Annotated in this window: 57 protein-coding genes (1 of these 57 running past the window's edge); 11 read left to right on the plus strand and 46 right to left on the minus strand. The window is 32.6% G+C overall.

The window, feature by feature from the left end; all coding sequences use genetic code 11:
- Positions 1–429: 429 nt before the first annotated feature.
- The 3 genes from STERM_RS10985 to STERM_RS10995 form a co-directional block, all read right to left on the minus strand.
- The gene (locus STERM_RS10985) at positions 430–819 is read right to left on the minus strand and encodes a hypothetical protein (protein ID WP_012861682.1); all 390 of its coding nucleotides are present in this window, start codon (positions 817–819) and stop codon (positions 430–432) included.
- 22 nt (positions 820–841) lie between these two features.
- Positions 842–1216 carry a PH domain-containing protein gene (locus STERM_RS10990; RefSeq protein ID WP_012861683.1) on the minus strand — a complete coding sequence of 125 codons (375 nt, stop codon included), beginning with the start codon at positions 1214–1216 and terminating at the stop codon, positions 842–844.
- Positions 1217–1297: 81 nt separating this feature from the next.
- Entirely contained in the window at positions 1298–1675 is a 378-nt protein-coding gene (locus STERM_RS10995; RefSeq protein WP_012861684.1) for a DM13 domain-containing protein, read from the minus strand.
- Between the two features lie 291 nt (positions 1676–1966).
- On the opposite strand from STERM_RS10995, the gene STERM_RS22190 reads away from it, so the two are divergent.
- On the plus strand, positions 1967–2140 hold the full coding sequence (locus tag STERM_RS22190; protein WP_012861685.1) for a membrane lipoprotein lipid attachment site-containing protein: 174 nt from the start codon (positions 1967–1969) through the stop codon (positions 2138–2140).
- A gap of 146 nt (positions 2141–2286) precedes the next feature.
- Here the strand turns inward: STERM_RS22190 and STERM_RS11000 are convergent, their stop codons facing one another.
- The 3 genes from STERM_RS11000 to STERM_RS11010 all read right to left on the minus strand — a co-directional run bounded on the left by STERM_RS11000 (position 2287) and on the right by STERM_RS11010 (position 4957).
- On the minus strand, positions 2287–3477 hold the full coding sequence (locus tag STERM_RS11000; RefSeq protein WP_012861686.1) for a pyridoxal phosphate-dependent aminotransferase: 1191 nt from the start codon (positions 3475–3477) through the stop codon (positions 2287–2289).
- 90 nt (positions 3478–3567) lie between these two features.
- Positions 3568–4413, minus strand: coding sequence for an N-acetylmuramoyl-L-alanine amidase (locus tag STERM_RS11005; RefSeq protein ID WP_012861687.1), 846 nt, complete (start codon positions 4411–4413; stop codon positions 3568–3570).
- Positions 4376–4957: a hypothetical protein gene (locus STERM_RS11010; protein WP_012861688.1), complete on the minus strand. Its 582-nt coding sequence runs from the start codon at positions 4955–4957 to the stop codon at positions 4376–4378. The genes STERM_RS11005 and STERM_RS11010 overlap by 38 nt, the downstream gene beginning before the upstream one ends.
- Positions 4958–5221: 264 nt before the next feature.
- Between STERM_RS11010 and STERM_RS22195 the strand changes: the two genes are divergently transcribed.
- Together STERM_RS22195 and STERM_RS11015 are read left to right on the plus strand one after the other, a co-directional pair.
- Positions 5222–5368 carry a hypothetical protein gene (locus STERM_RS22195; RefSeq protein ID WP_012861689.1) on the plus strand — a complete coding sequence of 49 codons (147 nt, stop codon included), beginning with the start codon at positions 5222–5224 and terminating at the stop codon, positions 5366–5368.
- Between the two features lie 17 nt (positions 5369–5385).
- Positions 5386–5847: a pyridoxamine 5'-phosphate oxidase family protein gene (locus STERM_RS11015; protein WP_012861690.1), complete on the plus strand. Its 462-nt coding sequence runs from the start codon at positions 5386–5388 to the stop codon at positions 5845–5847.
- A 63-nt stretch (positions 5848–5910) separates the two neighbouring features.
- Here STERM_RS11015 and STERM_RS11020 read toward each other — a convergent pair whose 3' ends face one another.
- The 4 genes from STERM_RS11020 to STERM_RS11035 form a co-directional block, all read right to left on the minus strand.
- Positions 5911–7836, minus strand: a complete 1926-nt coding sequence (locus STERM_RS11020) for a tetratricopeptide repeat protein (protein ID WP_012861691.1) — start codon at positions 7834–7836, stop codon at positions 5911–5913.
- Positions 7837–7858: 22 nt separating this feature from the next.
- Positions 7859–8176: a nucleotide pyrophosphohydrolase gene (locus STERM_RS11025; protein ID WP_012861692.1), complete on the minus strand. Its 318-nt coding sequence runs from the start codon at positions 8174–8176 to the stop codon at positions 7859–7861.
- A 17-nt stretch (positions 8177–8193) separates the two neighbouring features.
- Entirely contained in the window at positions 8194–9036 is an 843-nt protein-coding gene (locus STERM_RS11030) for a hypothetical protein (RefSeq protein WP_012861693.1), read from the minus strand.
- Positions 9037–9118: 82 nt separating this feature from the next.
- Positions 9119–10204, minus strand: a complete 1086-nt coding sequence (locus STERM_RS11035) for a toxin-antitoxin system YwqK family antitoxin (RefSeq protein WP_012861694.1) — start codon at positions 10202–10204, stop codon at positions 9119–9121.
- Between the two features lie 166 nt (positions 10205–10370).
- Here STERM_RS11035 and STERM_RS11040 point away from each other — a divergent pair, with 166 nt between their 5' ends.
- Entirely contained in the window at positions 10371–11273 is a 903-nt protein-coding gene (locus STERM_RS11040; protein ID WP_012861695.1) for a toxin-antitoxin system YwqK family antitoxin, read from the plus strand.
- Between the two features lie 108 nt (positions 11274–11381).
- Here the strand turns inward: STERM_RS11040 and STERM_RS11045 are convergent, their stop codons facing one another.
- The 9 genes from STERM_RS11045 to STERM_RS11085 form a co-directional block, all read right to left on the minus strand.
- Positions 11382–11759 (minus strand): hypothetical protein, encoded by a 378-nt coding sequence (locus STERM_RS11045; RefSeq protein ID WP_012861696.1) that lies wholly within the window; start codon positions 11757–11759, stop codon positions 11382–11384.
- A 163-nt stretch (positions 11760–11922) separates the two neighbouring features.
- Positions 11923–12795 carry a hypothetical protein gene (locus STERM_RS11050; RefSeq protein WP_012861697.1) on the minus strand — a complete coding sequence of 291 codons (873 nt, stop codon included), beginning with the start codon at positions 12793–12795 and terminating at the stop codon, positions 11923–11925.
- On the minus strand, positions 12792–13556 hold the full coding sequence (locus STERM_RS11055; protein WP_012861698.1) for a tRNA threonylcarbamoyladenosine dehydratase: 765 nt from the start codon (positions 13554–13556) through the stop codon (positions 12792–12794). The genes STERM_RS11050 and STERM_RS11055 overlap by 4 nt, the downstream gene beginning before the upstream one ends.
- Positions 13557–13718: 162 nt before the next feature.
- The gene (locus STERM_RS11060) at positions 13719–14453 is read right to left on the minus strand and encodes a murein L,D-transpeptidase catalytic domain family protein (RefSeq protein WP_012861699.1); all 735 of its coding nucleotides are present in this window, start codon (positions 14451–14453) and stop codon (positions 13719–13721) included.
- A gap of 151 nt (positions 14454–14604) precedes the next feature.
- Positions 14605–15537, minus strand: a complete 933-nt coding sequence (locus STERM_RS11065) for a magnesium transporter CorA family protein (RefSeq protein WP_012861700.1) — start codon at positions 15535–15537, stop codon at positions 14605–14607.
- Positions 15538–15567: 30 nt separating this feature from the next.
- Positions 15568–16179, minus strand: coding sequence for a histidine phosphatase family protein (locus tag STERM_RS11070; RefSeq protein ID WP_012861701.1), 612 nt, complete (start codon positions 16177–16179; stop codon positions 15568–15570).
- Between the two features lie 30 nt (positions 16180–16209).
- Complete coding sequence (locus STERM_RS11075) at positions 16210–17079, minus strand: DUF4846 domain-containing protein (RefSeq protein ID WP_012861702.1); 870 nt, start codon at positions 17077–17079, stop codon at positions 16210–16212.
- Positions 17080–17151: 72 nt separating this feature from the next.
- Positions 17152–17868 (minus strand): SIMPL domain-containing protein, encoded by a 717-nt coding sequence (locus tag STERM_RS11080; protein ID WP_012861703.1) that lies wholly within the window; start codon positions 17866–17868, stop codon positions 17152–17154.
- 144 nt (positions 17869–18012) lie between these two features.
- The gene (locus tag STERM_RS11085) at positions 18013–18333 is read right to left on the minus strand and encodes a hypothetical protein (protein ID WP_012861704.1); all 321 of its coding nucleotides are present in this window, start codon (positions 18331–18333) and stop codon (positions 18013–18015) included.
- A gap of 165 nt (positions 18334–18498) precedes the next feature.
- Between STERM_RS11085 and STERM_RS11090 the strand changes: the two genes are divergently transcribed.
- Positions 18499–18681 carry a hypothetical protein gene (locus STERM_RS11090; protein WP_012861705.1) on the plus strand — a complete coding sequence of 61 codons (183 nt, stop codon included), beginning with the start codon at positions 18499–18501 and terminating at the stop codon, positions 18679–18681.
- A gap of 370 nt (positions 18682–19051) precedes the next feature.
- Here the strand turns inward: STERM_RS11090 and rlmD are convergent, their stop codons facing one another.
- Together rlmD and msrA are read right to left on the minus strand one after the other, a co-directional pair.
- Positions 19052–20422, minus strand: coding sequence for a 23S rRNA (uracil(1939)-C(5))-methyltransferase RlmD (gene rlmD / locus STERM_RS11095; RefSeq protein WP_012861706.1), 1371 nt, complete (start codon positions 20420–20422; stop codon positions 19052–19054).
- A gap of 14 nt (positions 20423–20436) precedes the next feature.
- Positions 20437–20970, minus strand: coding sequence for a peptide-methionine (S)-S-oxide reductase MsrA (gene msrA, locus STERM_RS11100; protein WP_012861707.1), 534 nt, complete (start codon positions 20968–20970; stop codon positions 20437–20439).
- Between the two features lie 117 nt (positions 20971–21087).
- Between msrA and STERM_RS11105 the strand changes: the two genes are divergently transcribed.
- Complete coding sequence (locus tag STERM_RS11105; protein ID WP_012861708.1) at positions 21088–21480, plus strand: secondary thiamine-phosphate synthase enzyme YjbQ; 393 nt, start codon at positions 21088–21090, stop codon at positions 21478–21480.
- A gap of 77 nt (positions 21481–21557) precedes the next feature.
- On the opposite strand, the gene STERM_RS11110 is transcribed toward STERM_RS11105, so the two are convergent.
- The 7 genes from STERM_RS11110 to STERM_RS11140 all read right to left on the minus strand — a co-directional run bounded on the left by STERM_RS11110 (position 21558) and on the right by STERM_RS11140 (position 29724).
- Entirely contained in the window at positions 21558–22337 is a 780-nt protein-coding gene (locus tag STERM_RS11110; RefSeq protein ID WP_012861709.1) for a Cof-type HAD-IIB family hydrolase, read from the minus strand.
- A gap of 71 nt (positions 22338–22408) precedes the next feature.
- On the minus strand, positions 22409–23704 hold the full coding sequence (locus STERM_RS11115) for a purine/pyrimidine permease (protein WP_012861710.1): 1296 nt from the start codon (positions 23702–23704) through the stop codon (positions 22409–22411).
- A 340-nt stretch (positions 23705–24044) separates the two neighbouring features.
- Entirely contained in the window at positions 24045–26987 is a 2943-nt protein-coding gene (locus tag STERM_RS11120) for a M16 family metallopeptidase (protein WP_012861711.1), read from the minus strand.
- 167 nt (positions 26988–27154) lie between these two features.
- A complete protein-coding gene (gene rbr / locus STERM_RS11125; RefSeq protein ID WP_012861712.1) occupies positions 27155–27745 on the minus strand; it encodes a rubrerythrin in 591 nt (196 codons plus the stop codon).
- Between the two features lie 214 nt (positions 27746–27959).
- Positions 27960–28148 (minus strand): hypothetical protein, encoded by a 189-nt coding sequence (locus STERM_RS11130; protein ID WP_012861713.1) that lies wholly within the window; start codon positions 28146–28148, stop codon positions 27960–27962.
- A gap of 245 nt (positions 28149–28393) precedes the next feature.
- Positions 28394–29056, minus strand: coding sequence for an HAD family hydrolase (locus tag STERM_RS11135; protein ID WP_012861714.1), 663 nt, complete (start codon positions 29054–29056; stop codon positions 28394–28396).
- Positions 29057–29064: 8 nt separating this feature from the next.
- Positions 29065–29724: an HAD family hydrolase gene (locus STERM_RS11140; protein ID WP_012861715.1), complete on the minus strand. Its 660-nt coding sequence runs from the start codon at positions 29722–29724 to the stop codon at positions 29065–29067.
- A gap of 175 nt (positions 29725–29899) precedes the next feature.
- Between STERM_RS11140 and thrC the strand changes: the two genes are divergently transcribed.
- The 3 genes from thrC to STERM_RS11155 all read left to right on the plus strand — a co-directional run bounded on the left by thrC (position 29900) and on the right by STERM_RS11155 (position 34713).
- Positions 29900–31393, plus strand: a complete 1494-nt coding sequence (gene thrC / locus STERM_RS11145) for a threonine synthase (protein ID WP_012861716.1) — start codon at positions 29900–29902, stop codon at positions 31391–31393.
- Between the two features lie 432 nt (positions 31394–31825).
- Entirely contained in the window at positions 31826–33211 is a 1386-nt protein-coding gene (gene argH, locus STERM_RS11150) for an argininosuccinate lyase (RefSeq protein ID WP_012861717.1), read from the plus strand.
- A gap of 302 nt (positions 33212–33513) precedes the next feature.
- A complete protein-coding gene (locus tag STERM_RS11155) occupies positions 33514–34713 on the plus strand; it encodes an argininosuccinate synthase (protein ID WP_012861718.1) in 1200 nt (399 codons plus the stop codon).
- A 55-nt stretch (positions 34714–34768) separates the two neighbouring features.
- Here STERM_RS11155 and STERM_RS11160 read toward each other — a convergent pair whose 3' ends face one another.
- The 11 genes from STERM_RS11160 to STERM_RS11210 all read right to left on the minus strand — a co-directional run bounded on the left by STERM_RS11160 (position 34769) and on the right by STERM_RS11210 (position 43564).
- Complete coding sequence (locus STERM_RS11160; protein ID WP_012861719.1) at positions 34769–35281, minus strand: hypothetical protein; 513 nt, start codon at positions 35279–35281, stop codon at positions 34769–34771.
- 25 nt (positions 35282–35306) lie between these two features.
- Positions 35307–36398, minus strand: coding sequence for a tetratricopeptide repeat protein (locus STERM_RS11165; RefSeq protein WP_012861720.1), 1092 nt, complete (start codon positions 36396–36398; stop codon positions 35307–35309).
- 32 nt (positions 36399–36430) lie between these two features.
- Positions 36431–37852, minus strand: a complete 1422-nt coding sequence (locus STERM_RS11170; protein ID WP_012861721.1) for a phospholipase D family protein — start codon at positions 37850–37852, stop codon at positions 36431–36433.
- 222 nt (positions 37853–38074) lie between these two features.
- Positions 38075–38833, minus strand: a complete 759-nt coding sequence (locus STERM_RS11175; RefSeq protein WP_012861722.1) for an endonuclease/exonuclease/phosphatase family protein — start codon at positions 38831–38833, stop codon at positions 38075–38077.
- A 24-nt stretch (positions 38834–38857) separates the two neighbouring features.
- Entirely contained in the window at positions 38858–39433 is a 576-nt protein-coding gene (gene efp, locus STERM_RS11180) for an elongation factor P (protein WP_012861723.1), read from the minus strand.
- A 481-nt stretch (positions 39434–39914) separates the two neighbouring features.
- Positions 39915–40289, minus strand: a complete 375-nt coding sequence (locus STERM_RS11185) for a hypothetical protein (protein ID WP_012861724.1) — start codon at positions 40287–40289, stop codon at positions 39915–39917.
- A gap of 15 nt (positions 40290–40304) precedes the next feature.
- Complete coding sequence (locus STERM_RS11190) at positions 40305–40823, minus strand: hypothetical protein (protein ID WP_147289483.1); 519 nt, start codon at positions 40821–40823, stop codon at positions 40305–40307.
- Positions 40824–40838: 15 nt separating this feature from the next.
- On the minus strand, positions 40839–41123 hold the full coding sequence (locus tag STERM_RS11195; protein ID WP_012861726.1) for a DUF1294 domain-containing protein: 285 nt from the start codon (positions 41121–41123) through the stop codon (positions 40839–40841).
- 78 nt (positions 41124–41201) lie between these two features.
- Entirely contained in the window at positions 41202–41849 is a 648-nt protein-coding gene (locus STERM_RS11200; RefSeq protein ID WP_012861727.1) for an ATP-binding cassette domain-containing protein, read from the minus strand.
- Complete coding sequence (locus STERM_RS11205; protein ID WP_012861728.1) at positions 41842–42591, minus strand: ABC transporter permease; 750 nt, start codon at positions 42589–42591, stop codon at positions 41842–41844. Before STERM_RS11205 ends, STERM_RS11200 begins: the two co-directional genes overlap by 8 nt.
- A complete protein-coding gene (locus STERM_RS11210) occupies positions 42581–43564 on the minus strand; it encodes an ABC transporter substrate-binding protein (protein WP_012861729.1) in 984 nt (327 codons plus the stop codon). Before STERM_RS11210 ends, STERM_RS11205 begins: the two co-directional genes overlap by 11 nt.
- 203 nt (positions 43565–43767) lie before the next feature.
- Here STERM_RS11210 and STERM_RS11215 point away from each other — a divergent pair, with 203 nt between their 5' ends.
- Positions 43768–45174: a phospholipase D family protein gene (locus STERM_RS11215; RefSeq protein WP_012861730.1), complete on the plus strand. Its 1407-nt coding sequence runs from the start codon at positions 43768–43770 to the stop codon at positions 45172–45174.
- A 64-nt stretch (positions 45175–45238) separates the two neighbouring features.
- Here STERM_RS11215 and STERM_RS11220 read toward each other — a convergent pair whose 3' ends face one another.
- The 4 genes from STERM_RS11220 to STERM_RS11235 all read right to left on the minus strand — a co-directional run bounded on the left by STERM_RS11220 (position 45239) and on the right by STERM_RS11235 (position 50995).
- Positions 45239–46447 carry an MFS transporter gene (locus STERM_RS11220; protein WP_012861731.1) on the minus strand — a complete coding sequence of 403 codons (1209 nt, stop codon included), beginning with the start codon at positions 46445–46447 and terminating at the stop codon, positions 45239–45241.
- 33 nt (positions 46448–46480) lie between these two features.
- Positions 46481–47233: a DUF429 domain-containing protein gene (locus STERM_RS11225; protein ID WP_012861732.1), complete on the minus strand. Its 753-nt coding sequence runs from the start codon at positions 47231–47233 to the stop codon at positions 46481–46483.
- A gap of 174 nt (positions 47234–47407) precedes the next feature.
- Positions 47408–48766: a hypothetical protein gene (locus STERM_RS11230; RefSeq protein ID WP_012861733.1), complete on the minus strand. Its 1359-nt coding sequence runs from the start codon at positions 48764–48766 to the stop codon at positions 47408–47410.
- A gap of 78 nt (positions 48767–48844) precedes the next feature.
- Entirely contained in the window at positions 48845–50995 is a 2151-nt protein-coding gene (locus tag STERM_RS11235; RefSeq protein ID WP_012861734.1) for a peptidase U32 family protein, read from the minus strand.
- A gap of 230 nt (positions 50996–51225) precedes the next feature.
- Between STERM_RS11235 and STERM_RS11240 the strand changes: the two genes are divergently transcribed.
- Complete coding sequence (locus tag STERM_RS11240; RefSeq protein ID WP_012861735.1) at positions 51226–51771, plus strand: YiiX/YebB-like N1pC/P60 family cysteine hydrolase; 546 nt, start codon at positions 51226–51228, stop codon at positions 51769–51771.
- Between the two features lie 114 nt (positions 51772–51885).
- On the opposite strand, the gene pdxK is transcribed toward STERM_RS11240, so the two are convergent.
- The 3 genes from pdxK to STERM_RS11255 all read right to left on the minus strand — a co-directional run.
- Complete coding sequence (pdxK, locus tag STERM_RS11245) at positions 51886–52695, minus strand: pyridoxine/pyridoxal/pyridoxamine kinase (RefSeq protein WP_012861736.1); 810 nt, start codon at positions 52693–52695, stop codon at positions 51886–51888.
- A gap of 102 nt (positions 52696–52797) precedes the next feature.
- Positions 52798–53274, minus strand: coding sequence for a hypothetical protein (locus STERM_RS11250; RefSeq protein ID WP_012861737.1), 477 nt, complete (start codon positions 53272–53274; stop codon positions 52798–52800).
- 212 nt (positions 53275–53486) lie between these two features.
- Positions 53487–57671, minus strand: partial view of an autotransporter domain-containing protein gene (locus STERM_RS11255; RefSeq protein ID WP_012861738.1) — the 3' portion only. The gene runs 2505 nt beyond the window's last position; 4185 of the gene's 6690 nt are visible here — the last part of the coding sequence; its start codon lies beyond the right edge, outside the window; its stop codon occupies positions 53487–53489.

A 57671-nucleotide genomic window follows, 5' to 3' on the forward strand; every position in this document is an offset into this window, starting at 1 on the left:
TTTCGAAGTCATTATTTCATTTAGTATTTTTTATACTAATTTTTTGAATAAAATATTGACTTTTTTCTGTCATGTGGTAAAATAATATTGCTATATACATAATCTATTGATATTTTATTATGTTGTGTAATGCAAATCTCTTTCATCTTTTCTTCGATTAGCAAAAATAATTGATTTATCCGCTCTGTTTCATATCTAAAGGTCATCTAAATACATTCCATTTTTTTAAATTTATTTTATTTTTATTGATTTTTTCATTACTGCACTATAAAATTTTATATAGTTTATGTTTTAGTGAAAATTTTGGAAATTACACTGAACACATTTTATATTCTCATTTGGCAGACGACCTTACCTCCCATTAGGGTCGTCTTTTTATTTTACAATCAAAAAAGATGGATTATATTCTCCATCTTTTTTTATGAAAATTTATTTTCTGTGATCAGAAGTTTCATTATATACATATGCTTTTTTTCTGTTAAATATCAGTAATATCAGTCCCAGTGCTGCAGGTATTGAAAATATTTGAAAAATCCCGGCACTTGGCTCCATATATATCATAGTTGTAATAAAAGAAAGCATTAATACAAAATACATTTCCACACTAAACTTTATCTTAAAAAATAAGAGTATTCCTGTAATCAGCATTACTGCTGAAAAAAACAAGCATATTTTAAAGATCAGTACGGAACCGGGATAAAAACTTCTGCCCGGAGTATCTCCATTTACCATTAAGCTTGATGAAATAACAGTGTAATTTACAGCTCCCAGAAAAATGGCATATGCTGAAATTAAGATTCCTATTACTCTTTTTAACATCTTTCCTCCTATCTATTAACCATTATAGAGAATTTCTCCCTATTATTCTTAATAACGGCTTTATATCCGTATTTTTAGCAAATTCCAGTTCATAAACACCGGAATCAAAAATCCATAATCTGACCTTACTTTCAAAATCAAATGTTCCGGCTGTTTCCACAGAAAACGAATTAATCCTAGAATAGCTTATAGATCTGTATTCCTGTGTCTTCCCAGTCATACCCAGGATTTCTACAAAAATTATTCTCTTTGTAGTCAAAATAATAATTTCTTTTGACGTCTGATAAGTTCGAAGAAGTTCCTCATCTTCTACCATCAGAAATTCTACTTTATCTTTAAAAAGCTCAGGATTGCTTTCCTTTAAACCTCTGATTCTTGCAACTATAGTTTCTTTCATGTTATTCTCCCCAAATTTTTTTTATAAAAAAACTATTTTAAATACACTATTTCATTTTTAAAACAGCCTATTAATAACTATTTATTCTGCTAAAGTGGCATCTCCAAAGCTTGATTTATATTTCTTAGTATAAACAGAAATTGTTGTATAGCCTTGATCTACTAATTTAGCAAGATTATTTACTTTTAATTTTAATTCTTCATTTACATAAGCTTTTTTCAGTTCTTTGGATATTACTTTCATATCTTTAAAATCTCCGCCTTTGCTCAGAACCACATAAACATCTTTCCCTTTTCCGTCATATGTAAAATTATTTATAATTATTTCTTTTTCATTTGTATCAGCTGTTATACTGCCATTTATCTGATGAATTTTAGGTACGAAATTTCCTGTTAAAGTTTCTGAAAAGCCTGTTACAGAAACAAATAAAATTCCCAGCAGCAATAAGATCTTTTTCATGTTCTATTCCTCCTCTTGTTTTACTTAATTATATTTCCGCTGTCTTTATTGAAGGTTTTTTTTATCTTTGTTTTATCTTATACAGGTATTTATTTGGTATTATTTATTTTAAGTTACATGCTGCTGATGCTGACTCTATCGTCTGCTGCTAACATGCCAGACGTAAAATAAGGAGCAAAGCCCAGATAAAAATAAACATATCAAAACAATAGAAACTTGTCACTTTACATTAATGATGATTTACGTTATAATAAATTAGACAAAATATAAATATTTGCGGGAGGAATAAATATGAAAAAGATAATCTTGATTACATCTTTATTAGCAGTTTTAGCATCTTGCAGTTCTGTTGCTACTGATAAGACTGACCAGGCTGACTATAACAGAGGATATAACAAAAACTGTAACTATCAATACGGAGAAGGTAATATTAATAATGCCAATTGCAGCGCTGATACATTCTAATATTCCGGTTTATTTATATCCGGAATTTTAAAGTAAGTGTGAGTGTTTTGACATTATTCCATAATTATTTCATATGTAAAACAAACAAAACACTAGTAGTTTAATTAATATAAAAAATAGAGTAGCTGAATAACAGCTACTTTATTTTATTTTTTATATACCTTCAATGCTTCTTTCAGTACTTTCATTCCATTTTCTATTTCTGTCAGATTATGTGTACAGAATGAAAATCTTCCTTCCCTGAGTCCTTTATTTGGTGTTGAATAAAATCCCGGTCCCGGAGCAAACATTAAAGTCTGGTTTTCATATCTAAATTCTGTGAGAAGCCATATTACAAAATCTTCTATATTATCCACAGGAAGCTCCGCAAATATGTAAAAAGCACTGTCAGGCTTATAACATGTCACTCCCTCTATTTCATTCAGGTGATTATATAAAAGATCCCTTCTTACTTTATATTCCAGTTTTACTTCACTTAGATATGTATCAATGGTATTAATCAAATTCGCACTTGCAAACTGTTCTATAGTAGAAACAGAAAGCCTTGCCTGACACAATTTCAGTGCCAGATTTATAAAATCTTTATTTTTGGATGCTATAACACCGATTCTTGCACCGCAGGCACTGTAATGCTTTGAAATACTGTCTATCAATATTACCCTGTCCTCTACGCCTTCCATATTTAGAAATGATTTATATTCTATATCATCATAAATAAACTGTCTGTAAACTTCGTCAGATATTATAAATAAATCATGCTTCTGCGCAATTTCCACTATCATTTCCATTTCCTTCAGGGTAAGTACTGTTCCTGTGGGGTTACTCGGGTTAGAAAACATTATTGCCTTTGTTCTGGGTGTTATGAGCTTTTCTATCTCTTCTTTTGCAGGAAGGTGATAGTTATTTTCCAGCTTAGTTTCTATAGGAACCAGCTTTGCATCTGCTGATCTCAGAAAACTCTCATAATTCGAATAATAAGGTTCCGGAACCAAAACTTCTTCCCCGGGATTACAAATACTGGCCAGCGTAAACATAAGCGCTTCACTTCCGCCGTGAGTAATAAGCATATCCTCAGGATCCAGATTTATCCCCATTTTATGATATGATTTTGAAAAAGTTTCCAATAATTCGTTTATTCCTCTGGAATTGGCATATTTTATTATTTTTTCTTTATAATTATGTAGTCCTTCGAAAAAGGAATCCGGAGTCTGGACATCCGGCTGTCCTATATGCAGTTGATATACCTTTACACCGCTTTTCATAGCTTCGTCTGCATAAGGAACCAGTTTTCTTATCGGAGAGTACTGCATACTTAATATTCTTTGCGAAAACTTCATTTTATCCTCCTAAACATTTAAATATTATATTACATTTTATCTCTTAAACAGAAAAATAGCAAGAAGTATTTCCTGCTATTGATAAAAATTTTACTTTTTGTATTTTTCATTAAGTGCTTTCAAAACAGCAAATGTCTCGGCATCCATAATTCCATCATATTTATTCTGTCTGAAATGAAACTGAAACGCTGTTATTACATTCTTTGTCTGTTCGTCATATACTTTGCTTACCGCTATCCCATATCCGAATTTTCTTAATTCTTTCTGGACTTCTTCAGGAGTTATCCTGTTATCAAAAGCATCTTTATATTTTTCTTTATCTGTTTCATCATACCACATTCCTATTCCATAATCTCTGTACAGCTCCTCCCAAGGAAAAAGCGGTCCCGGATCCTGCTTTCTCTGCGGTGCAATATCAGAATGCCCCAGTATATTCTGTGGTTCCACTTCATACCGTTTTATTAAATCCTGTACTAAAACAGCAGTTTTATGTATCTGCCATGAAGGATACCGGTAAAATTCCATTTTTCCGTCTTTCAGAATAAAACCTTTATTCACTATTTCTATTCCTATGGAATTGTCATTCAGATTAGTAAAATTTCCCCAGCTGCTGACTCCTGCATGCCATGCTCTTTTATTTTCATCCACAAGATAATATATGGGTTCATTCTCTCTGTCAGTAATCAGATAATGCGAGCTTACGTCTTTATTTGTAAGAAGATCTATTGATCTTTCCCTGTCGGAAACTGTATAATGAAGTATTATGAATCTTTGTCTGAAATTCTGACCTTTGGAATTATAAGTCAGCCCGTCTACACGTTCACTTCCTGATCTTGTATTTATTACCCTGCTGCCCTTTTCTGTTATAGATGTACATCCGGCCAGTATCAGAAAAATGTTAAATAGTAAGATTATTCTTTTCAGTATTATTCTCATTTTTCTCCTCCTTTTTTTCCGTTTTTTCTTCCTTTATTTTCCCTAAAAAGAAAAATATATAAAGAATATATACTGCCGCTGTAATAATTTTCAGATAAGGAGCAAACGAATTATCAAATTCTATAAAAACTAGAACTGCTACTATTATATTTAATATACCTGCTATTCTTAGCAGAAAGTTTTTAAAGTCTGATAAAAAAAAGAAAAAATATACACTTACAAATAAATATGCTAATCTGACTGCTCCTATAACAGTAGGGAAAATAATCCCTCCTGTAACCATGTCGTTATACTCAAGAAATACCTGTACATTCATTCTGTCCAGATCTACCAGAACTAAAAAAATTAAAAAAAGAAATATTACGAAATTTCTTTTTTTCAAATTCAGATATAAAAAAATCCAAAAAGCCAGATCTGATATAAGTATTCCCATGTTCAAAAAAATAAGTCTTTTTACTGTAAAATCATGTGTGTTAATCTTTAAATAAGCTAAATTCGCTATAATTAAAAATATTGCTATAAGAATTCCTGTTAGTTTTTTCATATCACACTCTCTTTTGTTTTTATTAATATTATAACTAAATGAAATGTAAAATGCAATTCTTAAGTTTTTTTACTGATAAATCAGAATTCTATACTTCGATAAAAAATGTAGAAAAACTATGAAAAATGAAAAATATTGTTTTAAATGCCGAAAATACGATATATATAACTTTTCAAATCTCTTGTATTCATGTCAGAGCAAAATCGAAATTATTCACATTTACTGATAAAATTAATACATAATAAAACCAGCGGAGGTAAAAATATGTTTATTGGAGAATTATTGAAACTGATACTTCAGGGTTCATTTCTTATTATATTAGCATGGATCGGACATGTATATTTCAGCGATGATGTAAAAAGCCGCAAGTATCCCAAAATAATAACTATATTATTGAATATATTAAAATAAATTTACAGGAGGAAAATATGATTATTGATTATCAGAAACTAGAACAGGAAACTGTGGAAATGCTGGAAAATAATAAAATCTGGGTTCTTTCCACTTCATTTATCGACAAAATAACTTCCAGAAGCATGAGTATTGTACATATGGGAATGGATATTTATTTCCAGACCAATAAAAAATATACAAAATACATACAAATGACTAAAAATCCTAATGTTACTCTTTGCACAGGCAATATTTCCATTGAGGGAACTGCACAGGAGATCGGCAGCTGGAAAGATGAAAAAAATAAAGACATAATGGAGTTATATAAATCTAAGCATCTGTCTTCATATAACAGATACGGTGACTTAGACGGCCAGGTTGTTTTCAAAATTACACCAAAAAAAGTTTCTTACTGGAAATATTCATCTGCTGATGGTGAACCATACAGGGAAATATTCTATGTTGACAGAAAAATGGCAGAAAGAATAGAATTTTAAATTTCTTTCATTATTTCCCTGTATATAAAAAGGAGTTGCTCTTATGGCAACTCCCGTTATAAATTAAAATGTTCCGGTATAATCAATAAAACTGTTTAACCAGTCTATATATTCCGCAGGCTCTTCTGTCAGTGCATCCATGATCTGTCTGTAGTTTTCATCATCTCTGTAAATATTTAATATTACAGGAAGTATTTTAAACGCTGCCGGATCAGAAAATACTTTTCTGTTAATCAGAAGGTACACCAGCTCCTCTACTTTTTTCAAAAGCTGAGGCTGGAATTTTGCAATGTTATATAATATCGATACTAAGTCAAATTTATAACTTATATTTGTCGGATTATTCATTATGAGATTAAACTGATTATAGAATAATCTTTCAAATGTCCATGGAATAAAATGATTTGTATCATTAAGATTTAGAGATATTCTAAATTTTTCTCCCTGAGACAGCAGATATTCCATGTCATCTTTTTTAATGTCCGGAATTCTGATAAATCTGTTAAAGTATGCATTTAAATTTACAAAAGTTCTGCTTATTACTTCATTCAAGTTTTCTCTGTTTACTTCTCCCGAAAATAATTCATATTTTTCAAAAGTCTGGCAGTCGGCAAGATACATTTTTATATTATATGATTTTCCATTATTATTGCCGCTCTTGGAAATTATCTCACCATACATTATGTAATCAAGCATATTATTCAGTTCTTTAATTTTTTTGATATATTCCATACTTATGTGATCATTAAATATTATCAGATCCTGATCTGTATAGTTAATTACCATATGATTATCAATGCCTGTATTCATCATTAATACCTCATTTATATAAAGAGGTATCCCGAGCAGAAGCTTTTCTTCCGGGCTGTCATCTTTCTGATCACCCATTAGATTGGCCAGAGGAAGAATCAAAATACTCGGCGGCTGCTTCTTTTTATTTTTGAAATACCAGTTCGGCATTTTTAGGTTATAATACCATATCGGTGACTTTATCAGGAATGACCTGTTTTTTAATTTCAGATCCTTTCTGTTTTCTATCTCAAGTCTTACTCCATTTAAAAGATTTTCATATTTTATGAAGCTGTCTCCAAAATTTTCCCATTTAAAAGCGCTTATAAATTTCAACAAATTCAGACCATTTATATAATCATGTGTTTTATAAAACATCTGAAGTATATTCATTGTCGCATACGGACCGTGTGTTTCCGGGTTAAACACCGGAAGAACTATTTTTTTTACTTCATCATAATATTCTTCTTTTACATAAGCACCGGAAACGAATGATACAGCTTCATCATTTTGTCCTGACTCCTCCAAAGCTCTTGTAAATAAAGCATTTGCCTTTGGTACATTACGTTCCTTCAGCTTTATGCTTCCCAAATACAGCTTTGCTCTCCAGCTGTTCGGTAATTCTGATATTTCTTCAAATATTTCTACATACTTTTTATTTTCTTTTTCTACCTGTGCTTTTTCCAGTAAAATTGACAATACATTCGATATATTCGGATCCAGCTTCAATGATTCCTTATAATAATTATTTGCTCTGTCTTTTTCACCCATTTCATCAAGCATAAGGGCATAGTTAGAATATATTAACGGTGATTCTTTTTCAGTTTCTATATATTTCTCATATACCTTCACTGCACTATCGTACATCTTATTCTGACCGTAGAAAACTCCCAGTATATTAGTTCCTCTTTCTCTGATCGGATCATTGTTATATAATCTGAAACATGCTTCCTTTACCTCATTTATTACATTATTATGAAATGCATCCAAAATTATTTTATATAAATTTTCAAAATTGTTCCAGTTTTTTTCCAATGAAGGCTTCAAAAATTTCTCCACCCATTCATCTTTTGTAATTTCGTTTTTTAGACCATTTGGTGAAATTAATGTAACTGTTTCCACCGGTGCAGGAACATCATACTGCTCTCTCTGGACGGGCTTTTCCTCCTTAGCGAAAAGATTTTTGATTTTCTTAAACATATTGTTATCCTCCTTTTGATTCCTACCTATCTATTTCAGGGTATCTTTCTTCCAAATCTTTTAATTTTTTACTTACAATTCCATATATATCTAAATCTAACATATTTGTCATTGAAATCAGACCTATGAATACATCAGCTATTTCATCAGAAACTTCCTGTTTTTTGGAAATCTCCCATGAGTCAGATATATCTGACCAGACAAAATGCTCCATGAGCTCTCCTGCCTCTACTGAAATCCCCATAGCTACATTTTTGGGGTTGTCATTTTCCAGCCATCCCCGTGACTTTCTAAAGTCTTCTATTATTTTTACCAAATCGGATATTTTGAAATCTGTCATAATATCATCAGTCCTGTCTAAGTAGTTTTATTATTTTCTTCTTCCGGCTGCAGGTCTTTGTATTCTGCATTCAGATAAAACAAAGAAATTACACCGGTTTTTACACAAAAGAGAAATGAAATCATAAAACTGATAATACTTTGTGTAATTACTATAATAATTACCAGTAATAAATTCTTTGAAAAAAAATTAATAAAATTACTAAATGTCAGTATTATTTCCAGTATAAATATCAAAAACCAAAATATGATGTCTGTTAAAAAAATTTTGGTAAAATAATTTTTCGTTATATGCAAAGAATATAAAAGCGATTTTACAACACCTAATTTTCTTACATAATATATATTCTGAAAAAAAGCCAGTCTCACTTTTAGGAAAATGCATGCCGCAGCTCCGGCAACACATGCTGCCAAGCCTGTATACACAGCCAGTAATATACTTATATGACCTATCATTGTGAGAAACAATATAAAAATACCCATTGATACTCCTGCTACAAATAAAAATGTGAAATACAGGAGAGCTATGAATATTATTCTCTGCCATAATTTTTTTCCTGAAGCAAACGGTGATTCTATCTTTTTTCCGTTTTCAATATAATCCGATATTTCCACTCTGAGACCGCTGTATATAATCAGGGAAATAAAAGAGCTAAGTCCGCTGTAAGATAATATCAGCATATTCCAGAAGAATGTATCTTCCTTATTAAAAAACATTCTGGATCCCAGTTTCAAAATCATCAGTATAACCAAAGAAGGAAATAATGTTTTAATATTCAGCTTCAGTATTTCAAAAGACCAGTTAAAAGCATCTTCTATTGTCAAGGATTTTCTTCCCGGCCCTGATATGAATTTCTCCATTAAACCTCCTGAGTACATTTTTGCTCTTAATTATAACTTAAATTAACAAATTTTTCAAAGAAAAAGTGAAGAAAATAATAACTTAATTATATACCACTTCTTCAAGAACCCGTCCGCTCAGGTCTAAGAGCCTGAATGCAAGCCTTTCCCCGTCTCTGAATTCAGCTTCTATTACTTTATTGCCTTTTTCGTCAAAAAATTCCCATACTCCTGTCGGAATACCTTTTGAAAAATATTTCTTTGCCTCCAGTATTTCGTTTAGGGAGTATTCGATTCTTTCTATATCTTCCTGATTATTGGAATAATTTTCTATAAAACTTATTTTGGAATTCTCGTTATATGTTTTCCAGCTGCCTATTCTTATACCATTCGAAAATAGACCCTCTGCAAGAAGCTTCCCGTCTTCATAGTAATATCTGCCAAGTCCGTCTACCACTCCGTCATTATAATTTATTTCACTTCTCAAAGTTCCGGACTCATAATATTCTTTTTTTATATTTTCTATCTTCCCCCTTTTATATACAGCACTTTCTTTGAGCATTCCCGTTTCAAAATATTCATTATAGCTTCCGTCTTTTACGCCTTTTTTATATGTAATTTCCAAAATGGGAAAATTTTCGTTATAAACAATATATTTCCCATCATATTTATTATATTTATACTCTATTTTTGTGATTATGTCACCATTAAATTTATAAAAAGTTTCAGTACCGTGTAAAAGATCATTTTTATAGTTTGCTTCATATGATATTGTTTCATTTTCAAAATACTTTATTTCTTTTCCGTGCTTCATCCCGTTTTTATAGCCGGTAATACTTCTTATAGCTCCGTTTCTGTAATATTTTATTTCCTTCCCGTGCTTCTTTCCGGAAAGATAAGAGCTTTTTTCTGCTGTTTTCCCGTCAAAATCATATATTATAACAGGACCGTTTATAGTATTTTTATTATTAAACTTTTTCATATATCCTGAACTCTTGGGTCTGCCGTTCATAAAAAAATCAGTATATGCATAACCTCTGAAATTTCTTGTATCACTTATTTCCCTGTAATAAACAGCATTTTCAGGGTTTGCCCTGCTCCATTCCCTGTTGTAATAATAAGTATGTGTTTTTGCGAACAATGTACCCGTCATAAAAATAAAAAATATAAGTGTGTGTATTTTTTTCATACTTCACCTCTTTTGAAATATTATATCACATTTTCAAAACAAATTCTCTAGTTTTAATTAAAAAAAATCACTATTTCATAATTTTTTTCTTTATTTTGAAAACAGGATTTTGAATTTGAAATTTTTATTAATAAATGATATAATGTCTGGATGAAAGGAGAAATAAATGAAAAAACTTAACTTATTATTTGTTTTTGGTTTGATTTTTTTCACAAGTTTTTCTGAAGTTAATAAAAACTTTAAACCCAAAAATGTATACGAAACTTACGATATGATCGCAGAGGTTTATAATACTGATTTTAGCACAAGTGCGAATGTCAGTGTTGATTATAATAACCAGGCTGTGAATTTAGGTGACAATTCATCTTATTCAGGTTACTATGTAGACTATTATTCAAGCGGTTCTGTTAAAGCAATCAAGAATTTTAAAAATGGAAAGCTTGAAGGAGACTCGTTTTTCTACTCTTCCGCTGGAACTCTTGAGAAAATTGCTTCTTATAAAAACGGAAGCAAAACAGGCAGTGAAACAGAATATTACGATAACGGATCTCCGAAAGCATACCGTGAATATGTGAATGGTGTACAAAACGGGCTGGAATATAATTATGACGACACAGGACTTCTAAAGACAGTTTTCACTTATAAATATGGTGCTAAAAATGGTGAAGCTTATAAATTTTCTGATGGTATCGTCATTGAGAAAGAATTTTATGCTAACAATAAGCTTGAAGGTGAAGCGCAGTCATTTTATGCGAATGGTAAAAAGAAATCATCTGGTACTTTTAAAAATGATTACAGAGACGGAAAATGGCTCTGGTACCACCCGGACGGTGAACTAAAACTGGAAGAAACTTATGTAAGCGGTAAGGTTCTTGGAGATATAAAAGGTTTTTTCCCTGACGGCAGTGTCGAAAGAAACATTTCTTTAGTAAACGGAAATGGTGATTTTGTTCAGTATTATGACAACGGAATCGTAAAAGCCAAAGGACAATTCTATGATTACAGTGCAACTGGTGAATGGTTTTTTTATGACAAAAACGGAAACCTTGTAACTGTAAATTATTTTTAAAATGAAAAATCGGTTTTTCCTGTTCGGGAGAACCGATTTTTTAATTATATAACTAATCATAAAAAATAGTACTAAAAAACCGCCGCAAAAAACGGCGGTCATAACACGCTAATTAAGCGTAAAATCCCCTGTTTGTCCTGAATTAGCCTTGTTTATCAAAAAATTTGCCATTGTTTTAAATTCATTGGTTAATTCCGAATTACTTATATTTTCAATTGTACTCACATTTTGTGTACTCTTCAAACTTCTTGACAAGGCAAAAGATCCGTCTCTGAAATCTTTATCGCTCATTGAAAGAAGCTGTCCCTGTGAATTTTTCCTATCATACTGCACATTTATTATTTTTTCATTTTTTACAGTCATCTTCATAAATGCCTGCCATCCTCCGGAAGTTCTCCCATCAACCGAATAAGAACCGTCTTTCATTGCAGCCAAAGAAAAAAAACCTATTACTAGAAATAATAAAATACTAACTACTTTTCTCATAACTTCTCACCTCCAAGTAGTAATTATATTATACCATAATTATCGTATTTTTCAAAATTAACAATTATTATACATATAAAATCAGATTCCCAATCATTCTCACAGTGCGAAACTCAGATTTTACAATAACAGTATTCTTTTCCCCCATATTTTAAACAGACTGTTACTTTGAAAACTTTGACATAACCAGACTTTTTGCGAGCTTATATAAAAATATTGTCAGCAATAACGGCAGAATTATATATCCGAATATTGTTACCCCTATGATAAGCGGAACATCTTCTGAAATACTCTCAGTGACATTTCCGGCTTCAGTCTTGAAGCTGTCTATTTTATCCTTATAAGTGTCAACCTGTCCTTTAATATTAAAAATACTGGTATTTTCTGCCGGTCTAAAAAGTGCTTCTGCTGAAGAATTAAGATTTCCTACATTTTGTTCTATTCTTTTTATAGCCGGTTCTTTATATTCTGTTTCCATTACATTTACTACTTTTGAAGTCATAAACAATACAGACGGTATCAGTAAATATATAAACAAAAATGAATAAAAGAAATATTTGGAAATTTTTGATAATATTTCCGTGAATTTATTTTTTATAAACACCCACGGGGCAATAAAAATCATTGATACTGACAGTAAAAATGTACTGAGCTTCATTGTAAAAAAACCAAAATATAAAGTTTCTATTTTTAATATTACTACACTTAACAAGGAAGTTTTCCATAAAATATTTATCATTTCATAGACTGGTTCTATTATATCCCCTAATTCCAGATTTATCCCTATTACTGCATTGGCATTCAGAGTACTGCCTTCTATCACTCCCATTGTTCCCTTTATCACTGAAAGAGTCAGAAACAAAGTTTTTGACTGATTATACGAATTTCTCATATACTCTTCAGATTCATTTTTTAAAAAATCAAAAATTGTTATTTCAAATATTTTTGATAATACACCGAATACTGAAAGTATAATCCCCAGAATAACTATTATTTTTAATAATTTTTCCTTATTTCCTTCTGATAACTTCATCATTTTACACTCCTGTCTATATTCAGAATTTTTCTTATTACATATGAGGCTGCTGTTATTCCTGCTGCCGACGGCACGAAACTGTTACTTCCCGGAGTTATTTTCCAGGGAACTTCTTCACCCATAAAATATTCTGTTTTTCCTTCGTCTTTATATCTTGAACTTTTATCAGGTACCATAGGTATTTCTCTGGAAAAAACAACCGGAAGCTTTTTTATTCCTTTTTTTTTCAAAAGCTTTCTCAGCGTTCTGGCAAGCGGACACACCAGAGTATCATAGATATCACATATTTCAATCATTTCCGGAAACATTTTATTTCCGAATCCCATTGAAGAAATAATATTAATATTATTTTGACTGCAGTATTCTATGAGCATTGCTTTTGTCTTGACCATATCTATGGCATCAATAACAAAATCCGGATTGTATTTTTCAAAAAATTCCTTAATATTATTTTCTTTAAGAAGATTTATTTCTTTTATTACTTCACATTCAGGATTTATATCCTTTATTCTTTCTCCCATTACCTCAGCTTTATTAAGACCTACAGTACTTTTGAGAGAATGTATCTGTCTGTTTATATTCGATTCAGAAATTTTATCAAAATCAACAAGTATAATTTTTCCGACAGCTGATCTCGCCAGTGTCTCTGCGGAATATGATCCTACACCTCCAATTCCAAAAATTGCCACTGATGATCCTTTTAATTTTTGTATACCATTTTCTCCTATAAGCATTTCCAGCCTTGCAAATTCATATGACATTTATTTACTCCTAAATTTATCGTTGCTTTTACTTCTCATAAAAATGTTTTTTATAAAAAGCTGTACATATTTTACCATAATTTTTCTAAAAATAAAATAAAGGTATTATATGACTGCAGATATTCTGCGATATCATGTAATACCCAGTTAAAATTATATTTTTTACGCTTCGTTTTCTACATATTTTGAATTTTCCTGATAACTTTTATCTTTTGCATAAATGAATACTACACTCCCGCCTTTCAGCTCGTCAATTATCTGTGCATATTCCTCTAAAGGCAGTGCAGGACACCCGAGACTTCTTCCCAAATGACCGTTTGATCTCAAAAATTCCGGACTTGCATAGTCAGCTCCGTGAATTACAATTGATCTTGCTTCAGCATTGTCATTTATATCACTTTCGAGTCCGTATAATTTTAACGAATAACCGTTTGAACCCTCATAAGTATATCCTGTTAAATAAAATCCGAGACTGCTCATATTAGAATCTATGCTGTTAGAAAATTCTGTGGCGTAATTGTTTCCGGAATTTTTCCCATGTGCCACATAAGTATCATATAACACTGTATTTTTATCAAAATCTATTACGTAAAATCTCTTTTCTGATGAAGAACTGCTGAAATCTATTATTGTAAGGACATTTCTCTTCTTTTTTTTCACTTTTTTGAATCCGTCCACAGCCTGCTTAAAAACTTCAAAATCTAGTTTTTTATCAAGGCCGAGTGTCATATATTCCTCTCTTATTCCCTCATTACTTGGGTCAAAAATATTCATGCTCGATCTTAAGCTGCTGCTGTTATTGTCAATTATTTTAAACATATCTTCAAAATATTCTGAAGAAAATGATACCATCGAAAGTGTAAATGTCACTAATGATAATAAAATAAGTTTTCTCATTGTACTATATCATCCTATCCTAGTTTTACCGTTTCAAAATAATAATAAATCTCCTTTAATGTTTATATCATATTTTTAATTCAAAATCAAGAGCTGGTATAACAGATTGTTTTAAATAGGCGGTAAAAGCTGCTTGACACGCACTAAAAAATTAAAACCATTTTCTTTTTATCAGATACCATGTGCTGAGCATGGTCAGTACAATTGAAATTGCTATTACTATTATAAAAGCATATTTTTGATTTTGAAAAGGCAGCGGAACATTCATTCCGTATACACTGGATACCAGCATCGGAAAATTGAGTATAATCGTAAGTGCTGCCAGTGCTTTCATTACAATATTCAAATTATTGGATATAATTGAAGAAAAAGCACTTGTCAGACTGTCCACTATGTTATTGTACAGCTGGCTCATCTCCAGCGCCTGATTATTTTCTATTATTACATCCCTGATGAATTCTTTCTCCTCGTCATTTTCCGAAAGCTTTCCGCTCAAAAGTCTTTCCATTACCATCTGGTTTCCTTTTAGCGAAGTAGTAAAATAGACCAGACTTTTTTCTATTTCCATAAGATTTATCAGTTCCTGATTTGACTGTGTTTTTCTCAGTCTTGCTTCTGCTCTGATTATATTTATATTTAATGTCTTCAGATATTTCAGATATCTTTTTGTAGTGGCAAGAAGTACCATCATTACAAAGCTTCTTATACTTTCAAATTTTTTCCCGTAATTATTTATTACCACATCTATAATATTCATATCTTCGGAAGCAATAAGAATAAGTTTTTCCGGAGTCAGTATTATTCCCATCGGTGTTGTCTTGAAAGTAAGATTCCCCGGCTTATTATCATCTTCTGTCGGAACTCTTATCAGTAAAAACAGCTGATTTTTATAATTTTCCAAACGCGGTATTTCATTCTTATCAAGTGAATCCTTTAGATATTCATGGATTATCCTTTCTTTTTTGGAAATTTTATAAATATCTTCATACTGAGGATCTACCATTTTTATTAAATTAGCATCTTTATACTCGGCAGAATTTTTTATTTCCTTTACATGACCGTTCAGCCTGTAATATCTTAACATTCTTCACCTCCTGCATTTTTATAATACTTATTATTCATAATGTGAAGTATCATAAAACAGTTCTTCACCGAATAAACCATTATTATAATTATACATTGTCAAAGAAACATTGGGCTTTAAACCTCTGCTCCAAAAATCCTTTACTTCCAGATTATTTATTGCGGAGATTATCGCCATAAGTGACATTCCGTGAGCTACTACAAGTATTTTCCCATCTTCCTTAGTGATAATATCATCTAAAAAATTAGAGGTTCTGCTGATCAGCTCTTTATATGTCTCGCCGTTATATTCTGAAGGATTATATATTTCCGGATCTTCATGCATAATAGTTATTTCCCCTTTAAATCTTTCGTTCAGTGTTTCTATCTTTTTTCCTTCAAGAACGCCAAAATTCATTTCCTTTAATCTTTCGTCCGTAACTATAGGGCTTACTCTGTTTCCCAGTACTAATTCTGCAGTTTTCATTGTTCTTCCGCTTGGAGAAGCATAAACTTTTGAAAACTCAATATCTGCCAATCTTTCACTCAGCTTTTTTGCCTGAAAAATCCCAGTTTCCGTCAAATCTGAATCTAATGTCCCCTGTAATCTCATTTCTACATTCCATTTTGTCTGCCCGTGTCGAACTAATAGTATATCCAGCAATTTGTTCATCTCCTTATTATTTTTATATTATTAAAAAGTTTTAAACTGATCAGAAGTAAAAGTCCACTCCGGAGTATTCAGCGTCTGTTTTATTTCGTCCAGTGAATACCACGGTGAAATTTTACTGTTAAAATTCTTTAGTATATGCATATCCTGAGCTGGCATATAACTCTGTGCCAGAAGAAATACTTTATTTCCTTCCTTGTTCTGTCCTACATCCATAACTATTATAGCATGTCCAGGAAAACCGGGTTTTATAAATACATCTCCGGGAATCATATCTTTTATATCTTTACTTTTCATCTGTTTATCCAATGAATAAGTATTTGCATAAGAAAAAACCATTATCAGATATTTTCTGAAATTTTCATAACCATAATCTTCTTTTCCGCTTTTCACCCATGTGCTTTTATTTGAGCTGTTGGAAATTTTATATCCGCTTGCCCATTTATCAAAGTTGGCATCAAATCCGTTTACAAAGTTAAAGCTTATCTCTTTGTAACGTTTGTTTTTGTACAGATACTCTGCCCGAAGCCGCATTATAGCATCTGCACACTGCTGTAAATCCTGTGTTCCCACATCTATATCCAGTATACTGTCATGCACTTTATTCGGTTTTTCTCTCCCGTCAAAATAATACACATTTTCTCCGTATTTTTTCACCGGAAATGTCTGAAGATAATGGGCAAAACTATCTTCCGGAAATGTCATTCTTGCATATCCTTCCGGAAGATTATATCTTTTATCCACCGTCATTCCGTCCGGTATGACTATAGACTTTATTTCAACTGCTGTACCTGTATTTCTGCTTTCCTGTATATTGTCAGCTTTTCCCGACTTGCCGCAGGAAATCAAAAATATGACTATTATTAATAGTAATGTAAATTTCTTTTTTCTCATTATTCCTCCCGTAATATATAAAAAGACTTGTACACTTTACCGGTTAAGCAAAATTCCAAGTCCGTTTTTCTTTTATTCTATTCTGTATTCAATAGATATTACTGCTCTTACAGTTTTTTCAATAGAATATGTGTCATAATAACCAGTATCCGAAGTTTCAGATGTATTGTCCCCTGTTATCTGAAAAACACCCTGATTTACAGTTTTTACTCCGCCTATACTTCTTCCGTTATTTTTCAATAGTTCATTTGCTCTGAGTCTGGCATTTTTAGTTGCTTCTCCGAGTAAGTCTATTTTCAGCTTTTCAATATTAGTGACAAAATACTGTGGTTCAGAAACTGCAAGTTCAATATTTTCTGATAATTTTAATGCCAAAGGATCAAGCTTATCCACTTTATCAGTAGTTATCACTATCATCTGAGTAGCATTATATGATAATATCCTTGTTGTCTGATTACCTCTGTCATTAAAATAATATACCGGCTCTGAAACTATATTTTCAAGTTTAATTTCAGAATCCTCGAAACCCTCTGCTTTTATCTGATCCGCTATATTTTGTGTATTTGTTTTCAAATGCTCCACAGCTGTATTTATATCCTTATCGCTTGATTTAACAACTATAGCCAAAATTCCTTTATCGGACTTTACTTTTTTATCTGCTACCCCTTTTACGGTAACAACATCGTCTTTCTTTTTCAAAGACTCTATGGTATTTGATACTATTGCACTAGATATTATCAAACCTAATGAAAGTATCACAGCTACCAGTACAAACTGTACCCTTTTCATAAAACACCTCTTTGGTTAAAATTATTTCGACTTAAATATAATTATAAAGAATTTAAAGTATTATGTCAAGATGAGTTTCACACACAGACAACCGGCTGTAATGTTATAAAACCCTTGTCTTTACAGAATCAATACTATCATTTTTTATTTGCATACACTTGATTTGTCCTGATATATTTTTTCCAGTTTATCGTCTGCTATATTCATTTTATAGGCAGTACCTGTCTTCATATCCAGTTCGATATACGCTCTGTTTACAGTATGTGTATCATGATCCTCAAATATCTGATATTTATAATATCCGGGTCCGTCCTTTTCAGGGCTGTAATATTTCAAATTATCGTTTTTTGAGACAATAAGCTTATCTTTTATTACTGTATTTAGTAATTTTTCAGCCTTTGCATCACAATTGGAAAAAGCTGCTGCTCCTGTAATCAATGCTAATAAAAATATTCCTTTTTTCATTTTTCTCCTCGCTTTCTTTACTCTTAGTGTACTAATTTTCCCAGTAAAAATCAATTAATTTTTATATTTTTTTCATTTATATAAAAATTTCTATATGAAAATGAATATTTTAAATTCTATTGTTAAATATGGTATAATTATAGTGTGTGGTAGAAAGGTACGATTATGAATAATATTAAAAATTTAGACTGTAATGAAATAAAAATGATTGAGTTTAAAGGGAGTGGAAGAAAGTGTATTTTCAGAAATTCAATTTTTAGGAGTATGCTTTATGAAACACTGGATTCAAAAATCATTGATGCTATAAAGAATACCAAATCAGGGATTGCATCACAGATTAAAGAATAAGAATTCATTGTATTTATTATAAATCCACACACAAACCGGGAAAGTATTTCCCGGTTTTTTATCCGCAAAATATAAAAGGAACTGCTGATAACATAAAATTATATATCGTCGCAGAGGCTGTCAGGGATCTACACATATATAATTTTTTTGTTAATACACAGTTCCAAATCTATTTTATATATACTTAAGGTAGTTTTAGAAATATAAGGGAGGTAAAAACCTCCACGAACACACAAAACATTAAGAAAAATACTCTCTCTTCTAAGTCAAGTATATATTAACAAAAATTCCATGATAATAATACACAATTTGTGAAGAAAATTATTATCATTTCCTTACAAAATTGATAGTTCATTCTAAAATATAGTACTCAGACATTTTTTTCCAGCAGCGACACTACTTCTACATGAGGCGTATTCGGGAACATATCCACACACACACTCTTTACCAGCTCAAACCCAGATTTTTTTAGTATCTCTACATCCTGAATAAATGTTTTTGGATTACATGATACATAAATTATCTCATTCATATCAAATTCCAGTATTTTTTCAAGAGCCTTCTGTCCCACCCCGGCTCTCGGAGGATCAAATATAACTATATCAGGTCTGATATCCGCTTCTCTCAGCTCCTCTGCTTTTTTGAATACATCTCCGGCAATAAATTTACAGTTTTTTATATTATTAAGCTCTGCATTTTCATTTGCTTTTTCTACTGCTTCCTCTACCAGCTCTATTCCATAAACATATCTGGCATTTTTAGATACTATCTGTCCTATTGTCCCGGTTCCGCTGAAAAGGTCAAAGATTATTTTATCCTCGGTATCCGGCAAAAATTCCAGAACCTTCGAATACAGTAATTCAGCACCTGACGAATTAGTCTGAAAAAATGAATACGGACTTATTTTAAAGTCATGTCCGAGAAGCTTTTCATGAAAATCCTTCTCTCCATACAGTATTTTTTCACTTTCAGAGTTGACAGCATCTGAGATATTGTCATTAATCGTCCATAAAAGTCCGATAATCTTTTTGCTAAGTTCCAAACTTAAAATTCCGTTCCTCCATTCATTCATGTCATAGTCTGACTGTGATGTTGTTATCAGATTTATAAGCAGTTCTCCTGTAAATTCTCCTTTTCTTATCACAAGATTTCTAAGAAAACCTGTATGTTTCATTTTATGATAAAAGCTTAAATTTTCCTTTTTAAAAAAATCAATAGTAAAATTAGTTATTTTATTAAAATCCTCATCCATTAATTTACAATCTCTAATGGTTATTATATCATAAAAACTTCCTCTCTTATGAAGCCCGAGAGTAAGCGGTCCGTCTTTTTCCGCATTGCCGAATGTAAGCTCCATTTTATTTCTGTAGCCAAACTGCTGCTTTGCCGGAACTATTCCCAAAAAGTTTTCGAAATCAATCTGCTTCCCGCCAAAAAGCTCTCTTATTTGCCCGGTTTTCAGCTCAAGCTGATCATTATATGATAAATGCTGATAAGTACAGCCTCCGCACAGATCAAAATGAATACAGGCCGGTTCTATCTGATTTTCCGCTTTTTTTATTACCTCTACATTTCCAAGCTCTATTTTATCTTTCTTCATTTTCTTTATTCTGCCTGTTACGGTTTGACCCGGTATGCAGTTTAGTTTCGGGTAAACTTTCCTTTGTTCAAAAAAACCATATGGTTTATTTGGGAACTTTACATCAACTACTTCTATTGTAAGGTGTTCTCCTTTTTTCATTTTCTCTCCTAATTCTAATTACTTGCCAGTATTTTTTCCAAATCCAGATGCGGTTTTATCTCCTCGTCTTTTATTAGATTCAAATCCACATGACAATAGCCTTTGGGATTTTTTATAAGATAATTTTGATGGTACTCTTCGGCATTCCAGAATCTGCTCTCTTTTTTTATATCAACCACTATTGGTTTATTATATTTTCCAGCCTCATCCTTAATAAAATTTTCTGCAATTTCTTTATCTTCAGCTGTTTTATAGTATATCCCCGTTCTGTACTGTGTCCCTATGTCATAGCCCTGTCTGTTCAGAGATGTAGGATCTATTATTCTGAAAAGATGTTCCAGAATTTTTTTCAGTGTAATTATATTTTCATCATAAATTATTTTACAAGCTTCAGCATGATTTGTAGTTCCGCTGCATACTTCCTTATACGTAGGATTCTCACTGACACCGTCTGTATACCCTACTTCTGTTTTTATAACTCCGTTAAGTCTTTGGAAATATGCTTCAACACCCCAAAAACATCCGCCTGCAAGTATAATTTCTTTCATATTTTATCACCTCGTGTAAATAAGATACCATACTTTAAGATATTTTTCCATGTTTTATATTTTTTTCTTCTCTTTTGAAAAAAATGTATTATAATATATTATAAGAGGTGATATTAAATGATCTTAAAAATTAATTCTTCAGCAAAAAATGAATTTATCGAAGTAACAGCTATGGTGAAAAATACCATACAGGAAAATAAATGGAGAAACGGTATACTTTTTTTGAATGTGCTTCATACGACTGCCGCACTTACAATAAATGAAAATGCAGACGATGATGTAAAAACCGATCTTATTAATGCCCTGAATGATTTAGTTCCGGACATCAGATATTATCATACGGAAGGAAACAGCGATTCACATCTGAAAGCCTCCCTTATAGGCTCTGATCTCACGGTACAGGTCGTAAACGGAACTCCAGTTCTGGGACGATGGCAGGGAATTTATTTTTGTGAATTTGATGGTCCGCGGTCAAACAGAGAGATAAAAATACAGTTTATTGAAAAATAATATTAGTGTAATATCTAAGTTATAAATAAGACATTACACTACTATATATGGAAGCAGAAATGCTTCCTTTTCTTTTTTTAAATGAGTCTGTATTTTTTCAGAGCATTATAAATACCGTTATTGCTGACATTATCAGTTGTCATATAGGCGATATCTTTGATTTCTGCCACTGCATTTCCCATAGCCGTACTGTATTTTACCAGTTCCATCATTTCTCTGTCATTCTTTCCGTCTCCGAATGCATATGTATTCTCATACGGTATTTTTAAGTATTCATACAGATACTTTACAGCCGTTCCTTTGGAAAATCCTGAGAGATAAATATCCATATGCGTATTTGGACTTTCATAAATATGATAAATCCATTCTGAAGGAAGATTTTCTATAGCATTATACATATCATTTTTATTATGAAATAATGCTGTTACCGCATTTATCTTTTCATCAACAGGAATACCCAGTCTGTAATCCGGTTTTCCGTATATTTTGTCATGTTCGTTTATAAGAAAATTATCCGCTTCACTGATTAATATATCATGGTATCCTCCCATTATATATGCTCCGTTAAATTTTTTCAGTACTGTCATCATATTAGTAAGCTGATCTGCAGAAAAAACTTTATTATGTATTTCATTTCCCTGAAATTCAATATAGTTTCCGTTTGACAGCACCATACCTGAAAAAGGCAGGCTTTTTAGTTCTTCTGTAAGATTTGTTCTTGCAGTAGCAACTATACAGTAATTCCCTGTTTTATCCAAAAGCTCTATCGCTTTTTTTGTCTGATCCGGAACATTATCCATTCCTATGGAATGGTCTAAAAGTGTTCCGTCAACATCAAAAAAAATTATATTTTTCATAACTGATCTCCTTTTCTTATATTTAAAATTTCTTCCTGAAATTTTCAAATTATATAATTCGTATAAGAATATTATGCGGCTTTTTTTCCTGCTCTTCGTTTTTTTAATAAAAATATCTGTTCCAAGATCACTCCCAGAAGTGATCCGGTTATTAAACCATTTCCTGCGAATGCTGAAATTATTGACGGAAGCCCGTTTAATGCCGATTGCGGCAAAAATGATATTCCCACGCCTGCCAGTATGGAAATACCTATTATTGTATATGAATTTTCCTCATCAATGACCTTTTTCAATTCAAATAAAGCCATGCTTATCATTTTTGAAAAAAGTACAAAGGTCACAGAATACCCGATTGCAGCCGGCAGAGATGCCATTATGTTTATAAACTTTGGAAACAGTGAAACGATGCTTACCAATATACAGCCTGCCAGATAAGGAACCATAGATTTTTCACCAATCTGTGCTACAAAACCTGCCGAGCTGGAAACAGGTACTGTCCCTACTGTATTAAATGTACCGCCCAAAATCTGGTTTATACCCGATACAAGGCCGGAATTCTTATACTTTTCTACTAATTTTTCTTCATTGTCTCCCGTTATGCTTCCCATTATACTTATCGAAGCCAGCATATTCATTATTAACAAAAAAGTTATGAAAAAAGCTGTGGAAGCCATGCCCGGATCGAATTTCGGCATACCGAACGCCAAAGGTCTGGGGAAGTTTATTATTTTATCTGTAAATATTATTTTTCCGGTTTTATTAAACATCATAAAGATAAGCCACCCTGCTCCTATGCTTAATAAAATGGAAAACTGTCTTATTCTCTTATTCTTTGAACTTCCAAGGCAAAAAGTAAGTATAATCACTCCTATGCTTAAAACTGCAGTTACAGGCTCTATTACCTGATTCTGTGCATTTATTCCAATAATGCCTTTTATAAATGTTCCGCTTAACTGTAATGTAAGTAAAAGAAGGTAAATAATAGTTATTACAGGACTGAAAAAAACAGAGATTTTATCCATCAGGCCTGTAACGGAAAGAATTATAAATAATATTCCGCTTAATATCATTCCGCCGGAAAATATCTGCAAAACCTCTATATTAGTGGCATAACCCGCTGCTATCATCCCACTGTATATGCTTAGAACACTCCACCACAGACCAGCCGGACTTTCAGATATCGGCATTTTATGCCCGAAAAACCCCTGTATACACCCTGCTATCCCCAGAATAAAAAGTGTATTTTGCATTAATATCAGTGTTTCCTGCGGATTCAGCATATATAAGTCAGATACTGAAATTGGAACTGCTATTGATGCTGCTATTATAAAAAGCATCCATTGCAGTCCCAAAATAAAGTTTTTCATACTTTTCCCCTTTCAAGACAAATATTTCAAGATTCATATTCTTCTTATCATTTAAACCTAAAAAGGATTAATTGTCAACACTTTTATAAAATACCGCCGAAACGATTTATAAAATTCAATCTCCAAATGGAGAGCCTGCCGCTTTTACAGCTTAAATATAAAATCGGATATTTTTATTCTGAAAAATCTTCTGTTATTTTAATTTATAAAAAATTTTATGAAAAAATAAAGACTGTATCCCGAGGATTTAACTCTTGAAATACAGTCTGTTTTTTATATATTCACTTTTTTATTAATATATTGGTTATTTCAAATACTGATAAGAATAACTCATCTATATTTAGTATCCAAATATTTCCTCAAGTTTTAATTCTTTTAATGTGCCGTATTTTTCGAGATCCGCTTTCAGAATATTTTCTTTTTTTCCTATGATTATCATATTATACTTTTGATTCGATATATTCTCTTCAAAAAAAGCTTTGAATTCCCCATAAGTCATACTTTTTACTTTATTATACACATACTTTCTCGGATCATCTTTAAGCCCCAGCCTTCTGTTTCCAAGATAAGCCTGATATATGTCATCCTTTATTATTCTCTGATTTTCTATATTTTTAAGAATAAGCTCCTTAGCCTTGATAAACTGGTCTTCTGTTACTATAAACTCATCAAGAAGCCCTTTAAAAGAACTTATGGCATCATCTGTTTTATCAGACTGCGTGCCGATATAAGATATCAGATAAAAAGAATTACCTCTTTTGTCAGGTGACTTTATATACGAATAAGCACTGTAAGCAAGTGCTTTTCCCTCTCTCAGCTTCTGAAACGGTATAGATGAAAGCCCCTCTGAATATAATGTACTGTATAACATAGAATACGGCAGCATTTCCAGTGTAAATTTTCCTTCTTTACTCAAAATCATAATATCATTTTGAATACTGTCGTAATTGGCATAATAAATTTTATTTTCTGTTATTTTCTGTTCCTTATATTTATCAGGTGCTTTCTCCGTTTTTGGATTTTTCACCTCGAGATTATTGTTTAATGGTAATTTCAGCGTACTTATATCTCTCGGACCAAAATAAAAAACCTCATGTTTATAATTAAACAGATCTTTTATTTTTTTTACAAGTTCATCAGGATCCATGTTTTTTATTTCTTCATTTGACGGAACATCATTAAACGGATTCTTGGAACCGTACATTATATAATTGCTGATACCGTTTATTGCTACGTTTTTATTTTTCTTTACTTCATTTTTTCCTGTGATCAGATCATCTGTATAATTTTTATAAATTTCACTGTCTGCTTTGATATTAAGTACATAATCCTGAAGAATTTCAAGCCCTTTTTCAAATGACTTATCAAGACCGCTAAGTACTATTATTACATTTTCCGAGTTCATATCTATAGATATGTTTAAAGCATTTTTATATAACATTTCTCCAAATTCTTCTGGTGTATAATTTTCAGTTCCAAGATAATCTGAATAATTCAGTGCTATTTTCAATTCCCTGTCATTATATGACCCTCTGTCAATAACATATGCCAGCTTAAATATGTCCGAGGTCGTATTTTTTATATAATAAACATCATTTTTATTCGGAAGCTTGAAACTCTGCATATCTTTTTTAAAATCAAGAAATTTCGGCGAAATATTTTTGGTTTTTTCATTCATAAGCTCTTTTGCAAACTCAGATCTGTTAGTATTATTTAGATCCAGCGGAGTTATTTTTGGTTTTTCCACAGAAACTTTCAGCTTATTTTCTCCAGTCTTTTTATAGACCACCACATAGTTATCTTTAAATCTGTCGTTTGAAAATTTTACCATGTCATCTTTAGTAAGTGAGTCAAATTCTGTTTCGGCAGCAAGCATTGAATCCATATTTTTATTATTTATAAACAGATTTTTGAATCTGTCTACAAGATAGCCGTTATTATCCTTTGCCTGTTCACGTCCCAGTTCCACGTTATTTTTTACTGACTGTATCAAATCATCATTATAATTTCCCGTTTTTAGATTATTAATCTCTTCCAGAATAATATTTTTGACGTCTTCCAGACTTTGTCCGGCTTTAGGAATACCCACAAGCATGAATGTAGTATAGTCTCTGCTTGACAGGATCACTTTTTCCAAAGACAGTACTTTCTGCTTTTGAAGTACATTAAGATCTATAAGTCCGGCCTTATCATTCTGAATCATTTCTGCCAGAAGACCTAGTTTTACACTTTCAGACTGATTGATTTCTCCGTCAAATCTGTAAGCTACAGCCACAAAATCAGTCTGTCTTCCCTCCACTGTATCTACAGCTATTTTAGTAAAATCTTTTGCAGTGTATTCCTTGAACTCCAGCTTATCATTTTTTCTAAAATCTCCCCAGTATTTTGTCAGCAGTTTTATAGTATTATCATAATCAATATCCCCGGACAAAATAATTGCCATATTATTAGCTACGTAATATTTATTATAAAAATCCATGATTGCAGTCATAGAAGGATTTTTCAGGTCCTCTGCACGGCCTATGGTTGTCTTTTCACCATATGGGTGTCCACTGTAAAGTCTTTTATTTATATCATTTATTACCCAGAAAAAGTCATTATCCTGATTTTGGTTAAATTCTTCATATACAGTTTCCAGCTCTGTATGAAACAGCCTCAAAACCAATCCTCCAAATCTTGTTCTTTCCAGCTCTAACCATCTTTCCAGCTCATTTGAAGGAATTTCCAGCACATAGACCGTTTCGTCATTATTGGTAAATGCGTTATATTTTTTCCCGCCTATACTTTTTACAATTATATCCAGCTCATTAGGAGCCGCGTACTTTGCTGCTTCATATGAAAGCTTGTCTATTCTGGCATATACAGCATTCTTCTCTTTCTGTGTTTTTGCTTTTTTATGTTCTTCGTACAGATTAGTTATTTCCTCAATATAAGGCTTTTCAGCTTCCCAGTTTACAGTCCCTATTATCTCATTTCCTTTGAACATCATATGCTCCAGATAGTGTGCTAAACCTGTGTTATCACTGGGATCATATTTTGATCCGGTACCTACGACTATTCTTGTCTCTATAACCGGTTTTAGTTTATTTTGTGCCATATAAACCTTTAGCCCGTTAGGTAGTGTATATAAACGTCCCAAATTTTCATTTTCTTTAACTGTTTCATATGTATACCCGTTTTTATCAGTTTTCAGCTCTACATCAGCCCTTAACAGCGAAAATAAAAAAATATTCAGTATCAGTCCAAATAACACCCATGAAAATCTTTTACTTTTTATCAACATTATTACCTCCTTTTCCACTAAGTATTTTACGATATTTTATTTAATAGTTCAAGAATTATAAAAATTACTTTCTTTATTTTTATTTTCAAATAAAAAAATTCATAATAAGCCGGCAGAATAAAACTGCTTAACTTAATTATGAATTTTTTTAAGTTTCAAATATAATATTAATAATTAGTATTATTTAACTCAAAATATCCTTGGTCATGTAAACATGCTGGACACTTAACAGGTGCTTTATCTCCTGTATGAACATATCCGCATTTAGTACATTTCCACTCTACTACTTCAGATTTTTGGAATACAGTATTAGTTTCTATATTCTCAATCAATTTTCTGTAACGTTTTTCATGTCTTGCTTCTACCTCGGCAATTTTGTCATAAGCTGCTGCAATAGCACCGAATCCTTCTTCACGTGCCACTTTTGCAAATTCAGGATATAAATCTGTCCATTCTTCATTTTCTCCTGCTGCTGCTGCTTTAAGATTATCAAGTGTTTCTTCATATAATGCTACAGGATATTCAGCTGTTATTCCAAGCATTTCTCCCTGCAGTTCTTTATCTTCATTCAAAAATGAGAAAAAACGCTTAGCATGCATGCTTTCCTGATCAGCTGTTTCTTCAAAAATATCTGCTATCTGGATATATCCTTGTTTTCTTGCTACTTTTGCATAGTATGTGTATCTTCTGTTTGCCTGTGATTCTCCGGCAAATGATTTTAATAAATTTTCTGCTGTTTTAGTTCCTTTTAGTTTCATGTCCCTACCTCCATTTTATATACAATTATATATAAAACAATATACCTTTTCGCCAGTAAAGTCAAGGAAAAATTAACCTTCTACTCACTAAAAAATTTACGGTCATATTATTTGAAACGCTAACTAAAATAATAAACTTCCCAAAAATGTAATGCTTTTATAAAAATTTTCTTTTCATTTACATTTGGCAGCATTATAAAATCATATATTTTCTTTATTCGTCTTCTATTTTTTTGATAATTGCTTTTTTAAAATTTTCAGTAATTAATAAGGTTCTAAATAAATAATTAGCCTGTTCGTGAGAAATTGAGTCCAATTCTTCTAATAATTCAAAATCTTCAACAGCTGCAGCATATGTGATATATTTATCTCTTATTATTCTATAAAATCTATTAAACTCCATTTTTCCCTCCTAATCTGATATCCTGACCTGCATATCCGCATTTCTGACACATACAATATGAAAAAAAGAAGGTGCGGCACATAAGGCACCAACTGGTAATGACACAAGCAGTGATTAAATATACAAAACTATTTAACTGTATATAAATAGTTCAAAATACTGATGTGATATCTTTTCAAAATATGTCAACAAATTCAGGAAAGACAGTACTTCATTAACATAAAAAGTTATGAAGACTGTGTGTGCTAATTTTCATAAGATTTCAGAATTTTTACTACCCCGTTCAAATCCTTTGTTTCCCTATATATTATTTTTGTTATTTCTTCATTTGCTTTGAGCAGATCCGGTATCATAACCGGTATCATCCCTGCACTTTTGGCTGCTCTAAGACCGTTATACGAATCTTCAAGAACCATAGTATTCTTAACATCGGCTTTTAGTTTTTCCGCTGCTTTCAGAAATATTTCCGGATCGGGTTTCCCGTTAAGAACTTCATCCCCACAGACTAAAAAGTCAAATCTGTCAAATATTCCTGCATTTTTCAGCATGTATTCAGCTTTTTCCCTTTTTGAAGATGTTGCTACTACTTTTTTTATATTATTTTTTTCAAGATAATCTGCCAGCTCAAAAAAACCGTTTTTTATTCCTATTTCCTTATTTATTGATGCAGACAGCAGTTTCTTGTCTATTTCCTGAAATACTTCTTCAAAATTGACAGGTTTTCCAAGATATTCAGTATAATAAGCTTTTGTAGATTCATCATTCAGTCCCACAGTTCCCAGAATTGCTTCTTCTGTTATGTTATGTCCAAAATCCCTGAATACCTCCAGACCAAACTCCAGATATAATTTTTCAGTATCCAGAATCAAACCGTCCATATCAAATATTACCAATTCTATTTTTTGCATTTTTTCACCTATTCCTTATTAAAAATTTGAATTGCATCTTCAAGGCTGCTGTATGTTTTGTATATAATTTTATTAACTTCTTCTGTAGGCTCTATTGTATCCGGAATCATTACTGGAATCATCCCGGCGCTGTGTGCGGCTTTTATCCCGTTTATTGAATCTTCAAATACAAGGCATTTTCCGTATTCTGTTTTAAGATTATCGGCTGTTTTCAAAAATATTTCCGGATCAGGTTTTCCATTAAGAACTTCATCTCCGTACATTGTCAGGTCAAAATATTTCATTGCACCTGATTCGTTTAAAAGTCTCTCGGCTTTTACACGACGGCTTGATGTTGCTACTGCCATTTTCATGTTAATGCTTTTTAGAAAATCAAGCATTTTGAACAATCCTTTTTTTACTGGAACTCCTGTTTCATCAAAATAATCCGAGTATTTTTTGTCCAATATTTTCCAAAATTCGGCAAACGGAAAATTTTCATAACCCTCTGCCTTAAAAATTTCTAAAGCCCATTTGTGATTAGTTCCCACAGTTTTTCTCAAAATATCTTCTTTTACATTGTACCCCAGATCTTTTGCAGCACCCGGAGCAAATTTCAGGTACATCATTTCTGTATCAAACATCAGTCCGTCCATATCAAATATTACCAATTCCACACTTTCCATCATTTTTTCGCCCTCTCCTGCTATATTTTTTTGTAATAATAGTTATATTATACACCATTTATTATGAAAATTATTATTATTATTACTTTTTAATTTATATATTATATATATTTTGTGACTACTTGTACTTAATAATTGTATATGTTATTATAAAATAAAAAGAAATTGTGAGGTGCCTATGAATTACAAAAGTACAAGAAATAATGAAAAAACTGTGAATTCCAGCTATGCAGTCCTTCACGGACTTGCCGGAGACGGCGGGCTTTATATTCCCGAAAATCTTCCTTCAGTTGATCTGAATTATGACATTCTAAAAGATATGTCTTATCAGGAGACCGCTTTTTATGTTTTAAAGGAATTTTTTCCGGATTTGGGTGATGAGGAGCTGAAGAAATCAATAAATAACGCTTATAACACTGATACCTTCAATACGCCGGAAATAGCTCCGGTAGCTAAACTTGATCAAAATATAAGCCTTACGGAGCTTTTTCATGGAAGAACACTGGCATTTAAGGATCTTGCTCTTTCACTGTTTCCTTATCTGCTTACAGCTTCTAAAAAAGCAGAGAATGAAAAAAATGATATACTTATACTTACTGCCACTTCCGGTGATACTGGAAAAGCTGCTCTCGAAGGATTCCGTGATGTTCCCGGCATCAAAATCATTGTATTTTATCCTAAAAACGGTGTAAGTCCTATGCAGGAAGATCAAATGAGAAAACAACTCGGCGGTAATGTAGATATTGTTGCTATTGAAGGAAATTTTGATGATGCACAGTCTGCCGTAAAAGATATTTTTTCCAGTCAGGAATTTAAAAATTTATGTCAGGAAAATAATACGACTTTCTCAAGTGCAAATTCTATTAACATCGGGCGTCTTTTTCCACAAATAGTTTATTATGTTACGACTTATGTAAATCTCAGAAATAAAGGAATTATTACAGAAAACGAAAAATTCAACGTAGTAGTTCCCACAGGAAACTTCGGTAATATATTAGCTGCATTTATAGCAAAAAAGATGGGTATACCTATAGATAAGCTTATTTCAGCTTCAAATGAAAATAATGTTCTTGCTGATTTTTTCAAAACCGGTACTTATAATAAAGAACGTCCGTTTTACACTACAAATTCTCCTTCAATGGATATCCTGCTTTCATCTAATTTTGAAAGATACCTGTATTATGTTACCGGGGAAAATTCTTCACGTATATCTGAATTAATGGAAAATCTTATGAAAAATAACACTCTTTCAGTAACTGAAGATGAGCTGACAGAAATACAGAAAGAATTCTACGGAGATTTTGCCACTGAAAATGAAACTGTGGATTCTATAAAAAAAGTTTATTCAAAATTTTCTTATTTAATGGATCCTCATACTGCTGTAGGTTATGCAGTTCTGGAAAAATATCTGAAAGAAAGCGGAGATAAGACTCATTCTGTTATTATTTCCACTGCACACCCGTATAAATTTCCGTATGCTGCAGCATCAGCACTTAATTTATCCGAAAAAGAAAATCCGTATGAGATGCTGGATGATTTATCAGCTGTATGCGGAATTAACCTTCCAAAGCAGCTGGAAGAACTAAAAACTCTTCCATTAAGATTTTCTGTTATTATAAACAAAAATAAAATTTCTGATTATGTCAGAAATAAAATAACTGAAAAAAAATAGTGAACATGGATAAAATTATTAAACTGATTCCGTTTATACTGACTGAAAATAGCTGGCAGACGGTAAAACAGACAGTGTCATTTGACTGATTATAAAACAATATATGACACTATAATGATTTTATCCTGTTTTTTATAATAATACCACGTTTATATAATTTATTTTTTTATTCTAATTTCGCCCCTTTATTAGTTACAAATATATAAAAAAACTAGACTCACATCATGAGCCTAGCACTTAAGGGGGTTTTTAATGAAGAAAACAAAGTTTCTTATAAAAACACTTACAAATTATCACTGTCTACTTATTTTTTTATTTGAATATCCTTTGTTTTTGCTTTGAGAAATTATGTAACAGAAAAATCTTTTATATTTGTTCCAATTTACCCGATTATATACTATAATAAATTAAATAATAAATTTAGGAGGAAAGATGAAGAAACTCTGGGAAGGTCGTTTCAAAAAAGAAACCAACAAACTGCTTGAAAAATTTAATGCGTCTATTTTATTTGACTGCAGAATGTATGCTGAAGATATAAACGGAAGTATCATACATTCCAGAATGCTTGCAAAGCAGAATATAATTTCTGTTGAAGAACAAAAAGAAATAGAAACCGGTCTGCTTAAAATAAAAGAAGAAATTCAAAATGAAAATTTTGAATTCAAGATTGAAGATGAAGATATACATATGGCTGTCGAAAAACGGCTTACTGAATTAATCGGTCCTGTTGCCGGAAAACTTCATACCGCAAGAAGCAGAAATGATCAGGTTGCTTTAGACATAAGAATGTATACGCGTAACAAAGCTCACTATATTACAGAGCTTCTTATTTCTCTTGAAAAAACACTTATTAATCTTGCTGAAAAAAATATAGATATAATAATACCGGGTTATACTCATCTCCAAAGAGCCCAGCCCATATTATTTTCCCATCATCTGATGGCTTATTTTCAAATGTTCAGACGGGACATCACCAGACTTTCCGATTATCTTGAAAGAAGTGATGAAATGCCGCTTGGTGCCGGTGCTTTGGCAGGTACTACTTTTAATATAGACAGACATTATGTAGCACAGGAACTTGGTTTTTCTGCTGTTACGCAAAATAGTCTTGATTCTGTTAGTGACAGAGATTTTATCATAGAGCTTTCTTCTGCTATTTCTATTATTTCCATGCACTTATCAAGATTTTCCGAGGAAATAATAATCTGGTGCACTTCAGAGTTCAATTTTTTGAAGCTGGATGATGCATTTTCTACAGGTTCGTCTATTATGCCGCAGAAAAAAAACCCTGATATCCCAGAGCTTATTCGTGGAAAAACTGGGAGAATATATGGAAATCTTATGGGAATACTGACTACTATGAAGGCTCTCCCTCTTGCATATAACAAAGATATGCAGGAAGACAAAGAAGGAATTTTTGATTCTATAGATAATATAGAGATTTCCCTTGAAATTTTTAATGAAATGCTTGCTACGATCACTATTAACGACGGCGAAATACTGAAATCCATGAAATACGGCTTTCTAAATGCTACTGATGTGGCTGATTATCTTGCCAAAAAAGGAATCCCTTTTAGAAATGCCCATAAAATTGTCGGTGAGATCGTAAGCAGCTGTGAAGATAAAAAAATAGCAATTGATGATATGACTCTTGAAGATTTTAAGAATTTTTCACCTGTATTTGAGTCAGATATAACAGAGATCATAAAAACTGAAAATTGTGTAAATGAAAGAAAATCTTTCGGAGGTACTTCAAAGGATAATGTTCTTATGCAGATTAAAAACGGTAATGATTTTCTAAATTCATTAATATCTTAATTTATTTACTACAGTATGTCACAAACAACTTAAGTATATATTTTATATATTTTTTTTGAATTTAATTATATACTTAGGTTATTGACATTATTATAAAATTATGGTAAATTCTATTTATAAATATGTTATTAGGAGGAGAGATAATGAGAAATAATTTTAGGATAATGTTTTCACACAATTTTATTCAATAAATTCCTATTACTGTTTTTTCATTATATTTCTGTTAGTTTTAATTTAATAGTATTAATTCAGTCAATGGGTACCCATTGATTTTTATTTTTAAAAAATTTTAGGAGGTTAAAATGTCAAAAGATAAGGTAGTACTGGCTTATTCAGGAGGACTCGACACATCTATTATTATCCCGTGGTTAAAAGAAAACTATGATTTGGAAGTAATAGCCTGCTGTGTAAATGTCGGTCAGGAAGATGATATGGAAGAAGTAAGAAAAAAGGCTGTAGAATCGGGAGCTACCAAAGTTTACGTAGAAGACAAAAGGGAAGAATTCGTAAGGGACTATGCTTTTAGAGGACTGAAAGCCGGTGCTGTTTATGAACATAAATATCTTTTAGGGACTGCTTTTGCCCGTCCGCTTATTGCTAAAACACTTGTAGATGTTGCTCATAAAGAAGATGCAAAATATATATGCCATGGTGCCACAGGAAAAGGAAATGACCAGGTAAGATTTGAAACTGGGATTGCTTCTTTTGATCCTGAATTAAAAATAATCGCCCCATGGAGAATGTGGGATATAAGTTCACGTGAAGATGCTATTGATTACGCTAACAAGCATGGTATAAGCGTACCTGTTACCAAGGAAAAAATATACTCGAGAGATCAGAATTTATGGCATATTTCACATGAAGGCGGAGATATAGAAGACCTTACTACAGAACATCAGGAAGATATTTTATATCTGATGACTACTTCTCCGGAAAAAGCAAAAAATGATCCTACTTATGTAGAAATTTCATTTGAAAAGGGCTGGCCGGTTAAAGTAGACGGAAAAGCTCTTGCTCCTGTAGAATTATTGGAAACACTTAATAAAATTGCAGGAGAAAACGGTGTAGGAATTACAGACATCGTAGAAAACAGAATTGTTGGTATGAAATCGCGTGGAATATATGAAACTCCGGGCGGAACTCTTCTGATGGAAGCTCTGAATGAGCTTGAATGCATAATTTTTGATAAAGACACACTTAATTTTAAAAAGCTGGTTTCTCAAAAATATGCTGATCTTACTTATTCAGGTCAGTGGTTCACACCATTAAGAGAAGCTCTTGATGCTTTTGTAGATAAAGTACATGAAAATGCGACAGGAACTATAAAATTAAAATTATATAAAGGAAATATAAAAGTAGCAGGAAGATATTCAGATTATGCACTTTACAGTGAAAAAATCTCATCTTTCGGGGACAGCGGCGAGCTTTACAGCCATAAAGATGCTGAAGGATTTATAAAGCTTTTTTCACTGCCAAATAAAATAAGAGCATCTAAGAAATAATTATATTGTAAATAAAAAATGAACTGCCCCAATCTTATATGAAGCAGTTCATTTTTTATTTTTTTGTATTACGTAATCTTAATAATCTTACTATTTCATTTTTTATATTTATTGATTCATTTTGCAGCTTGTCTCCGCTCACTATTATTTTACCTTTTTCATCTATGTATCTTATAAGATTTTTATTTGAATCAAAATAGTATCTTTCCTTATGAATCTTTGTTCTTTTCTCGTTGAATTTCTTATCTGTTATCGGAGCATTATAAGTATGTCTTTCCTTATATACAAATATTGGATAATTATCTCCAAAATAGATTTCTTCATGCATTTTTCCCGTTTCACCAAAATAGCCTGCCACAATTACCTTTAGTCTTTTATTTTCATAATAATAAACTGCTTCTCCGCCTTCTGTACTGTTTCCATTATCAGGAACGGCTACCTTCTCATATTTAGGCATATCTTTTTGTATAAGTTCGTATTCTGCCCTCACATCTTCCACAGTTAAAAATTGCTTAGAATAAGTCATAGTAAATAAAAAACACATAGCTATCAAAAAATATTTTTTCATTTGTCCCTCCTTCATTTTCTGTTAATTAATTTGTATCTACGTTAAACATATCATTAGGATCTGAATTTCCGCTTTTTTTATCCTGCGGTGTGTAGTCCACAGTAACCCCCTGATTTTGATTATTTCCATTCTTGACAATATTTGTACTGTTAGTATCATCTGTTGGTGTTTTAGTCTTATTTGGTGTTCCTCCTGTCAAAGACGGAGCCTTGTCAATAGGTGAATTAAATAACGGATCATTGCTTGCATTTGTTTTCGCAGAACCGGCTGAATTTAATATTGCCAGATTCTTCTTAGCATCTTTATCCCCGTTTGCAGCAGCTATGGCATACCACTTCTTAGCCTCTTCCATATTATTCTGTTTATGATATGTTATTGCTATAGGCATAGAAAGCTCTTTCATACCGGAATTGTAAGCTTTTTTCAGATATTCTCTCGCTTCGGTATTTCTGTTCTGATTAAAATAGATAAGTCCTATTCCTCTGTTTGCATCTTTTTCACCACGTGCCGCCGCTCTTTTGTACCATTTAAGTGCTTCTGACATATTATTCTGATTTGCATTTATCTGGGCTATATTTATATCTACCCTTTTTTCACCGGCATTATAAGCTCTTTCAAACCATCTTTTAGCCTCTGATAAATTCTTATTGTTCATATATGTTCCGCCTATTGCTGCCAGCATGTTTTTATCATTTGTATTCAGTGCATATTTTTCCGACCACTTCAGGTATTCTTTTTCATTACCCATTTCCCTGTTAATTATAGCAAGGTTTCTTATTGCATCATTATTTCCTTTTTCTGCAGCCATTTCCAGCCATTTTTTAGACTCTTCTTTTTCATTACTCTGATAGTAAAATGCCGAAAGAGCCAACATTGCCTGAACATCACCGTTTTTCGCAGCTTCCTTGGCTTGTTCTATCTTAGCCTGATCTACATTCTGTTCGGAATCCATTTTCCCGTCATCAATCATACTTTGTCCAAGTGCTGTTATTTCATTTCCATTATTAATATTTTCCGTTGCTGCTGCATCTTTTTTCTGTTCTGTATTATCTTTATTTTTCTTTTCGCCGCAAGAAAGTACTAATAATAAAGAAAACAATATTAAAATTCTTTTCATACTTACCATCTACCTCTTTTTAATCAAAATATTTAAAATGACCCAATTTCTGTAAATCTTTCTATATGAAATAAAGTATCCCTAAAAATTCCTGTTGTCGGTTCGTCTTCATAGTTTAATGTAAATATCCCGTCTTCATTATTCCATAATCTTTCAAAGTAATCGTTCATTTCTAAGTTAATAGGAGCCTCTGCATCAGTTATTATTCTCAGGTTGGCATCCATTATAAACCCTCTGATGTTCTTTCTTATAAAATTCGAAGAACCGCCGTTTATAATTACTGTTCCGTTTTTCTTCTCTATTTTCATATATTTAGTGTGAAATTGTTCTCCATTTGTAAAATACCATTTTATTTGTACTTTATTTTTTGTTTTCTTCATTATTTCCTTGGCTACAGGTTTATTTGGAAGTCCGTTTGTGTCCATTCCAAAAGCATCTTTATTCCTGTCAAGGATCATTCTTATTTCTACTCCCCTGTTTGCAGCATCTATCAGATGCTTTATTACTTCTTTATCAGATAAAAAATACATTCCTATCTGAATTTTATCCCCCGCCCTTGTAGCTTTTATATCTCTGTCCAGTGCCTCTCCTACTTTCAGCTCTGTTATCATCTTTACCTTATATCTGGAATCCTCATAATCAGAGTATTCATAATCAGGCTCTACATCTATATCTTTATTTGAAAATTCCCCCACTAATTTCGCATTTTTTATAGACTCGTTGATAATATTCCCGTTTACTTCAAAAGAAGTGTTGCTGTTATAGTAACTCGCATCATGAATATTAGCCGAAGTTAATATTAATGATTTTTCAGTAGTAAAAATTTTTCTGTGGTCTGCTTTTACGTTCACTGCCCGTAATATATTTCTTATTGCCATATCCGGATACTGCTTACCGTAAAAATTCGGTATCCAGCCCTTCTCTATAGGATTGCCCTGCGGTTCTATAAAAGTTCTCCAGATAGGAGAATACCATGGATATATATCCTTAAGCTTGTATATTTCTACCATTGTCACATCAATTCCGTTTTGTTCCAGCTTCTTAAATACAGGATTATCATAAGAGCCGTACAAGCGGTTATTTTCATCAGTAAGCAGATATATTTTGAAATCCTCGTTTTCTCTTTTTTTGTCTATCAGCTTTTGTGAAAACTGTTCGGTAAATTCAGGAAATTTTCCAAAATTCCTGTCATATATCTGATTATACAAAAATATATCTATTATCAGAAACTCCTCGGCTTCATCTATATTTTTATATACTTTATTAAAGATGTGTGTCTCATGTGCAGCATCTCCGTCCTTGGTAAGATATGACAAATCATATTTAAACTCTGCTATCTCACTGTGATATTCCTTGCTTTCGAAATCCACTCCCGGAGGCGGTGTTTTAATGGTACTGCATGATAGAAATAATAAACATAATACTGTTATTAGTATGCTACTGCTTTTCTTCATTTATTACCTCTCGTTTATATTCTGTATCATATTGTATCATAAACTTGTTATTAAAAAAAGAATATTAATACTTTCCTTTTGCTAAAATAATTTTATATATAAATATTTCATAAAATAAAAACTACTTCATTACAAAATCTTTTTTATTTTATGAGTGAAGTATTCCCTTTTTAGAAGTGTTGATCTCTATATAAATTGGAAGATGATCCGATATATATGTTTTTATCTCTTCATAATTATTTTTATATAATTATATACTCCGTATCTTCCTGTAAACTCCTTAGTATGTTTTCTGCTTATAAAAAAGTTGTCGTATGAATTAACCAGTGATTTTTTACCCAGAGTTGTCAGATCCTCGTCCGGATTTAGAACATATTCTATCTGTTCCGGATGTACTGTTAATTTCCTAAACCCTCTGTTATTTGCCGGGAGATTAAAGTCTCCGGCTATTATCACATCTTTTTCCAAAGGAACCATTTTTCGAAAAAAATTATAAACCAGAATATATCTTGAAGCTTCAAGAATACGTTCCCTTTCTTTTTTTCCATAGACCGAATGGGCAAGCACATATACAAAGTCAAACTCCCCGGCTTTGAACCATACACCGTAAGGCTCTCTTTCAAAGTCAGACGGCTTCTCTTCCTGATAATAGCCTGCTGGCTCTTTCAAGCTTACCTTTTCTTTCTGCCATATGTATGCAAAATATTCTTTGTACTCTCCGCTGCCTGCGGGTTTTTCAGATATATGATATTCCCATTTTTTCCCTGTTATTTTCTCAAGATTCCCCTTTAATATTTTCAGACCGTTTTCATTCATTACTTCCTGTAAACCGACTAAGTCAAATTTTGATAATACTTTTGAAACCTGATAATAATCTTTTTTATTTTTTCCCAGTCTCAAGGTATTAAAACTCGCAATCAGCACTGTATTTTCCGGAAACAATGAGGAAAACAGAATAAAAAATAAAATAATATACCTCATAACACACCCCCTGTGTTTTATTTATTAATCATTTGCTCTTTCCATGTAATCCCCGGTTCTTGTATCTATTTTTATTTTATCCCCGATTTTTATAAACAGAGGAACCTGTAAAATATACCCTGTCGATACTGTTGCCGGTTTAGTGGCCTTTCCGATTGTATCTCCTTTTAATCCGGGCTCAGTATATGTAACTTCTCTTACTACTGTATTTGGCAGCTCTACTCCTACCGGAGTTCCTTCATACATAAGCACCTGTATTACCATTTCTTCTATAAGAAAATCTACTGCATCTCCCAAATCATCTTTTGAAAGTGTTATCTGATCAAATGTTTCCTGATCCATAAAAAAATATTCTTCATCCATAGCATATAAAAACTGCATCTGGTTTCTGTCCAGTATAATATCATCTATCATTTCAGTTGATAATACTGTTATTTCCTGTACTTTACCGGAAATAAGATCTTTTATTTTGAATTTCATCTCAGCTGCTCTTGCTTTTTTTCCGGATGTCGACTGGTGTCTGTCTGCTTTCAGGATTAAATAAGGTACATTATCCTTTCTGTATGTACTTCCCTGTCTTAATTCCATTGCCTGTTTCATTTTTTCTCCCTTCATAATTACAGTACTCTGGTAATAATATCAAAAATCTGAATATTACAGTAACAGAGTACTTATGACTCAATTTATTAAGTTTATTAAAAACTGTTCTAATCTAAGATGCCGGTAATTTGGTGAAATATTACATTTCAAAACCAAAATACCCGTACCTTAGATATAACTTTACATTCCCCAGGTCTGATATTCTGACTGATATGTTTCGTAATTTCAGTTTTTCAAAATCTATTGACCGCACTATGTTTAATTAATTTCTAATAAAAACGACTGTTATAATGTACCGGTAATGCGAACCGGTCACTATACTAGACGAGTATACAACAAAATCAAGATAAATTCAAGATTTTTTATTAGTTTTATCCGGTAAATCCGTTATATTTTCTAACTTATAATTTTTTACTTTTTAATTTTTCAAGCTTGAATTATATGTTGTCTGTCAATAAAACTGCCTGTTCAGTCTTTCAAATTATTTGCTTATTTTGCATCCTCTGTACAGTTCATTTATATACACATTATTATTTCCCCAGTTATTTCTGTCATATGTATTAAAATCGCTGTTCCATGAAGGAAAATAACCAAAAATATTGAGATATGCGGCATCCTCCAATAAACCCAGTTCATAATTCCTGTTGCTGTATATCTCGCTGCTCGCATTTTCATCTTTTTTTAGTCTTGCTATATCATACTTTGTTCTTATTTCCATTACATTATCATTTATTTTTCTTATCTGAAAACCTCTTCCGTCATCACAGTTATAATTAACCAATGGTGACTTTTCTGTTTTAGCCTGTAAAAATAAGCCGGCTGTCAAAAATAAGATAAATATAAATACTTTTTTCATGATTAACCTCCAAAATTATTCAGGAGTTACTATAACTGATATATAACCGCTAAAATCTGTTACTGTAAAATTTAATCCGTTATTGCAAAATTCAGCTTCTTTAACAGAAGGCATGTTTTTTTCCATTGTTTTTACTGATACTGGTATCCCCAGCTGCTTTGTCATATTTGATATAATTATATCATAGCTTCCTTGAGGATAATACAATTCTATACTGCTTAACGTCCTATTTTCACCGTCAAGATGATAAATAGTTTCTACAGTCTGACCAAACCAGTCTTCATTTTTTTTCAGACCGGAAAGTGTTTTTCCGGATGCATTTACTGCATACACGTCCTTCGTTCCTTTTAACTGATGCCGCAGCTGGTCAGCATTCATTCCAAATAATTTTTTTACGGTTATTTTTCCTAATGCCTGTGTATTAGTTACAAAATCAATATCTACAGTATCTACAGCCGAAGATTTTATATTTTCATATGATACTGCCAAAGCGGATAAGCTGGCTAATATTATTATTTTTTTAAACTTTTTCATCATCTTTATCTCCTTTTATAAATCACGAAATCTGACTGTCACATATGCTGTTAAGATTATCTGAACTATCAGTATAAAAGGAATACCGTATTTAAAATACCAGTGTTTTGTTTTATGCTTGAATAATTTCATGCCTAACAGGGCTCCAAGGCTTCCGCCAGCGATTGATAAAAGAAAAAGTGTACTTTCTTTTATTCTCCATTTTTTATTTTTGGCTTTACTTTTATCCAGAAAAAAAGTATACATTGTAAATATATTTATCATTAATAAATATGATAATATTATTTCATATAATTTCATTATTCTCTCCAAAATTCATTCTAACATGCCAAAAATCAAAATTTTTCTGATAATTGCACTTTCATTATTGATATCTTATCAGATATATTTTATCAGCATTTCCTTAGAAATATATTTATTTACAGAAAATTTTTTTATTTTTTTTCCTTCTGTACCGGATATGCATATTATATTGTCAGAGAAGTCAATAGCTTCGTCCAGATCATGTGAAACCATAACAGCTGTCTGATTGCGGCTTTTTATTTCCTGTTTCAGTTTTCCTATTATTTCTTCTTTATTAATAATATCTATTGATTTAAACGGTTCATCCATAAAGAGCAGGTCTGCAGGATATGATGCTGCTCTGGCTATATTTACCCTTTGCTTCATTCCGCCGCTTAAGCTGGACGGATAATATTTTTCATATCCGTTTAGATTGACCAGTCTCAGATTCTTTATAATTATTTCATTTTTTTCTGTTTTTGACAGACCTTTATTTTTCAATACAAGCTCAATGTTCTCATAAACAGTAAGCCATTTTACCAGAATTTCTTCCTGAAAAACACAGCTTAAATTTTTATATCTCAGAATATCTTTCATTATGTAGTTTAAAAGCGTGGTTTTCCCGCATCCTGAACGGCCGAGTATTGTTGTTATCCTGTTTTTTTCAAATTCTATTGAGAAATTCTTGTATATTACATCAGTACCAAAGCTCACATTTATATTCTCAAATCTATAATCAGCCATTTTCCCTCCAAAACATCACTTTATTGCGGAAAATACGAAAGATAAAATCCAGTATAAATGAAAAAAATACTATTATTATTATCCATGCTATTATTCCCTGAGTATTAAGCGTTAATTTTTCATTTAGAATGCCGCTTCCTACACCGTATTTCGGCTGACTGTATATTTCCCCTGCTATTACAGTTTTCAAAATCAAACCAAAAACAGAGCTTGCTATATTTGTCAGATTATACAGGAGAGCTGGAAAATACAGCTTTATTATTGAATCTTTTCTATTTATGTGAAATACTTTTATTAGTTTTTTGATTTCAGGATCAATATTATTTATACTTCCTACAATATTATCATAAAATATTGGAAACGAAATCACAGTTCCTATTACCAGAGGCGATATCTCCTTCGGAAACCAGATAAGCACAAGTACAATCATAGCAATAATCGGTGCATATTTTATAAAGCTTATCTGCGGTTTCAAAAATATACGCACAGCTTTGAAATTTGCCGATATAATACCTAAAATCAGCGAACTGATTATGGAAATCAGAAATGCACAGAGAATTCTTATAAATGTGCTGTATATTTCCCTGAAAAATGTATCCTGAAATATAATCAGTTTTATTTCCCGTAAAATGGAAGACAGACCGGGAAATATTACATCATTTCCTACATATTTTGATATTAACTCCCATATTATACCCGTTCCCAGTATTGAGAGAAAAAAGATCAGATACTTATTTTTCATAAAAAATCCCGCTGTCAGGAATTTTTCCCCCGATAGTTTTCACATCAAAGTCCGATAATATTTTGTAATATTCCAAATAATAATTTTCTGTTTCTTTTATTGATAAAAAATTAATATTGGAATTTTTAATTATCTCTGGCAAAAATGCTGCCGGTATGCTTAATTCAGCTTTTTTCAAAAAATCTTCCTTATTTCCCTCTCCTGTAAGCCATTTATTCTGCTCTTCAAGCTCTAACGCAAGCTTTTTTGCAATATCCGGATATTTTTTCAGCACTCCCTCTTTAGCTATCAATGTAGCCTGCGGAAAGCCGTATTTATTTGAATATAATTTTTTCCACTCTTCATTTAAAGAAAGTATCATTTTTACATCAGTATTTTTCTTCAAAAGAACCGAAGCCGCAGGCTCAGACAATACAGCTGTTTTTATCTTTCCAGCAGCAAGTGCACTTGCCAGCTCTGTTCCTGAACTGAAATATTCCAGATCCAGACTTTCGGCATCTATATTATTCTTGTTTAATATATTCCTGAAAACAATATCCGGAGTCTGCCCTCTTCCTATTATTCCAGTTTTCTTATTTTTCAAATCCTCAAGTCCGCTTATATTTTCACTGCTGACCAGATATAACGAACCCCATGAGACAGTACCCAGTATTTTATATCCCATATTTTTATTATAAAGCTGGGCCGCAAGGCTGGACGGCACTATTGCAATTATATTATCATCTTCTGTCAGAAGACTGCCTGTGAGTGTTTCTGCCGTTGCTGCTTTTTCATATTCTATATTAACATTATCCTCAAACTGTTTATTTTCAGAATACATTCCTAATACCGAAAGTGCAGGAAGCCCTTCTGGAAAAATAAATTTTACTGTTATTTTTTCTTCACCTGCGTTTTTATCATCTTTAGGCACTCCTCCATTTCCGCAGCCGAAAATTAATAACATACTCAAAATAATTATCCCTATTTTTTTCACGTAATCACCTCTAAAAATCTTATTTTATGTAAAGCATTTTTATTTAACAGATATCATATTATAAACCATATATATTTTGTTAGTCAAACGATAATATTTTTTATTATGATTTTTTGTTTCAATATTTCATCATCCCAAATTAAGAAAATTTGAAATATTTTCTCCAATAGAGTAAAATGTAATAAAAAAATAAGGAGCTGCATATGAAAAAAATACTTTATCTGGTTTTCACTCTAATATTGATTTCATGTTCCTCTGTTCCCACTGGCACTTCCATAGAATCACCAGTGAGAAAATCAGATGACGTGAAATTTTACTATGACCTTACTTATAAAAAAGACGATGAAATTGTTTACGAAAGTAATATATGGCCCAGAGTTTACGAGATTCTTGATGAATCAGAAGATTTTTTTATTTTAGATGTTTTCCTTTTCAATGACTGGGTTCAGAAAAAAGAATCTTCAGATAAATTATACTCTCTCGCTGAAAAGCTCAGGGATAAAATTGTAGAAAAAAAACAAAAGAACCCGGATCTTGATGTTTATATTATTCTTGACCCTAATAATAATTTTTACGGTTCCTTTGATAATGAATTATATAAGCCTCTTACCGATCTCGGAGTCAAAATAATTTATATTGACCTTGATCATCTTAATGACCCTGTATGGATTTATTCTCCCATATGGCGTACATTTATCAGACCCTTCGGCAATAAAAAAAACGGAGGAAAAATCAAAAATGTGATTGATCCCGAAAGTGCGCCGAAAGTCACTGTTCGGAGTCTTTTAAAGGCCTTAAACCTGAAAGCCAACCATAGAAAAGTCATTATGAATGAAAAGACCGTTTTTCTTCCTTCGGCAAATCCTCACAAAGAAGGCTCAAGACACTCTAATATCGCCTTTGAGACAAGCGGAGAAATAATGCAGGACATTTTCAAAGGAGAGCAGGATATTGCGAAATTCTCCAAAGAAACTATCCCTGATCATGAGCTGAAGATAGTTCCTGCTGAAAACGGAATTTACTCTGTACAATATCTCACTGAAGGAAAAATAGGAAAAGGTGTAACTGATGAAATTAAAAATGCTGTTTTTGGTGATAAAATACTTATTGCACAGTTTTATCTGGCAGACCGAATAGTAGTCCGTGAGATTTTAAATGCTACCAAAAGAGGTGTGAATTTTGATATTATCTTAAACAACAGCATCACTTCCAATCAGTCTGGCGGTATTCCAAATAAAACTGCTGCTGATGAAATCATGAAAAAAAGCAGCAAAAATCCCGGAATTATTACTCTCCGATGGTATAATAACGGAGAGGAACAGTTTCATACCAAGCTTATGCTTGTAAAAAAATCTGATTATCTTGTAGCATTCGGCGGTTCAGGAAACTTTACAAGACGTAATCTCCGTGATTTTAATCTGGAGTCTGAACTAAAAGTTATCGCACCTTATGACTCTGAATTTTCAAATGAAGTACTCACTTATTTTGACAGATTATGGACTAATAAAGACGGGGATTTTACCCTTGATTACGATATGGCAAATAAAGAATCAGGGCTAAATAATTTCCTGTACAAAATAATTGAAAAAACTGGTTTTTCTGCTTTTTAGAATATTTGGCTTCATATAATAAAAACGGGTATATACCCGTTTTTATATTACAAAATTTATATTATTAAATATTATTCTTATTCTTTCTGCCGATACTCAAAAAAACTATTACAAATCCTAAAAATGAGAAAACAGTACTTACGATCAGCATTGCCGGCACTCCTTTTGAATCCAGAATTACTCCGCCTAGCAGGTTGCCTATTGTTATTCCGATTCCCATCGATGCTACTGTTACCAATGACTGTCCTCTTATTTTTTCATTTTTATCTACTATTTCATTCACATAATATACAGAAGCCGGCACAAAAAGACCGTAGCCTAATATCTGCAACATTTGAAATGCGAAAATAAAATATATATTATTTGAAAATATAAATAAAACACTCTTAACAAAGAAAAATAAGAAGGAAAGCATTACCAGTTTTCCGCTTGTAGTTTTTTTCATAAAAAAGCTGAAACATACCATTGTAGGAATTTCACTTAGTGCTGCGAGTGACATTGCCGTGCCGTAATCTCCGCTGTTTCCGCCTACGTGCTCTACTATCTGGGGAAGAAAATTAGCAAGCATTCCATGGCTTATAAAGGTTAATATCATAGCTGCAAGAAAGTATAGAAGCTTCTTGTTAGCTGCAAGCATATGCCATACACTGTCATTATTTTCAGGCTGTTCTATATTCACACTTTCCTGAACTGCTGTTTCAGAATCCGGCTTATCAAAAATAAATACAGATATTATCATTATTATCAAAAAAACAGCATGAATCACAAGTATACTTTCAGGCCCTGACTGTGTAACTACTTTTCCTATGATAAAACCGCCTGCTGCATACGCCAGAGAGCCAAGCCCTCTTGCCAGACCGAAGTTTACAGGAATTCCAATATTTACAAACTGTATTGCCAGTGAATTTATCAGTCCCGTTGCTGAATATTCCGTCATTCCTATCATAATAAAAATAAACATGGTAATGAAGAATTCGGAAGGTATAACCATAAGAATCATGTTTATAATAAAGCTTAGGATCATAATCACAAGAAGAATCCTTTTCAGGGGTATTTTTTTATGCTTATCTGCAAAACTTCCCAGAAAAGTCTGTGAAATAACAGAGGCCACACACTCTACGGCAAGTATTATACCTATTTCGGAACTCTTAAAATTCCTTGACTGGAGCAATACTACAGAAAACCCTACTATTGCGCTAAACGACATCATAAATGAACACTGAATCATGGAAAACTTTGCATTTATCTTTTTTAAACTTTTTCCAGCCTGCATGAACGCACACCTCTTTCTATAAAATAATATTTTTTACTGTTTTAACGGTAAAAAAATCAAGCCTTTTTTTGTATCTCCAAAATAAAGCTCCGAAGCCAGATTTTTATAAACCAGAAAAAGTCCGAAAGCACAAAGAAAAGCATCAATTTTATCTTCAAATTTCTTATATTCCTTTCTTTTCAAATTATTTTCCGGCAGCTCAAAATTCTTTGCAAACCCGCTTATTATTTTTTTTTCTTCAAAAATCTTTATTTTTTCATATAATACAGCATAGCCCTTCAGACTGTCTGATATTTTCCCTTTTAATTTATACCCTGCAGGAAATATTTCCGGAAAAATACCGGCAGTTATCCCAGTGGGAAATGTTTCCACTACTTCATGACTGTGTGTAAATATTCTATCTGTATAACTGAATTTTTTATGTTTTTTTACAAGATATCCGGCGATATCTTCTCCGCGGCTTCCTTTATACGCTCTTTTCATATATTCCTTAGAAACCTGAAAGCTCGATATATGAAACCCGTTTATTTTTGTCCTCTTTAAATCTCTTTCAGCATTTCTGTATTCTTGAGAATCTTCAGGAAAAATCAGCGGTGCGTCTATTCCTATACATACTTCTTTTTTGTCTGTTATTTCAGAATTAAGAAACAGTCTGACTATATCATTATTACTGTATACACCTGACTGAGAAAATATAATTTCCCCGTTTCCGTTTATTAAACATATTCCTGTTTCATTGTTTTCTGTCCAGGCGAGATCTATCCCGGCAAATATTTTTTCTTTCATAATTTTGTCCTTTTAATAAAACTGCTTTCATTATACTATATTTCAAAGAATATTATAATTTATTTTAGGCTTAAATTTTATGATTTATATATATTTTTCTGACATCGGATTTTTTCTTGAAATAACTGTATTAAAAAAGCTGTTCAGCGTAGAACAGCTCTTAAAATATATAATTTACATTCTTGAAAGTGAATCAATCAGCTTTCCTGTTTCCCATCTTACATCCTCTTTCATTCTGTCTCTTACTTTCCTGTACAGATTATCTTTACTGTCATTATGCTCAGTGTAACTGTATTTTTTTTCATCATTCATATAACCGCTGACTTCATAGCTCATTCTGCTTCTCAGCTGTGGTTCTGGATGCTGTTTATATCCGTTATCATCAACAACAATTCTGATTCTCACATCTGCTGATGAATATGAATTAGTTAATACTATAAAATCACTTTTCAGAGAATCTTTCACTATATTATCCATATCACCTGCAATATAAACCTTTACTTTCCCCTTTTCTTCCAGATCCTGATATTTTCTGTACGAATCTTTATATTCTCCGTATCTTTGGTAAGCAGTGTATGCACTGTTATATATCTGAGCTATGTCTCGGTATTCACGCTTTGTCCTTGCACTGTATTCCTTGCTTCTGGCCTCCTGATAATATTTATCCGCAGCTTCCTGTCTGCATAATTTATCATTTTTTTCGCCTAATTCACTGCTGTCTTTATAATTCCCGTGTTTCTCATACGCATCATCTGCTTCTGCGAAAGTTTCGGCTGCATCACAGTAATTTTTTGCTGCTTCCTGTGATTTTGCTTTCTTATACAGCTTTTCGGCTTCTGCCCTGTCTGCTTTCTCGTTGTTAAGCTGGTAACGCTTTTGCGAGTCCTTGTAGCTTCCATAATTTTTATAGATATTATATGCAGCAAGAAAATTCTCTTCGGCACTTCTGTAACGTCCGTTTTTTTCGTCAGAAACACCGCTGTTATAGTATTCACCAGCTTTTAACTCAGAATATTTGAATCTGTAGTCTTCTGCTTTCTGTTTTATATCCTTATAGCTGTAATAAGTAAGGCCCGCTTCATACGCCTCTGCCTTGCTCAAATAATCGTCAGTTCTTACTGCTTTTATATTGTCTCCCTTTATATAGTACTGCTCTGCTACATTTTTCCCCAGCTCGTCAACTGTATATTTTCCTGTAAAAAATGATATCTGCTTGTCATAAGACTTTTTATCCAGCAGAGTTCTTATCTCCCAGAATTCAGACATATACTTAATTTTACTGTCAATAGTAGGTGCTTCTGCAATATTTTTTTCATAATATTTTATTATTGTATCAAACTTTTCCAATATTTGTTTGCTTTCTTTATTATTAGGAAATGTTTTTTTCCCATCAAGATATTTTGCACTATACTTGACAGCTGTTACATAATCACCCTTCTCATAAGCTTCCTCGGCTTTTTTCAGATCACATCCCACAAATACAAATAACAAAACAGCAAATAATAATATTTTTCTAAAATTTATCTTAATCATAACTCCTCCTGAAATATTTATTTTATATACTTATTATTCCATACCAATATGAAATCAATGTGAAGTTATAATATGTTTTTAAAAAATTCCTCTTTCAAAACAATAAGGATTGTATTTTCCCTTTCCGGTATTCAGACTTTTAATTATTTCAATTACTTCATCAGAATTTTCAAAAGTGAAATCCAGTCTTAATTCATCAAGTCCCAGACTCTTTATTTCTTCTAGTTTGGGTATAAGATTCATGGGACTATCCATATAGAGCTCTATATTATCCAGATCATTTCTGACTACCCTGTACATATCATTATGATCTCCGTGTAATTCCTTATATTCCTTTTCAAATATCGGATACTCTATATACATCCCTTTCAGATAACCGTAAATAACCATTCCCTTCTTTACCTTCTTACTTTTGATCCCCTTCAATTGCTCAAAATTCATTTCAGGTGACAGAAAGACAGTTTCCACCCCTTCAAAATCACTAAATAAATCTACAGTATAATTATTAAATATATTCAAATTCCAGTCCACACTTTTTTTATCGACATTTGATTTCAAAATTTGATAAAGATTTGAAACCAGCTTTGAATTCAGATCTATTTTATCCAGCTTGCTCTCTTTCGCCACATCAAACTGTCTATAGTATATTTTTTCTATCCCGTTTGCTCTGCACACGTCTTCCTGCACCTTATTTGACACCATTGCAGAAATAACAGGGCTGTCATTATGATTATTTTCAAAATTTCTTACATTTACTGCCTTTCCTTCTCTTCTATACGAAGCTGTCAGATTTTCTTTCAGCCTTTCTGCACATTCTCTTTTCATCTGCTTTAACTCGCTGAATGAAATAAAAGCCGTATTATCATAGCTTACTTTAACATTATCAATCTCAAAAGAAGTATCTCCAAGCTCTGATAGCTTTTCACTTATTGTTTTTACATCTATTGATTTTTTAGCTGTTTCATTCAGTACTTCCATTTTGCATTCCGCTGTTATCCTGCTTTTTTTTAGATTTTCCGCAGTAAATACCAGTACAGGTTCTTTACCCAGAGCTGCCGAAAATTCCCCGTCTATTTTAAGTTTTCTTTCCTTTATCTTCATTTCATGGTTTATATTGTCATGTAATTCTTTTGAATAATTTTTGTAGATATATTTTGTTTTTTCAGGAATTCTTCCCAGATATACAGTATCTCCCTTATAGGCTTTTTCTTTTTTTACATCGTTTATAAGAATCTTATTTACATAAACTCCTCCAAGCTTCTCATAATCATCACCCACAAACTGTATTCCGTCGCCAAGGCTGATATCATCATCCAGCAAAACTTTTCCTGCCCTGCTTACTGTCCCGGCTTTATACCCAAAATTGGCAGAATAATCAAAATTCATAAGCTTATCATCACCGTGAAAGTACCCTTTGGAATATCCTCTGTTAAAAAGCTTATAAGACTGGCTTTTTCTCTCTTTATTATCAAGAATATCCTTATAATAGTTCACAGTCTCATAAACGTACTGTTCTGTTTTCTTTCTTCCTTCTACTTTTATCGCGTCTATTCCTATTTCTTTAAGTTTTTTTACCTCTTCCTCCAGAAACTGATCATTAGGACTAAGAAAATATCCGCTTTCCTTATTTTCATCCTGAAATTTCTTCCTGCATGTATATGCACAAAGACCTCTGTTGCCGCTTCTACCTCCTATAAAACTGCTTATATAGCAGTTTCCGGAATAAGCAATACATAAAGCACCAGATACAAAAACTTCCAGCTCTATAGTAGTATTCTCCCTTATTTTCTTTATCTCCTGAAATGTGAGCTCTCTTGCAAGCACTACTCTTGAAAGCCCCAGTTTCTGTAAAAAATTAGCTTCTTCATGATTAGCCACTGTCATTTGTGTACTTCCATGTAAAGTAAGATCCGGAAAATTTTCAGCCAGAAATTTCAGAAATCCCAAATCCTGAACAATTACAGCATCTATCCCATGTTCATATATTCTTGAAAAATTATATATTGTGTTTTCTATCTCTATATTTTTCATTATTGTATTTAATGTAAGAAGTGTTTTTACTCCCCTTGCGTGTGCATAATCTATCCCGTCCAGTATTTCCTGTATACCGAAATTCTTATTATTTCTTCTCGCTCCGAAACCTCTCAGTCCGAAATAAACCTCATCTGCTCCTGCCTTTACCGCTGCCTGCATTTTTTCATAACTTCCTGCCGGTGCTACTATATTCATCCCTATTACTCTCCTTAATATAAACATCATAAATTTTTCCATAAGAAAAACTATTAACATTATAACACAAGAATAAAATATTTTATATTGCTCAGATTTTTTTTATTTATCTGATATACTGTTCATCTTTGATCTGATATTGCTGAATATTTTACACTGCTGCAAAAATATATAATTTTTTAACTATTTACATATCACAAAAATTTTATTATAATTTATATGGTGATTATATGAAAAAAATAATTATGTTATTAATGGTACTGTTGTTAGTTTCCTGTGAAAGTATAGATCCTAATTATCAATGGTATACTCCCAGAGAAGTTATCAGTAAAATAGATCAGCTTAGGCCCGGGGATATACTTATTTTGTCAAAAGGCAGCCGTTTCAGGGAAATGTGGGGTCATTCCGTTATTCTTAATGACGAAAAAAAAGTCGTGGAATTTCCCGGATATTTTTCCGGCTATCAGGAAGTCCCTCTTTATACATGGGCTGATCTTGAAAGAAAAATTGCTGTTTTCAGACTAAAAGAAATGAATAATGAGCTCAAAACCGAGCTTATGAAAGAGATCGATCTTACCATTAATAAAAAATATGGTATTACTTTTGATAAAAATTTTGATAAAAGACTTTATTGTTCACAGTTTGTATATGATGTATTTAAAAAAGCCGGAAATACTGTTGGAAGAGAGATTGATCTGGATTCTGACGGCGGCAGCTGGGTAATGCCGTTTGATATTATGAGATCTGATATGCTGGAAAATGTCATACTTGAATGATCATAAAAAACGGAAATTAATGTCAAAGCCTTTTTATCCATGGTAAATAGCAAAAATAACTAATCAATAAAAAAAATTAAGCAGTCATAATAATGCTTAATTTTTTTATTTTCTTTATTTTTCTGCAAGAGCCTTGTGATAAAGCGGTCCTACGAATTTATTCAGCGGAAAAGACTCTTTTAGTGCTTCTGTAATATATCCTTTTGTTGTATTAACAGCATTTTCCATACTTTCTCCCTTTGCCAGTTCCGCAGTCAGACATGCTGCAAAGCTGCATCCCGCACCATGAGTATATGTAGTATCTATTTTTTCAGATTCAAATACTTTGAATTCTTTACCATCATAAAGAACATCTATTGCTTTATCAGGGCTAAATGATTTCCCACCTTTTATAAGCACATATTTAGGTTCGTATTCATATATTTTTTTTGCTGCTTCTTTTAATTCATCCAGTGTAGTTATCGGAGCTGTTCCTGCAAGCTGTGCTGCCTCGAACAAATTAGGCGTTACTACAGTGGCATTAGGAAGCAGATACTTCTGCATAGCTACTGTATTTTCCGGAAATAATGCCTGATCTGTCCCTTTACATACCATAACAGGATCTATTACAACTATCGGTGAATTTACTTTTTTCAAAGTTTTTCCTACATATTCTATTATTTCCACTGTAGGAAGCATTCCGGTTTTCAGTGCATCTACCCCTATACCCTCCAATGCTGTCTTTGCCTGTGCTTTTATTGTTTCCATATCTATTGGAAATACCTGATGAGCCCAGTTATTATCAGGATCCATAGCTACTATAACAGTAAGTACGCTCATCCCGTATACTGATCTTTCCTGAAATGTTTTCAGATCTGCCTGTATTCCCGCTCCTCCGCTTGTATCAGATCCTGCTATTGTAAGTACCTTTTTTGGATTTGCCATTTTATCATTCCTCCTATATGTTAAATATTCCACATTAATTATATACAGAAACTAAACATAAAATCAATTGATTTATTTTAAATTTTATTACTTCTCTGTAATTTATTTTCTCTCCACATTTAGAAACAAGCTTGTTTTTTCGCTTACCTTCATATTTTCCGGAAGAAACTGGGAATTAGCTTCTTTTATATTAAAGACAGCCTCATAATTTTTATTTATCAGTCTTTCCTCTTTATTTTCATAATATTTTTTTACAGTTTCCACATCATCATCCGAAAAACCTTCTACCTGTAATTCTACTATCTCATTATTCTTATCTTTTATAATATATACATCTCTGAGTCTAATATTAGGATATACTTCCATTATATCTTTAGGAAACTCATCCGGCATCGGAAAACCGCCTTTTTCCTTGCTTACCCTCAGTGTCATGCCGCCATATTCATTTTCGTATTTGATATACTCCCCGTTTCTGTTATTAAAAGCACCAAATGCTGTTATCCCGATAATAATCAAAACCAGTACCGCTGCAGCGATCCCAAACACCTTCCAGTATTCTTTCGTAAAATATATTCTCATATTCTACTCCTCCTTTGTATTTTTACCTGATATTATTATAACAGATTCAATGCAGGCAGGCAATATAAAACGGATATGAAATTCATATCCGTCTGTAATTTTTTATATTATCCCAGCAATTCTGATTACCTTTCAGGAAGAAAGAAGGAGTTTTTCAGGTTTGAACATACCACAGCTTTCCCGGAAAAATTCCTGATTTCTATTTTAGTTAATCAAAATACTGCCTTTAATATTACTCCTGCTCTGTAATCATTTTCCTTATCATTTCCTGTTGAGTATTCTCCTGTCAGGAATATTCCGTATCTGTCTTCCGCCTCTACTCCTATTGCCGCTTTTGTTCTGAATGTTCCCTTTTCGTCCTGCGGTTTTGCAAGCTTATGATATCCGTCCTCTATAGCTGTCAGTCTTGCTTTTTCCCTTTCATTCAGATCTGAAAGCTCATATTCATAAGCAAAATCAAGGGTTCCTTTTAGCTGCCACGCTGTTCTGTTTCCTAAAGGCATCATTCCTTTCAATTCTACTCCAGCTCTTGGTTTCGCACTCCATGCATCATTGCCTTCTACCTCAAGAGCTTCCAGTCCGTTTTCATTAAATGCAGGTCTTGTCACATACATTGCCCTGAATGCTCCATACGGCATTATACTCGCATTCTTGCCTAGACCAAATGCCTTTCCAAGTATATTATCACTTGTGATACTGTATGTTTCATATGTTCCGTTCATTTCCGATCTGCCTAGCGGCGACGGCCAGTCTATATTTCTGTCTATATTATGAATACTTGCCCTTCCCGTAAGGTCATTTCTCAGCTGCCATCCATTTGCTGCATATTTATTATGTACCCCGAGCTGGATTGTATCGACCCATTCTTCACTCTCATTTCCGTCCTTGAATTCAAAGCCTGTGTGTAAATATCCAAGTGAATATCCGAATGTATGTCTATAGGTTCTTTCTACTTCACGTAAAGCCAGTACTCCCGTAGTTGTATAATCATAACCTGTTACTCCGTCTGTTTCCTCTTTATTTTTACCTTTTCCTGCTATTACACTTATTTTTACATTTTCTTTTGTATTATTTGAGGAATCCTGAAGTAAATGCAGCGAGTCTTCAAATGCCTTTGCTATATCATATTCTCTCTGATTTATATTAGCGTATACCTCTCCTGCCAGACTCGACATTATCTGTCGGAATTCTTCCTCAGTCTTTATGTATGCTGTTTTATTATAAATCTGCATTGCATCTCCGGAAGCTCCCAGAAAATTTTCTTCAAGGGCAGTTCCAAAATCTTCAAACCATAATCCGTCTGTAAAATCCGTAAATGCTTTTCTTGCCATATATACATTTGCTCCGGTTCCTGTTGCTTCTGGTGTTGCTTCCCATAATAACGAGCCGCTTATAAATTCATAATTTCCTCCGGATGCTATAACTGCATTTTCTATCTTATATACATTTGCATTTGTCCCGTCTGCAAATCCCGGAAGTATTATTATCGGCTTATCTGTTATCAGCGTGTCTGCTACTATTGAAGCTCCGTTTGCCACAAACTGAGGGCCTGAAGATACAGAAGTCTGATAAACCACACTTTCAGGATTTACTTTTATTGATAAAGATATCCCGTCTGCTGCCAATACACCGTCTGACTGAATAATTCCGCCGTTTATTAAACTGGGTATTTCGTGGCTTATCCCTATAACACTCGATATTGTTGCATTTGATCCTAGAATCAATGTCCCGTTATTCTCATAAGTCGAACCTGCCCCTAATAAAAATGCAGTGCTTTTATTGCCAGTTGTCCCGCTCATATCAATCAGCCCGTTATTTACCGCTTTCGAGCTTATATTGGCAAACATACCGGTTACATTATTTCCAGACATTATTATATTTCCGTTATTTATTATTGTTCCATTTTTATTGGCAGCCATTCCTATTGAATCATCACCTGATATAGTTATTGTAATTCCTAATGCATTCTCTATTACCCCGTTATCTACAAACAATCCGGTTGCACCCTTGCCAGTTCCGTTTATATTTCCCTGATTCACTACAGGTATAGTATTATCTCTTGTATATATTCCTATCCCGTTTTCTTTTATGTTTATAGTTCCTGTATTATTTATCTGAGAACCGTCTCCGTATATTCCCACTGCATATCCGCTGTTATCATAATCTATTGTACCGTCTGAATTATATCTAAGTACTGAATCTCCTGTATTTATTATTCCGCTGTTATTTATAATACCATTTTTGGCATATATTCCGATATTCGATTTTCCGGAACTTCCGTTTATATCTGCACTGTTAGTCACAGTTCCGCCGTTTACAAGGAAATAAGCTATATTATTATCTCCTGTTATGTTTATATCCGCACCGGGAGCACTTATAACTGTATTAGCACCGTCTGAATATACTCCTGTTCCTTTTCCGTTAAGATTTATTATATTATTATTGTTAAGGGTAGAATTTGTTTCCAGTACAAATCCATATCCGCCGTTGCCTACTGATAAATTTGCACTGTTATTATGTATTGCAGTCCCGTTTGTTCCATATACCCCGATTGCTTCATTCTGTCCTACTGATATTGTACTTCCGGCTCCAAGAGTAACTATTCCGCCTTTTGTATAAATTCCTGTTCCTGTTTCACCTATTACAAAAGTCCCGGACTGATTCACTGCTGCACCTTCTGCATAAATACCTATCGACTTGTTTCCGGTATCTATGATGCCGTTGTTCGTTATAATATCACCCGGAGCCGCTGTATAAATACCTATTCCCGGATCATTTACATCAGAAGAGTCCCCGATTTTTACCGTTCCGTTATTTATCAATGTTTTGGCCGGCCCTACCGCATAAATACCTATTGACTTATTACCGCTTAAATCTATCAAATTATTATTTACTATCGGATTTACTACATTATCAGTATAGATACCCACTGCTCTGTTCCCCCTGCTAAGTATCATTCCGCTGTTATCTGCTGTCTGGCCGTCTTTTAGATAAATCCCCTGAGAGTCTGATCCTATAATTAAAGTTCCGCTATTTAGGGCATTTGATGTACTTCCTGTGGCATATATTGCAGTAGAATCATTTCCTACACTTATTACACCCCCGTTATTATATGCACTGGTCCCCCCTATAGCATATAAGCCGGCTGATGAATTATTTAATGTAATTGTTCCTCTGTTTTCAGCTTCTATTCCTGCTGTAAATCCCGGCAGTACAGGAAGTGTATAAATACCATCCACATATATGCCGATATTATTATTGCCTGTAGTACTTACATTTGCACCTCCGTCAAATAATACCATGGAATTTTTGGCTGATATCATAGCACCGTTCCCGCTGAGCGCCACAGAATCATTATAATAATATGTACCGTTTGCAATACTTCCAAGTGTATAAGTTCCGGAACCGCTGGTATTAATCGTCATCAGATTATTAAATATCATTCCGGGATTTGTATTTAAATTAAATATTGTTACTCCCTGTCCTGATACATTTACTGTTGTCCCTGCTGCTGCACTAAAATCCGTTGAGCCTTTCAGATAAAAGCCAAGTGCATTATCCCCTGTTATATTTATAGTTCCCCCTGTTAATGTTACATTACTGTCCTCGGCATATACGGCTATTCCGTTTTTGCCCACAGTGATGTCTCCCGCTGAATTCAGTATGGTATTTTTAGCATATACTCCGACAAGATCTCCTGCCAAAGCATTTGTTACAGAACTTAAATCAATTATAGAACCTGAATTCAGTGTTATATGCGAGCTTCCGCTGTTGTCATTATCTGCTACTATTCCATAGGCTTTATTTATACCAGTAGATTTTATACTGTCGAAATTTGTTACTGATATATTTTTTGTTCCGTAAGTTGGTGTCGAGCCCGGAGTTATATTTGTTCCGTACACTCCAATTCCGTTATCGCCGAATTCTATTTTTCCGTAGTTTTCTGTTATTGTCCCATTAGTTCCATATAAGCCTACCCCGTTATCGGATACTTTTATTATTCCGGCGGCAGCATTATTTAATGATCCGTAGCTGGCGTACATTCCGGTTGAATTTACTCCGTTAAGTACTATTGTCCCGTTATTTGTCATACTCATATCTGTGTTTGTTATACCGGCTATACTGTCATTTTCCTGACCAATTCCTATAAGACCTGCTTCTGTCCCGCTTAATGTTTTTCCGCTGCCAAGTGTTATTCTTGAAGAAGCAACAAGCAAATCCCTGTATTTGACATTAGTTACCGCACCAGAATCAATGCTTGAATCTTCATCAATTTCCAGATGGCCCTTATAGACTTTTGCTTTATCTGATCCTGACATGACAACATGCGCCGACATTATTGAAGTAAAAGTTCCCAGATCCGAAATATTTATTTTTGCATTTTGAATTACCATTGC

Origin of the sequence: Sebaldella termitidis ATCC 33386, assembly GCF_000024405.1 — a bacterium.
Classification (GTDB): Bacteria; Fusobacteriota; Fusobacteriia; order Fusobacteriales; family Leptotrichiaceae; genus Sebaldella; species Sebaldella termitidis.

Excerpts from the sequence above, each read along its gene's own strand:
- STERM_RS10985 (WP_012861682.1), bottom strand. The coding sequence starts at position 819 with ATGTTAAAAAGAGTAATAGGAATCTTAATTTCAGCATATGCCATTTTT.
- STERM_RS10990 (WP_012861683.1), bottom strand. The coding sequence starts at position 1,216 with ATGAAAGAAACTATAGTTGCAAGAATCAGAGGTTTAAAGGAAAGCAAT.
- STERM_RS10995 (WP_012861684.1), bottom strand. The coding sequence starts at position 1,675 with ATGAAAAAGATCTTATTGCTGCTGGGAATTTTATTTGTTTCTGTAACA.
- STERM_RS22190 (WP_012861685.1), top strand. The coding sequence starts at position 1,967 with ATGAAAAAGATAATCTTGATTACATCTTTATTAGCAGTTTTAGCATCT.
- STERM_RS11000 (WP_012861686.1), bottom strand. The coding sequence starts at position 3,477 with ATGAAGTTTTCGCAAAGAATATTAAGTATGCAGTACTCTCCGATAAGA.
- STERM_RS11005 (WP_012861687.1), bottom strand. The coding sequence starts at position 4,413 with ATGAGAATAATACTGAAAAGAATAATCTTACTATTTAACATTTTTCTG.
- STERM_RS11010 (WP_012861688.1), bottom strand. The coding sequence starts at position 4,957 with ATGAAAAAACTAACAGGAATTCTTATAGCAATATTTTTAATTATAGCG.
- STERM_RS22195 (WP_012861689.1), top strand. The coding sequence starts at position 5,222 with ATGTTTATTGGAGAATTATTGAAACTGATACTTCAGGGTTCATTTCTT.
- STERM_RS11015 (WP_012861690.1), top strand. The coding sequence starts at position 5,386 with ATGATTATTGATTATCAGAAACTAGAACAGGAAACTGTGGAAATGCTG.
- STERM_RS11020 (WP_012861691.1), bottom strand. The coding sequence starts at position 7,836 with ATGTTTAAGAAAATCAAAAATCTTTTCGCTAAGGAGGAAAAGCCCGTC.
- STERM_RS11025 (WP_012861692.1), bottom strand. The coding sequence starts at position 8,176 with ATGACAGATTTCAAAATATCCGATTTGGTAAAAATAATAGAAGACTTT.
- STERM_RS11030 (WP_012861693.1), bottom strand. The coding sequence starts at position 9,036 with ATGGAGAAATTCATATCAGGGCCGGGAAGAAAATCCTTGACAATAGAA.
- STERM_RS11035 (WP_012861694.1), bottom strand. The coding sequence starts at position 10,204 with ATGAAAAAAATACACACACTTATATTTTTTATTTTTATGACGGGTACA.
- STERM_RS11040 (WP_012861695.1), top strand. The coding sequence starts at position 10,371 with ATGAAAAAACTTAACTTATTATTTGTTTTTGGTTTGATTTTTTTCACA.
- STERM_RS11045 (WP_012861696.1), bottom strand. The coding sequence starts at position 11,759 with ATGAGAAAAGTAGTTAGTATTTTATTATTTCTAGTAATAGGTTTTTTT.
- STERM_RS11050 (WP_012861697.1), bottom strand. The coding sequence starts at position 12,795 with ATGATGAAGTTATCAGAAGGAAATAAGGAAAAATTATTAAAAATAATA.
- STERM_RS11055 (WP_012861698.1), bottom strand. The coding sequence starts at position 13,556 with ATGTCATATGAATTTGCAAGGCTGGAAATGCTTATAGGAGAAAATGGT.
- STERM_RS11060 (WP_012861699.1), bottom strand. The coding sequence starts at position 14,453 with ATGAGAAAACTTATTTTATTATCATTAGTGACATTTACACTTTCGATG.
- STERM_RS11065 (WP_012861700.1), bottom strand. The coding sequence starts at position 15,537 with ATGTTAAGATATTACAGGCTGAACGGTCATGTAAAGGAAATAAAAAAT.
- STERM_RS11075 (WP_012861702.1), bottom strand. The coding sequence starts at position 17,079 with ATGAGAAAAAAGAAATTTACATTACTATTAATAATAGTCATATTTTTG.
- STERM_RS11080 (WP_012861703.1), bottom strand. The coding sequence starts at position 17,868 with ATGAAAAGGGTACAGTTTGTACTGGTAGCTGTGATACTTTCATTAGGT.
- STERM_RS11085 (WP_012861704.1), bottom strand. The coding sequence starts at position 18,333 with ATGAAAAAAGGAATATTTTTATTAGCATTGATTACAGGAGCAGCAGCT.
- STERM_RS11090 (WP_012861705.1), top strand. The coding sequence starts at position 18,499 with ATGAATAATATTAAAAATTTAGACTGTAATGAAATAAAAATGATTGAG.
- rlmD (WP_012861706.1), bottom strand. The coding sequence starts at position 20,422 with ATGAAAAAAGGAGAACACCTTACAATAGAAGTAGTTGATGTAAAGTTC.
- msrA (WP_012861707.1), bottom strand. The coding sequence starts at position 20,970 with ATGAAAGAAATTATACTTGCAGGCGGATGTTTTTGGGGTGTTGAAGCA.
- STERM_RS11105 (WP_012861708.1), top strand. The coding sequence starts at position 21,088 with ATGATCTTAAAAATTAATTCTTCAGCAAAAAATGAATTTATCGAAGTA.
- STERM_RS11110 (WP_012861709.1), bottom strand. The coding sequence starts at position 22,337 with ATGAAAAATATAATTTTTTTTGATGTTGACGGAACACTTTTAGACCAT.
- STERM_RS11115 (WP_012861710.1), bottom strand. The coding sequence starts at position 23,704 with ATGAAAAACTTTATTTTGGGACTGCAATGGATGCTTTTTATAATAGCA.
- STERM_RS11120 (WP_012861711.1), bottom strand. The coding sequence starts at position 26,987 with ATGTTGATAAAAAGTAAAAGATTTTCATGGGTGTTATTTGGACTGATA.
- rbr (WP_012861712.1), bottom strand. The coding sequence starts at position 27,745 with ATGAAACTAAAAGGAACTAAAACAGCAGAAAATTTATTAAAATCATTT.
- STERM_RS11130 (WP_012861713.1), bottom strand. The coding sequence starts at position 28,148 with ATGGAGTTTAATAGATTTTATAGAATAATAAGAGATAAATATATCACA.
- STERM_RS11135 (WP_012861714.1), bottom strand. The coding sequence starts at position 29,056 with ATGCAAAAAATAGAATTGGTAATATTTGATATGGACGGTTTGATTCTG.
- STERM_RS11140 (WP_012861715.1), bottom strand. The coding sequence starts at position 29,724 with ATGATGGAAAGTGTGGAATTGGTAATATTTGATATGGACGGACTGATG.
- thrC (WP_012861716.1), top strand. The coding sequence starts at position 29,900 with ATGAATTACAAAAGTACAAGAAATAATGAAAAAACTGTGAATTCCAGC.
- argH (WP_012861717.1), top strand. The coding sequence starts at position 31,826 with ATGAAGAAACTCTGGGAAGGTCGTTTCAAAAAAGAAACCAACAAACTG.
- STERM_RS11155 (WP_012861718.1), top strand. The coding sequence starts at position 33,514 with ATGTCAAAAGATAAGGTAGTACTGGCTTATTCAGGAGGACTCGACACA.
- STERM_RS11160 (WP_012861719.1), bottom strand. The coding sequence starts at position 35,281 with ATGAAAAAATATTTTTTGATAGCTATGTGTTTTTTATTTACTATGACT.
- STERM_RS11165 (WP_012861720.1), bottom strand. The coding sequence starts at position 36,398 with ATGAAAAGAATTTTAATATTGTTTTCTTTATTATTAGTACTTTCTTGC.
- STERM_RS11170 (WP_012861721.1), bottom strand. The coding sequence starts at position 37,852 with ATGAAGAAAAGCAGTAGCATACTAATAACAGTATTATGTTTATTATTT.
- STERM_RS11175 (WP_012861722.1), bottom strand. The coding sequence starts at position 38,833 with ATGAGGTATATTATTTTATTTTTTATTCTGTTTTCCTCATTGTTTCCG.
- efp (WP_012861723.1), bottom strand. The coding sequence starts at position 39,433 with ATGAAACAGGCAATGGAATTAAGACAGGGAAGTACATACAGAAAGGAT.
- STERM_RS11185 (WP_012861724.1), bottom strand. The coding sequence starts at position 40,289 with ATGAAAAAAGTATTTATATTTATCTTATTTTTGACAGCCGGCTTATTT.
- STERM_RS11190 (WP_147289483.1), bottom strand. The coding sequence starts at position 40,823 with ATGAAAAAGTTTAAAAAAATAATAATATTAGCCAGCTTATCCGCTTTG.
- STERM_RS11195 (WP_012861726.1), bottom strand. The coding sequence starts at position 41,123 with ATGAAATTATATGAAATAATATTATCATATTTATTAATGATAAATATA.
- STERM_RS11200 (WP_012861727.1), bottom strand. The coding sequence starts at position 41,849 with ATGGCTGATTATAGATTTGAGAATATAAATGTGAGCTTTGGTACTGAT.
- STERM_RS11205 (WP_012861728.1), bottom strand. The coding sequence starts at position 42,591 with ATGAAAAATAAGTATCTGATCTTTTTTCTCTCAATACTGGGAACGGGT.
- STERM_RS11215 (WP_012861730.1), top strand. The coding sequence starts at position 43,768 with ATGAAAAAAATACTTTATCTGGTTTTCACTCTAATATTGATTTCATGT.
- STERM_RS11220 (WP_012861731.1), bottom strand. The coding sequence starts at position 46,447 with ATGCAGGCTGGAAAAAGTTTAAAAAAGATAAATGCAAAGTTTTCCATG.
- STERM_RS11225 (WP_012861732.1), bottom strand. The coding sequence starts at position 47,233 with ATGAAAGAAAAAATATTTGCCGGGATAGATCTCGCCTGGACAGAAAAC.
- STERM_RS11230 (WP_012861733.1), bottom strand. The coding sequence starts at position 48,766 with ATGATTAAGATAAATTTTAGAAAAATATTATTATTTGCTGTTTTGTTA.
- STERM_RS11235 (WP_012861734.1), bottom strand. The coding sequence starts at position 50,995 with ATGAATATAGTAGCACCGGCAGGAAGTTATGAAAAAATGCAGGCAGCG.
- STERM_RS11240 (WP_012861735.1), top strand. The coding sequence starts at position 51,226 with ATGAAAAAAATAATTATGTTATTAATGGTACTGTTGTTAGTTTCCTGT.
- pdxK (WP_012861736.1), bottom strand. The coding sequence starts at position 52,695 with ATGGCAAATCCAAAAAAGGTACTTACAATAGCAGGATCTGATACAAGC.
- STERM_RS11250 (WP_012861737.1), bottom strand. The coding sequence starts at position 53,274 with ATGAGAATATATTTTACGAAAGAATACTGGAAGGTGTTTGGGATCGCT.